The following is a 52,074-nucleotide window of genomic DNA, read 5'->3' as shown; positions in this document are numbered from 1 at the left end:
GGATAAGACTTTTGTCCAACGGTCCACGTATTCCCCACTTGGGCTTTAAGAGGACTGTGAATACGATGATAGTCTTTCGGACTAAGATAGAGAATAATAAACTGTCCCTCTATATATTTTTCAAGAATGAGATCATTTGAAACCATTTCCTGTATAGAATAAGGTTTGTTTTTTACAATCATTTCTTTTTGAGGCGTAATGACTCCATATGCTTCTATCTTTGCATCTACAGGACTGACAACGCTGTCTTTCTGCTGGTCGACCGGACGGGCAGAAGGATTCAAACGGCGAATAAATAGCTCGTGTAAGGTTTGATAGTGATGCAGAGGCTTGTCCATTTCTTCTTTATTTACTTTAAAAACTTTTGTATAGGAGGGTATAACAAACCGACTCCATTTAGAGAAAGTGAATTTCCGAATGAGCTTCGATGATCCTTGATGATTCGTAAGCTCAATAAACGTTCGATACAGGTGCTGCAACAATAATTTTACCTCCACATACTGAATAGTTCTTTACTAGAATAAGGTTTGCGTCTACAATGAAATTACCATTATTTTTACCTTTAGTTCATTCCATCCTTTAAAGGAGTGAGGAAATTGTTTTTATTAGACTATCTAGATCATACAATTAAAAAGCTGAGATCCCAAGCGGCAAACTCCTTAACGATTGTTAATTTAAGTTTAGGAAGCTTTGCTATTTTATTTGTCATGAAAAATGAATTGAACTTAAGTTTATTACTGATTTTTTTAGCAGCGTTAGCAGACCGATTCGACGGCATGGTAGCCAGAAAGCTGCAAATTGAATCTGAACTTGGAAAACAACTGGACTCCATGTGCGATATTATATCATTTGGCATCGCTCCAGCTCTACTACTTTATCAAAGTATTTTGTCTCACTTTGGTGCTGCAGGTTCAATTGTTACCATCTGTTACATTGCTTGCGGAGCACTTCGTCTTGCTCGCTTTAACATCACAGAAAATACTGGGTATTTTACAGGGCTCCCTATTACCGCAGCAGGTTGTTTATTAACTCTTAGCTACTTGGGCGTCCCTTATTTACCTTCACACTTTTATATGTTTTTAATTATCGTACTCGCTTGCTTGATGATTAGTACTTTCAAGCTAAAAAAAGTGTAGAGCTCCATTTACTTTTGCAGAGGAATATTATCGTCTTGCTTCTTTTCTTAATTATAGAATAAATCATCTTCTTTAAGAAACAAAGCGAAAATTCCTTAAGAATTCTTAAGAATGAATGGTTCTATTCGGTAGGATATGTCATCTAAAAAAACTCATGCACATGCATGAGTTTTTTTTAACACCAGCAGCTAAAAAACCAATAGAAGCTTCCGAAAATTAATAACAGGACAAACAGAACAATCAACAATCCAAGTCCCCAGCCGAAGCCTCCTCCACATGGGTAAGCTGGATAATTAGGATAACAGCAGCCTCCGTAACCGTACATACTTTCCCCCCTTACACTATGAACTACTACTAGCGTATGTACATACTTTTTTCTCTGTATAGGCTGGTAACTATCTATAAAGAAAAATCTGTGGACTTTTTCAAACTCTCTTGTCCCCGGGGGGAATTTTAAACGTACAGGCAAAGACATCCTTCTTTTTACATATAGTGTAATGTTAGTCTCTCACAAGTTGATATCCCCTTATGGAGGTGAAGAGATGTCTGCATTATTTACCGCACTAGGCTATTTCTTTAAAGAATTGGTTTTCCTTGTTTCCTACGTAAAAAACAATGCCTTTCCTCAACCCTTGTCTGCTGCTGAAGAAAAGAGATATTTATCTTTAATGGAACAAGGAGATCAAGAAGCGCGAAACCTTCTTATCGAACACAATCTCCGGCTCGTTGCGCATATTGTTAAAAAGTTTGAAAACACAGGAGAGGATGCGGAAGATTTAATTTCAATTGGGACAATCGGTTTAATTAAAGCAATCGAAAGTTATTCGCAAGGAAAAGGAACAAAATTAGCTACTTATGCTGCACGATGTATTGAAAATGAAATATTGATGCACTTGCGAGCGCTCAAAAAAACAAAAAAAGATGTGTCTCTCCATGATCCAATTGGCCAGGATAAAGAAGGAAATGAAATCAGTTTAATTGATGTATTAAAATCAGAATCAGACGATGTAATTGATATGATTCAACTAAATATGGAATTAGAAAAAATAAAAGAATACATCGATATTCTCGATGATCGGGAAAAGGAAGTAATTGTTGGTCGCTTCGGTTTGGATCTGCAGGATGAAAAAACCCAGCGAGAAATTGCAAAAGAATTAAATATTTCAAGAAGTTATGTTTCGCGAATTGAAAAGCGAGCGCTGATGAAAATGTTTCACGAATTTTACAGAGCCGAAAAAGAGAAAAAAAAGAGCGGAAAGAAGGAGAATTAATCCTTCTTTCCGCTCTTTTTTTAAAATAATTTCCAAATAATAATCCGTAGTAAACACATCATTACTCCCCCTACTAATCATTTAGGTGGAATCTTTCTCCACAAGCAGCCATACAACGATATATCCTTTTTGATTAATCATCATTCATCCACTCCTTTCCACTGTTCAAATTAGAAATGACGGTAAAACTCATACTTGCGGTCTTTTATTTCTTCTTCTAATTGTCTTACATACTGTTCATGCTTAATTTCTGCCTCAGAGTATTGACGAGACTTTATGGTAATAGTTAAAAAGAAAATGTTCAGTGTCATTACAATCACCTCCTTATACACAAAAAAGCCACAGTAATGCATAAGCATCCTGTGGCTGAAAAATAATAAAAACCACAGGGCTACTATTCGCACCTGTGGTGAATTAACGTGTTTTAATGATCAAAGTAAGAAAGTTACTTGATACAGGAACACGGCCGAATAGTATACGTATATAGACGATTTTTGAACATAGTTGAAACTGGATGACCCATAACTGATAAACGTCTTAACATATGACTCGACCTCCTTTTAATAAAGTATTTTCCTTACAATGGTAATTATATCCACAGACTCATAAAAAGTAAACTGTTTTTTTGAAAAATAGGGAATTTTTTTATTTTTTAAACCCTCATAAAAAAAAGACGATGTATGATCGTCTTTTTATATCTATTATTCTTTTTCTTTCATTAGTTCTTTTTTCAGTTTTTTAGTTTGATAACTAAAATAAAAGGCAAGAGCGGCAAAAAGAATAACGATGGCTTCCATTATTCCAAGCTGCATATCACTTTTTTCACCTTGGCCAATCATAACACCAATGTACAAGAATGTACTTACGGCTAGAAGGACGTAAATAAAGCGGCTGTAATCTTCAATTTTTGCTTTGATGCGTTGAGCTTTCATACAATCACCTTTTCAGTAGAATGTTATAACTCTACTCTATCATAGATCTATAGGTCTATAAAAATCCTATTTTTACCACTCTTATTTCAATGCCTCTTCTAAGTCTTCAATTAAATCTTCTACATCTTCAAGGCCTACAGAAATACGAATTAATCCATCTGTAATTCCTAGCTCTTTACGTCGGTCGCTCGGTATAGAAGCATGAGTCATTTTAGAAGGAATGGAAATAAGGCTTTCAATGGCTCCTAAACTTTCTGCTAATGTAAAATACTTCACTTTGCTCAGTACTTGTTTCGCTTTCTCTTCGCTTCCCACATCAAAAGAAACCATTCCTCCAAAACCTCTTGCCTGCTTTTTAGCAATGAGGTGGTTTGGATGGGTTTTTAATCCTGGATAATATACTTTTGTAACAGCAGGATGAGCAAGTAAAAATTCTACTATTTTCCCAGTGTTGAATTCATGTTCTTCCATTCGTATTCCTAATGTTTTAATCCCTCTCATCAAAAGCCAAGAATCTTGAGGTCCCAAAATGCCTCCAGTCGCATTTTGAATAAAATGAAGGTCTTCTGCCAATTTAGACGAATTCACAACGGCTAGCCCTGCTACAACGTCACTGTGGCCGCCTAGATACTTAGTTGCACTGTGCAGAACGATATCCGCACCTTTTTCGATAGGGTTTTGCCAATACGGGGTACTGAATGTGTTATCAACGATGGTAAGTAAATGATGCTGTTTAGCTACTGAAGAAGCCTGCTGCAAGTCAGTAATTTTTAGGAGAGGATTCGTGGGAGTCTCGATATAAATAGCTTTTGTGTTGGGGCGAATTTCTTTCTTAATATTTTCGATGTCGCTTGTATCAATAAAAGTAGCTTCAATGCCAATACGGCTCAGCACTTTTGTAATCACTCGGTACGTTCCTCCGTAAACGTCATCTGTAATTAGCACATGATCTCCGCTGTTAAACAGCATGAATACAGCAGTAGTAGCTGCCATACCAGATCCAAACGCAAACCCAGCATATCCTCCTTCAATTTCTTTGATAAGTTCTTCTAAGGCGTGTCGTGTAGGGTTACCGGTTCTAGAATATTCGTATCCCGTATGTTTCCCAGCTCCCTCTTGTTTATAAGTGCTCACTTGATAAATAGGAACAGAGACAGCACCCGTCTGTTCATCGCCAACAATTCCACCATGAATTAACTGTGTTTTACGTTTCATCTTATCTTCCTCCACTGTAAATATTTTTACTTAAGTACCGTTCGCTGCTATCGGGAAAAATAGTGACAATATGAGCGCCTTTTTCTGCATTTTTTGCTTCGAGCAGGGCTGCTTCGAAGGCTRCTCCTGAAGAGCTCCCTACTAGTAACCCTTCTTTTAAAGCCAGCTCTTTCACTCTTTGAAAAGCATAAACATCTTCAACAGTATGAATAGTATTAAAATAAGACCGCTCCATATAATTAGGGATGAACTCCATTCCAATTCCTTCAGTTAAGTGAGGGCCGGATTTCCCTCCGTTTAAAATCGAACCTTCTGGCTCAACAATGACTGTTTTTAGAGAAGGATTTTTTTCTTTCAAAAATTTTGCTGTACCCATAAATGTTCCACCTGTACCTGCTCCAGCTACAAACACGTCGATTTTTCCATCAAGCTGTTCATATATTTCTGGCCCTAAGGTTTTGTAATAAGTCATAGGATTGGCCGGATTAGCAAACTGCTGAGGACAATAAGAACCAGGTATTTCACGCAGCAGCTCTTGAGCCTTGTTTATAGCACCTTTCATACCAGCTTCAGTAGGTGTTTGAACCACCGTTGCCCCCAAAGCCTTCATCAGCTGCTGTTTTTCAATACTGAATTTTTCTGGAACACATAGTATAACGTTTATTTCGTGCTGAAGAGCAGCTAAAGCCAGCCCAATCCCCGTATTTCCAGCAGTAGGCTCAACCACCGTTCCGCCTCGATTCAGTCTTCCAGAGCTAAGAGCTTCTTTCAGCAGTTCTTTTCCTAAACGATCTTTTACACTTCCTCCTGGATTAACATATTCCAGTTTAGCAAATATCCTGATTTCTCTGGGTAAATCAAATTGTGTAATCTCAATCATAGGTGTGTTTCCAATCAATTCATGAACGTTTTTGGCTACCTTCATAAGCTTGAACACCTCGCTATCGAATAATATAACTTAACCTATAAATAAAGTAGGAATTAAGGTGAAAATATAGTCTACACCCCATGTTATGATAAACGATGCAGAGTGTAGACGAAAACAAACTCTATATTTTACKAACAGCTTATTTTAATTTTGTAATAAAATTCAATACTAATTTCGTTGAATTAACAGCTGCTTTTTCTAAAAATTGCTCAAAAGAAACATTTGATTCTTTGCCGGCGATGTCAGAAAGAGCACGAAGAATAACAAACGGTACGCCAAATTGATAGCATACTTGAGCAACAGCCGCCGCTTCCATTTCAGCTGCATACAGGTCTGGAAACTTAGAGCGAACAAACTCTACGCGCACAGGATCGTTCATGAACGAATCACCTGTAGCAATTAGCCCTTTTACAATTTTCATATCCGTTACTTCAAGAGCGCTTTCTTCAGCAAGACGAACTAGTTTTTCATCTGCTTTAAAAGCTGCAGGCAAGTTTGGTACTTGACCGTATTCATAGTTGAATACCGTTACATCTACATCATGATGACGAACTTCTGTTGAAATAACCGCATCTCCTACGTTTAACTCCGGATGGAAGCCGCCTGCTGATCCTGTATTAATAACGTAATCAGGTTTGAACTTCTCTAGTAAGATCGCTGTAGATAACGCAGCATTTACTTTTCCAATACCTGATTTTAATAATACAACCTCCACACCGCTGATTGTTCCTGTCGAGTATTCACATCCTGCGATTACTGTTTCTTGACGATTTTCAATTTTATCGCGTAAAATCGTCACTTCTTCTTCCATTGCTCCAATGATTGCTACTTTCATTTTAAAACCTCTTTCTACTATTGTTTCGTTGCCTCCAATACCCACACAAAGTGATTAAATTGTGTAAAGGTTATGTGAAAACCATTGCTTTCAAAGATTTGCTTTAAGACGGGAATCGTTGTATAGTATTCCCTCTCTAGATCTTCTGCTAGTTGCGTATACCCTTTGTGTTTTKCCTGAACAATGGTATCAGCAAATGAATCCGCTGTTTCAAACATTGTATCAGCAAACACTATTTTACCACCGGTTTGAAGTAACTTTCCATAGTTTATCACAGCTTCTTCTTTTTCTTTATCTGTTAAATGATGAAAAGCATACGTACTAACTAAGCTCTCTGCTGGAAACAATGATGTATCAAATTGTAAAAAGTCTCCTGGTGTGACTAAAACATCTTCCCCTAATTTCTGGTGTGCCAATTGTCTCATTGGTACTGAAGGTTCAATTCCTACTACAGTCAGTTCTTTTTCTAACAGTTTTTTTGTTAAGTTTCCAGTCCCTGTTCCAAATTCTATCACATGCCCTATTGAACGGTCTGCTACATGCTCTAAGATTTCATTATAATTGCGAAACACTTCTCTATACTGTTCATCTTTCCCGCTTACCGATGCATCATATTCATTCGCCCACTTTTCAAAGATATCTAAAAACTCTAGACCCATAAAAAACGCCTCCTTATAACTAATAATTCTTATGGATATAGTATGTTTTTAGCTATCGTTTGTTCTTCATTTACAAATATTTTAAGCTTTTAACCTTCTATTTGCTATACTATAGTAATGAGGTAAGGAGGTCGTAAGATGAATTTTGAATTTGAAATGATTGAAGATAAAATAGAATTTTTTGAAGCGCCTGATGTTAAAATGCTTGAGAAACAAATTGCGGAAAAAATTGATCAAAATAAAGCGATTTTGCTTGAGGTTCATAGCGTATCTCATCAAATGTCTGTGGACTATGAACAAGGTAAAAAACTGTACTCTGCGGTTGTTCATTTCAAATTAAAAAAGCAGCGCTAGCGCGCTGCTTTTCTTATTGAAGCTTATCCACTACTGCGGGCTTCCAGCCTTCTCCATCTACCCATTCAATTTGAACGCGGTATTTTGTTGATGAGTTGCCTTTAGGACTAACCGTAGCTACCGCTTTACCTACGCCACCGTTATTCCCTAAACGCCATACGGTCATATTGCTTGGGCTAATGCCTGACCCTTCGCCTACAGCTTTTAGCATTTCGTTCCAATCCGTTGATCCTTTTTTATAAGTTGCTGCAGGTGCATCTTGTGACGTACCTACTGAATCCCATGAAGGATCTACCTTGCGTTCTGCCACGCCAGGCTCTGGATTTTTCTCTACTTCAGCCTGTGAATCTGAATCATTTGATTCTTCATCTGTTGCTTGATCATCTTCAGAGCTTTGGTCATCTTCAGAACTTTGATCGTCCGTTGCTTGATCATCTGTTGCTTGATCATCTTTCGAAGAATCATCGTCTTTTTTAGCCGTCTTGTCCGTTTTTTGGTCATTTGTTTGCGGATTGTTTTGAGTTGTTTCCGCTTGGTTATCCGATTTATCCTTGTTTCCAAGAATCATCGTACCACCGACAAATACAATTAAAACTGCTACGACAGCAATTAACAGATTATATAATCGGTTTACTTTTTTTTCTTTGTTTTCGTGTCTTGAAGAACGATTGTTATTCATTGCTACAATTTCCTCCAACTTTTATAATGCTTTATTCTAACATGTGTTTTCTTATACATGAAGCATCAAAATTTATTTGAAGTATATTTGTAATATTTTTTACAAATTCTTCTTGTTTTAACGTGTATTTAAGTCATACATCCCTTTAACAATATCATAAAATACGCTGTTTGTGGGAGATATCGCACTTTTTGTATTTAAATCCACTACTACCATTGCATATTTTGGATCATCTGCAGGAAAGTAACCCGCAAACCATTTATTGACGATATCTTCTTTCACATTGATTTCAGCAGTTCCTGACTTTCCTGCCACTTCATAAGGAAGCGTTTGAAATCTTCTTCCTGTTCCTTTTTCGCTCTGTACGACACCTTTTAAAAGCTGTTGCATAGAAGCAGCTGTGGCTTTATTAATGCTATCTCCTTTTAACCCGTGCTCTTTAAACGTATACAATGACGTGTTGTTTTTATACTCTAGCGCATCTACAGCTTTTACCTGTTTCTTTTCTCCTCCGCGTGCAATTGTCGCCATCATATTTGCTACTGCAAGCGGAGTCACTTTTACATCAAGCTGTCCAATTGCCGTTTGAGCTACAGCATTTGGTACTTTCTTTTCTCTTTCATTTGTCCAAATTCTTCCCGATTTTTCTCCTAAAAACTGCTTAAAATGTTCAAAGTGAAACACATCACCCGTCCATCCTACAGGCTGAATAAGCCCTAACTTATCGGCATATTGTTCAAGGATATTCGGATTAGATATTATCATTTCTTTTGCTAGCTGTGCAAACGTTGCATTACAACTTTGCGCGAAGCTTTCTTCAAACGTCAGCTGCCCTTTTTGATGATCTTCTTCTACATTATTGCCATAAATACTTTTATCGCAGTTATAGGTAAAAGAAGGCTGAATTTTATTTTGTTCAAGCGCTGCAGCTGCTGTTACGGTTTTAAATATAGATCCAGGAGTTTGTGGCGTCAGCAAACGATTTTCTACGCTGTCTGAACCATTTTGCTTTTTAAATGGATCTTTCTTATTAATCGAAGGCCTGCTGGCCATCGCAATTACTTTATTGTTTTTTATATCAATTAAGACGGCTCCTCCGTCTTTTAACTTATAATGATTTAATGTATTCTCTACTAGCTCCTGAGCAGACAAATCAAGCGTCGTACGCACACTGACTGGATAATACGGGTTAGCTGTGCCCGTGTATTTTACATCGATGCCAAACATAGGCCCACCTAGGCGATCAACATGATAAAGGAGCTTAGACTCCTGTTCCGGCAGCAAAAACTCGTCAAAAGCCCTCTGCATCCCTGAGATACCTACAGGCGTAGTTGATTTAATTGCTCCATTTTTTAATTTGTCACTATACTTCTCTTCAATTATTTGTTTGCTTTGTGCCTCTAGTCCGATTAAATGTTCAGCAAGAGGAACTGGACGCTCATCTTTTAGAGGAATTCCAAATACGCCAGGTACCTTTAATGCATTTATTTTTTCGACTTGTGCATGGGATAATTCTTTTGTAATAACAACCGGTGTTTTAGCATTCGCTAGTCTGTTCGTTAGTTCCTTTGGTTGCATTCCCACGATTTCACTTACTTGCTGAACAGGCCACTTCATTTTTTCTAAAAACGGAAACAGGACTAAGCGATTATGGGTGATAGATGTTAAAGACTGTCCATTTTTATCTTCAAATTTTCCTCGCCCGTCATCTACCACCATTTCCTGCGTACGCTGTTTTACGCTTCCTTCAATTAAGTTAATCTTTTTGTCAGTAAAAGATTCTGTGCTGACAAGCTGAAGTTGAACAAGCCGTGCTCCCAGTCYACTAATTAATAATAAAATAAAAATAAGAGTAATATAAATTCGCTTGTGAATTATTTTCATGACTACACCTCACTCTTTACAAGTGTCGACGTTGCCATTACTTTTAAAACCATTATCTTAAGAAATATTCATTCTTTTTTTCGTTTCACAAAAAAACTTGCTGATTCAGCAAGTTTTTATTATTAATTTTCTGTTAAAAATTGTTGAGTTGTTCTTAGCTTTCCTATTTTCGGAAAGATGTAAGAAAGAGTTGCTTCATGCTCTTCTTTTGTAAATGTCGCCATGGCATCCGTGATAAAAATTTGGTTATACCCATACTGAAATGCTTCACGAGCTGTGCTTTCCACACCAATATTTGTTGCAATTCCGCAAAGGACAATTGTATCAATTCCTCTTCGGCGAAGCTGAAGGTCTAAATCTGTCCCAAAAAAGGCTCCCCACTGACGTTTTGTCACAATATAATCATTCTCTTGAACATTAAGTCTTGGATCGAATTCCGCCCAGTCTGCAGGTCTTTCTTGAGGAGCAGATGGCTTTTGATCCGTTTCTGGCGTCAACGCATCTTTTCCATCTTGAAAATCTACTCGTACAAAACTAATAAATCCATTTTGTTCGCGGAAACGATTCACAAGCTGAACAGATTTCTCCACAATTTCGTCTCCTCCAATTGGAACAATCCCTTTTTGTAAATCAATTAAAACAAGCGCTGTTTTAGCAAAATCGATATCTTTCATTTTCATCTTTCCTTTCTTACATATCTTTTCTATTCTCTCCGCTTTTTAAAATCATATAAAAAAAGCTGACGCGTGTCAGCTTTTTTACTTACGAGCATTCAGTAGAACGCTTCCAACCAAATGTTTTACTTAACAGATACAATTTTCACTGACATATCTCCACCAGGAGTTTGAACAGTTACTTGATCTCCAATTTGTTTGCCCATTAGACTTTTAGCAATTGGCGAATCATTTGAAATTTTCCCTTCAAACGGATCTGCTTCTGCACTACCTACAATTGTATACGTTTCTTCGTCACCATCTGGCAGCTCTACAAATGTTACAGATTTACCTAATGATACAATAGAAGAGTTTTCTACATCTTCTTCAATAATTTTCGCATTGCGAATCATATTTTCAAGCGTCGTAATACGGCCTTCTACGAAAGCCTGCTCGTCTTTTGCAGAATCGTACTCAGAGTTCTCCGATAAATCTCCGAAACTGCGGGCAATTTTGATACGCTCTACAACTTCTTTACGTTTTACTGTTTTTAAATATTCTAGCTCTTGCTCTAGCTTTAGCTTTCCTTCTTCTGTCATTGGAAATACTTTTTCTTGTGCCATAATCCCTTCACTCCTTCTTGAACTCAAAATCTCTAGTGTATACAGTCCATTTCTGTATGTACAAAAAATTTTCCACTCTGTGGAAAAATCAGTTAATAGAGAAATGACAGCTTCAAAACAGAAGCTGCTCGTTTCTCTATTCTTTATAATGTTTGTGTTTAGTTAGCAGAATATGTCTGCATTGTCTTCAAAAAAATTCCTGCATCTATGCTATGTTATTATAAAATGGCATTTTGTTCAAGAATTGTTTGAATTTTAGTGACCATCAAGTCAATCGCTACGTGGTTTTGACCGCCTTCAGGAATGATAATATCTGCATAACGTTTTGTTGGTTCAACAAACTGATTATGCATCGGGCGAACGACAGATACGTATTGATCAACAACTGACTCAAGCGTACGCTCTCGTTCTTTAATATCACGAAGCATACGACGAATGATACGAAGATCCGCATCTGTATCTACGTATAGCTTGATATCCATTAAATTACGCAAGCGCTGATCTTCTAGTACAAGAATACCTTCTAAGATAATAACATCTTTTGGTTCTTCTCTAATTACCTTTTCAGAGCGCGTATGAATTGCGTAATCATATACCGGTTTGTCAATGCTCTCATAATTTAATAAGTTTTGCAAGTGTTCAATCAGCAAATCATTATCAAATGCTAAAGGATGATCGTAGTTTGTTTGCAAACGCTGTTCAAACGGCACATCGCTTTGATCTTTATAATAATAGTCTTGCTCAAGAAGCATAATAGAATGCCCTTTAAAATATTCATAAATAGCTTTGGTTACAGTTGTTTTACCAGAACCGGATCCACCAGCGATACCGATTACAACGGGCTTTTTCCCCATTTTATATTTAAATCCCCTTTCGCATCATGTTATATGAAAATAGAGGTTGATCCACTTTAAATTTCACAATTTGCAGCGGATGACGCGCAGCATCTAGTTCATTGCCATCTTCGTCCCAAATTTTATCTATTTTTTGCGTAAAGTTTTTAATTTCCGGACCGAAAAATTCCACTTCTTCTCCCGGTTTAAAATAGTTACGCTGTTGCAATGTCACGATGCTTGTTTCTTCATCATAATTCAATACTAAACCAGCAAAATCAAATTTTGTTTTCTTGCCGTGTACGCCAAACATTTGCTCATCTACTCCAGGAACTCCTTCAAAAAAGGCAGGAGCCGTATCGCGGTTTGCACATTTGTCTAGCTCATCAAGCCATTCTTTTTGAATCACAAAATTCTCAGGATCTGCACAGTATGCGTCAATCACCTTGCGATACACGCTCACCACTGTTGCGATATAGTGAATCGACTTCATACGTCCTTCAATTTTTAAGCTATCAATACCCAGCTCAATCATTTGAGGGATAGATTGAATTAAATTTAAGTCTTTTGGACTCATTGCAAACGGATCGTCTTGCTCATCAAATAAAGCCGTTTCCGTTTTACCGTCTTCTACTTTAAATAAATCATAGTCCCAACGGCATGATTGACAGCAGCCTCCGCGGTTTGAATCACGCGCTGTCATATGGTTACTTAGGACGCAGCGGCCTGAATAGGCAATACACATCGCTCCGTGAATAAAAGCTTCAATTTCAATATCCACTTTTTCTTTCATTTCGCGCATTTCTTCAGCACCCGTTTCACGAGCAAGTACAACACGTTCTAATCCTTCTTCTTTCCAGAACTGAACGGCTTTCCAGTTTGAAAGTGATTGCTGCGTACTTAAATGTACTTCAAGCTTAGGTGCAACGCGTCGACAGGTTTCGATAATTAACGGATCAGCTACGATGATTCCAGAAACACCAGCGCGCTCTAATCCCATTAAATAATCTTCAAGTCCGTCCATATTTTCATTATGAGCAAAAATGTTTGTTGTAACATAAATACGTGCGCCGTATTTGTTTGCAAACTGAACACCTTCTGCCATTTCTTCAAATGTAAAGTTATCTGCATTTGAACGAAGGCCAAACTCTTTTCCTCCGATAAACACAGCATCTGCTCCATAGTGTACGGCAACTTTTAATTTTTCAAGGTTACCGGCTGGAGCTAACAACTCAGGCTTCTTAGTAATAACTCGTTTACCTTCTACTACAGTATCGATTTGAACAGCCATCGTTTGTACCTCCTTTGTTTATCTTTTTTTGCATGCTTTTTAATATACCGTTTCTTTAAAGAAAAACCCTGTGTCTAACGGACGGTTAATCGGCTGCAAGCTTTCAATTTCTTCTAACAAATCGTCTTTAACGTTTTCGTATTCTTCAYGGTCATCTACACATAAATCAATCGCTTGACGATATTTTTTTGTTACTTCTAAAATATATTGCGGTGACTTTAATACGCCGTCAATTTTGAATACATCTACTTCAGCATCAATCATTTCGGAAAGCTCATCGATAATGCACATATCATTTGGACTCATAATGTGCGTTCCATTTTCATCTTCGAAAATTGGATACTTATTGTTTCGCTCATTATCAAGTAAAAACATATCTTTTTCCACTTTACGATTTTCAATTTCCATGACTTTTCCTTGATACTCAAAGTAGTTGCCAAGAAGTGAACGTTTTGATTGGAACATGCACGTCATGCCATGCACCTGAACTTCAATTTCTACTTCGGCTTTTTCTTTGATATCAATGATGCTATCCATGCTTAGCTCACGAGCAAGAACTGCGCGCTTAGCTCCTTTACGCCCCCAGTAGTTACATGAATACCAGTTTGTGCCCGTTGTTTCAGTACTCCAGTGCATCTTCATTTCTGGAGCTGTTTCACGCACTGCCATCAATACAGCAGGATCTCCAAATACAATCGCATCCACGCTTGCTTCTTTTAAGAATAAAATATATTCATTTAGTTCGGCGATTTTATCATTGTGAAATAATCCGTTCATCGCTACGTAGACTTTTGCATTATGCTGATGAGAAATATTTACAGCTTCTACGATATCTTCACGTTTGAATTCACCTGCTAAACGCAAACCGTAGCGCTGTTCACCAACCATAATAGCTGTTGCTCCAGCTTGTAGTAATGATTCGATTTCTGAAACTGCAGTTGGTGTCACTAATAGTTCTGGTTTTTTCATTCTTGGTCACCTCTTTTAATACTAATCGCGATTCCGTCTCCAATAGGGAGAATAGTTGTATAATAATCGGGATGATTCATCAGCCACGTATTGTATGCCTGAATTTTTTTAATTAAGCTGCGGCGTCGACGTGTTTCTACTTCGGCCAAATCGGTCGCTACGTGACCTTTAAATAGTACGTTATCCGAAATAATCATTCCTTTAGAAGACAGCATCGGCTCATAATGTTCAAAAAAACGCTGATACTGACCTTTAGCTGCATCAATAAACACTGCATCATAAGGACCATGACTTTCAATCTCATCTCTAAGCTCTAGTGCATCTCCAAACAACGACACAATTTTATCTTGTTTTCCCGCCCGTTCAATAAATTCTTGCGCTTTTTGGTAACGCTCTTCATTTCGTTCTACCGTAACCACTCGTGCCTCTGGAAGCGCATGGGTCATTCGAATAGACGAATATGCAATCGCTGTTCCAATTTCTAATATATGTTTTGGCTGATGAAGACGAAGAATTTGCAATAGCGTTTCAACACCAATCAATTCCATAATCGGAACGTGATGTTCTTTTGCATAAGCTTCCATTTCTTCAATAAGCTCCTGGCGCTTAGGAATAAGCTTTTCCACATACTGCTCTACGTTTTGTAAAAGCAAAACACTTCCTCCGTTCTCAGAAGTACATTTTACATTATGTTTTCATAACGTTTTATTACTGCAAAATAGTAAGACAACTAGTCTATTATAAGTTTTTTTCGTTTTTACGTAAACCCGATATATTTTAACATAAAAGATGGGGAATGCGAAGTATCGCGATTCCCCAATTTTAAATTTCCACTTATTTTTCGGTATTTTGCTTTTCTTTACCTGTAATATGCTTGGCTTTTTCTTTGTTATGTTCTTCTAACGTTTTGGTAAAAATAACTTTTCCTTCAGGTGTGGCCAAGAAGTATAAATAATCTGTATTGGCTGGATGTAACGCAGCTTTGATTGACATCAAACCAGAGCTGGCAATTGGTCCTGGTGGCAACCCTTTTACTTTATACGTATTGTAAGGAGAGTCCACTTCTAAATGCTTATAGAACACGCGGTCTTTATGCTCTCCTAAGGCATATAAGACGGTTGGATCCGTTTGAAGCGGCATATTTTTTTCAAGGCGATTATAAAAGACGCTGGCAATTTTTTCTCGGTCGACTTTTGCAGTTGCTTCCTCTTCAATCAGAGAAGACATGGTTAACAATTTATGTGCACTGAATTTTTTCTTCTCCATTTGCCCACTGTACTGACCTAATACATTATTTGTTTTCCCTACCATTTTATCCAATATTTCATCTAACGACACATTTTTATCATAAAAATCATACGTAACGGGATATAAATAACCTTCTAGCGGATGTTTAATATCTTTTTGCATCACTTCATCCGTTACTAAATCTGGATATTTTTCTTTCATTTTATTGACGAATGCCTTATCGTCTAGCTTTTTCATGACTTCGTCTTTTGTAAACTTTGTATTTTTAGCAATGATATCAGCAATTTCGACAAGCTGACGTCCTTCTGGAATGGTGACACGAATATCCGGTTGTTTTGAAACCTCGCCTTTTTCCATTTTTTCAACCATTTCCCCTAAGCTCATGGAAGGAGAAAATAAATACGTTCCAGCTTGAAATCCAGACACATGGGTTAATTTTACGTAATAGCGAAATGCACTTTTACTTTTAATTAAATCTTCTTTTTGCAATACCGTACCAATCGATTGGACGGAAGAACCTTGTGGAATGGTCACATTTACTTTTTTACTGCTGTTTCGATCCACGGGCGTTAAGCGGGATTGAGCATAGAAAAATGCACCGCCAACTAGTAAAAGAAGTACGATAATTGTAATAAAAATAACTCGTTTTTTTCTTGAACGATTAGGTGGTAAAAATGTTTGTTGCGACAAGCAGCTTCCTGGTTAAATCTACTTCTGTAAAAGAAGATACAACCAGTTTCACCTCTTTTCTTCTTGATTTTTTATAAGTATGAACAGAGAGGAGACATGAGATTGCGATTCATTCGTATCGCCTATAGGTGTGAGATGGTATCGCTTCCTTAAACTCTCGCCTCTTCTAAAATTTTTCCATGATTTATGTTATTGTCTGCCCAAAGTCTAGTTTCATCCGTTCAAACAATGAATTCTTTTATTAAAATGCACTCTCACACGCAGGAATTATTATACTACAATTTATCTTATTTTTCGTCATTATCATACAATCTGCCCTAAGAATGCAAGGAAAAACCTTTTTATATCTAAAAAGAACAGCCGCTATGTAAAAAAAAGCTGATAACGATTGTCATCAGCTTTTTCACTATAATTATTCGCCTTCTTCGTCAAGGAATGTATTAACCATTTCCTCAACCATGTCCCACTCTTCTTCTGTTTCAATCGGTTGAAGCTCACCGTCTTGACCATCTTCACTTGGTGTGAAAGCAGATGCATGAATTTCAATTTCCTCTTCATCATCTTGGTCTGCTCCGATTGGATAGTAAATTACATATGATTTGTTATATTGATCAGAATCAAATGTGAATAAAATTTCGCATAGCTGCTCATTTCCATTCTCATCGACGATTGTAATTTTATTTTCTTCTACGCTCATGTTTGCACCTCATTTTATATTGTAAGCTCTTAGCTTAACTTTTTCTTCAGCGAAAAGCAAGCCGTTCAGTTATTTCACTTCCCTTTTACGTACAAAAGAATATGCAAAAGGGAAATTCATAACTTTTCAGCTGAGGCAAAGCCTGCTGCTTTTCTTACTGCTTGCTGTCTAAGTATCCTTGAAGAATCATAACAGCTGCCATTTTATCGATTACTTTTTTGCGTTTCTTGCGGCTTACATCGGCAGACAGCAGTACTCGCTCTGCTGCCATCGTCGACAAGCGCTCGTCCCACATCATCGTTTCAATGTTAAGTTTTTCTTTGACGTTGTCAGCAAACTCAATGCACGCTTCGCCTCGAGGGCCAATCGTACCATTCATATTTTTAGGAAGACCCACTACGATTTTCTCTACGGAATATTCGTCAATTAGTTGCTGTAAACGAGGATATGATTGCTCCATCTGCTCATCTGCAATTTTAATTGTTTCAATTCCTTGCGCTGTCCATCCCATTTCATCACTAACTGCCACACCAATTGTTTTGGTTCCTACATCTAATCCTAATACGCGCATTTATGAATCCTTTCGATGCTGTTGTAAATAAGATTTAACAAGTTCTTCAATGAGCTCGTCTCGCTCTAACTGGCGAATTGTGTTTCTCGCATCGTTATGACGAGGAATGTAAGCAGGGTCTCCTGATAACAAATACCCAACGATTTGGTTGATCGGGTTGTAGCCTTTTTCTTGCAGTGCGTCATAAACCGTAAACAATACTTCATGTACGTTTGTTTCAGCTGGCTCATCTTGAAAATTAAATTGCATGGTTTTATCAAATGAACTCACGGTCCCACCTCACTCTCTTAATTTGTGAACACATTGTGCACTATGCTAAGTCTTATTTATATTGTACACCAAGAAAGAGGAGAATTAAACGGATTTAACCCATTCTTCTACAGTGCCAAGTGCTTTTTCAATTTGGCTAGCGTCTTTTCCTCCAGCTTGCGCCATGTCAGGGCGTCCGCCTCCGCCTCCGCCGCAAATCGTCGCTACTTCTTTAACAAGTTTGCCTGCATGATGGCCCTTAGCAATTAAATCTTTTGTTACACCTGCAATAATATTTACCTTTTCACCTTGTGGAGAAGCTAATACGATCACAGCGGATTCTAATTTTTGTTTTAAATCGTCAACCATTGCGCGAAGGTTATTCATATCCGTTGCATTCACTTTCGCTGCTAGTACATTCACACCATTAATGTTTTGCACGCGGTCAACGAGATTGCCAGCTTCAATATTGCCAAGCTTTGTAGATAGTGAATCATTTTCACGCTGAAGGTTACGAATTTCTTCTAGTAATCCTTCAACTCGCCCTACTAAATCACGCGGGTTGGATTTTACTTTTGCCGCAGCTTCTTTTAGTAAGCCTACTTGATCGTTCATTAACTGATAGGCAGCTTTTCCAGTTACAGCTTCAATGCGTCGAGTACCTGCACCGATTCCCGATTCTGATACAATTTTAAATAAACCGATAACAGACGTATTTGGCACGTGACATCCACCACATAATTCTAAGCTGTAGTCGCCTACTTGTACTACGCGCACGATATCTCCGTATTTCTCACCAAATAGCGCCATTGCACCCATCGCTTTTGCTTCGTCAATTGCTTTGTTTTCAATTTGTACAGAGATGCTGTCCCAAATCTTTTCATTAACGATTTGTTCAATTTTTTCGAGCTCTTCTTGTGTCACTTGACCAAAGTGAGAGAAGTCAAAGCGCAAGCGATCCGCTGTTACTAAAGAACCCGCTTGATTAACATGCGTTCCTAACGTATCTTTTAATGCTTGATGCAATAAATGCGTTGCCGTATGGTTTTTCACAATCGCACTGCGGTTTTCTTCATCAAGCGTCGCCGTATATGTTTCACCTTTTACAAGCTCACCGTTTGTTACAGCTACCGTTTGGACATTTTGGCCGTTTGGCGCTTTTTGAACGTCTTTTACTTGCGCTGTTCCTGCAGCACTTTGGATCGTACCTTGGTCCGCAATTTGACCGCCGCTTTCTGCATAGAATGGCGTGTGGCTTAAGATGACTTGCGCTTCTGTTCCAGCTTCAGCGCGGTCAACAAGCTCACCGTCTACAATAATTGCTTCAACAACTGTTTCTACTTCATTTTTATCATAGCCAACAAACTCACTTGCAACGGTTACTTCACCAAGTACGCCGCCTTGAACTTGCATAGAACTAGAATCTTGACGAGCAGCACGCGCACGCTCACGCTGTGCTTCCATTTCACGTTCAAAACCTGCATGATCAATTTTCATGTTCTCATCTTCTGCATATTCTTCCGTTAATTCAACAGGGAATCCATACGTGTCATATAAACGGAAAACATCTTCGCCTTGTACCGTATCACTGTTTTGCGCTTTTTCTTTTTTAATAACGGTTGCCAAAATAGCTAGTCCGTCATTTAACGTTTCGTGAAAACGCTCTTCTTCATTTTTTACTACGCGCTGGATAAAATCCGTTTTTTCCTTTACTTCCGGATAGAAATCAACCATGATTTCACCTACTACCGGCACTAGCTCGTACATGAACGGACGATTAATGTTTAACTTTTTAGCATAGCGAACTGCTCGGCGTAACAAACGGCGCAGCACATACCCACGGCCTTCATTTGAAGGAAGCGCACCATCACCTACAGCAAATGTTACCGTACGAATATGGTCAGCAATGACTTTAAATGCCGTATCTTGCTCATCATTTGTACGATATTTAGCGCCTGAAATGTTTTCTGTTGCTTCAATAATTGGCATAAACAAATCTGTATCAAAGTTTGTTTGCACGTCTTGAATAACAGAAACCATACGCTCTAAGCCCATTCCCGTATCGATGTTTTTCTTTGGAAGCGGCGTGTACGTGCCATCAGGATTGTGATTAAATTGAGAAAATACAAGGTTCCAAATTTCTAAATAGCGCTCATTTTCTCCACCTGGATATAATTCGGGATCAGTTAGGTCATTTCCATATGCTTCTCCGCGATCATAAAAGATCTCTGTATTTGGACCACTCGGACCTTCTCCGATATCCCAAAAATTACCTTCTAAACGAATGATGCGCTCTTTAGGCACGCCCATTTTTTCATTCCAAATCTTAAATGCTTCTTCATCTTCAGGGTGAACTGTTACAGATAGCTTATCTGCGTCGAATCCAATCCATTTATCGCTCGTTAAGAATTCCCATGCCCATTGGATGGCTTCTTCTTTGAAATAATCACCGATAGAGAAATTGCCAAGCATTTCAAAAAACGTATGATGGCGAGCCGTTTTACCTACGTTTTCGATATCGTTTGTACGAATGGATTTTTGTGCGTTACAAATACGCGGATTTTGAGGAATAACACGACCATCAAAATATTTTTTTAATGTAGCTACTCCACTGTTAATCCATAATAAAGATGGATCTTCATGCGGAACTAAAGATGCGCTTGGTTCTACATCATGGCCTTTTTCTTTAAAGAAATCTAAATACATTTGACGAACTTGTGCTGACGTCAGTTTTTTCATGATTGGTCCTCCTTTAATACTCTTCTTATTTATAGACAAAAAAATGATGACATAAAAGCATCTATTTTCTCCGTGTACAAAAGCAATTGCTAGTTATTTGCACACAAAAAAACTCTCATCCCTGTAGCAGGGACGAGAGTTGAACTCGCGGTACCACCCTGATTATAAATGCCAAAAGCATTTATCACCTTCATAGCGTTAACGTTGCTGACACGGCAGGTTTTAGCCTGCACTCTGGACTAGCGTTCAGCTGCTCTTTGTTTAGCGCTTCTTTCAGCCAAGGAAGCCCTTCTCTAAAAACCAGTGTGCAACGTACTCGATCCATCATTGTGTTTAAAATATGTAGCGTTTTCTTATGGCGATATTATGACAAATTAACCGCTCTTTGTCAATGTTTGAGCGTATAAGAGCGGATATGCAAAATAGATATTTTAATGACTGCTAAAATTGGCACAGCCAAAATGAGGCCCAATACTCCTCCAAATTCTCCTCCTAAAAGGAGTGCAAGCATGATAAACAAAGGATGAATATGAAGACTCTTTCCTACGATAAGCGGAGACAGCACATTTCCCTCTAGAAACTGCAGCACAAAGATTATAATGACAATGGTAATAACCAACTTTATCGAGATTGTGGCTGCAATAATAGCCGCTGGAACTGCACCAATAATCGGGCCAAAATAAGGAATGATATTCGTTACACCAATAATGAAGCCTAAAAGAAGTGCATAAGGTACATGAAAGAACCACAGTGCTGCCGTGGCAATCACACCAATAATGAGACAAACAAAAAACTGCCCTCTAATATAATTGCCGAGCGATTCATTCACATCCGATAAAAAACGTTCGCCTGGTTTGTGCCACTTTTTAGGCGTGACATAAGCCGTTGCTTTCTTAATAGAGGAAAAATCCTTCAGCATATAAAAAACAATAAATGGAATAATGATTAAAATTAAAAAAGAGGTAATCAATGACTTTAATCCTTCGGCCACTTTTGTAAGCCACACGTTGAGCGTAGCCTCTACATCATCAATGCTGCCTTCAATTTTCTCATGTACACCGTTTGGAAGTGAAGTTGTACGATCATGAATCGATTCTACCCAATGTCTATATGTATTCGTAAAATGAGGCAGCTGTTCATTTAAATCTTTTACTTGTTCCACAAAAATAGGGTACGACTTATAGGCTCCAAACCCAATTCCTCCAAAAAAGATGATGTAGATCAGTAAAATAGCTAGAGGACGAGGCACGCCTTTATCATGCGTTTTTTCAATAAGCGGATGAAGTAAATATGTAATGAATGCTGCAATAAAAAAAGGCAGCAGTGCTTTTAAAAACATGTAAATAACAGGAAGCCATAAAAACTGGACTTTAAAAAAGACTAATATGCACAGCAGCGCTAATAACAGCAGTCCGAATCTATAGAACCATTTGAATGAACTATCTTTCAACGTAAACTCCTCCTCTCTTCTATTTTTTGATAAAGAAAGGAGTTTATACATGCTGTTGTCTCTTCTGCCTGCAAAAAAGCACTATTGCAGCTCAGTGCAATAGTGCTTTTTTTATTAGTGAATAGCTTTCATCATACGTTTACGCATTTTTTTCATATTTCTTTTTGTAAACATCTCTCGATCATCTGCCATTTTAAATGCATAAGCTCCAAGACCGAAAGCGACTACTGACGGAATGATTCTGCCCATTGCTCTTCCTCCCGGTAAAAAAGAATTAGAAATTAATTGTGCGCTCGTCGTCTGAGAACAAATCATCAAGCGAGCTCAATGTTCCATCTTCTTCTACTTGGTGAGTATTAATTTGTCCTTTTGAAATAGTCATTTCAATAAAACAATTCCAACAGTAATACTGATTTACACCAATTTTGCCAACGTCAATACTTTTACAGTTTGGACATTTAAACAAAGTCGACACCTCTTTATACGTTCTACTTATATAAACGCATTATGTCCACTTCTTTCCATGTCCATACTTTATTTTCTGACAATTAGCAAAGAAGGATGGCAACAAAGGAGTTTATTTAACTCTTTGTTAGCATACGAAAGGTTACATGAAATCATACGGCGTAACGTTTTCCATCCCAATATTTGCATCTTTCATAAATGGAATTTCGGGATCTTCTATGTCGTTATCCAAGCTTTCTCGAAGCAACGGCTGTAAATTCGTTTGGCGAACGCTGTCTTCATTTCGGCTAACTCCCAGCTGAAACGCTTCGTCTTCTCCGCATAAAATTAAAAACTGTTTGCTTCGCGTAACGGCGGTATAAAGTAAATTACGTCGCAGCATCCGGTAATAGCTTTTAACAATTGGAAGCACAACAATTGGAAATTCACTTCCCTGTGATTTATGAATGGAACAGCAGTATGCATGAGTTATTTGATTAAAGTCTTGCTTTGTGTAAGTTACTTCATTTCCTTCATATGAAATAACCAGCATATCCTGTTTTTCCGTATTTTCTTTGGCAAAGAAAACCGAGACGATTTCTCCCATATCTCCGTTAAATACGTTGCTATCCGGCTGATTTACAAGCTGCAGCACTTTATCTCCGACTCGGTACGTAATATCTCCGTGCTTAAGCTCTCTTCTTTGTTCAGAAGCCGGGTTGAATAATTCCTGAAGAACTTCATTCAGCTTATCAATACCTGCAGGACCTTTATACATAGGAGCTAAAACTTGAATATCTTTAGCCGTATAGCCTTTTTTTAACGCATTCCCGCAAACTTGTTGCACGACGTTCGTGATGTGCTGTCCTTGACAACGAATAAAAGAACGATCTCCTTGCTGCCTTGATAAGTCTTCCGGAAGCTTTCCTTTTTTTATTTCATGAGCCAAATCAATAATTGACGATCCTTCCGCTTGCCGGTATACATCTGTCAGACGGACGGTAGGAACTACTTCTGAACTCAGTAAATCTTTTAACACCTGTCCCGGACCTACTGAAGGAAGCTGGTCTTCGTCTCCAACTAAAATAACCTGTAAATTAGCAGGAAGAGATTTAAAAAGCTGATGAGCAAGCCACAAATCTACCATTGATACTTCATCCACAATCAGTAATTTTCCGTCAATTGGATTTTCCTCATTATGATCAAATCCTTCTTGTCCGTTCCATTTTAATAATCTGTGAATGGTAACTGCCGGAAGTCCCGTCGCTTCGCTCATTCGTTTAGCAGCGCGTCCAGTAGGTGCCACAAGTAAAACAGGAAAAGCTTCATCTTTTTTATAATCCCCTGGATTTAACGAACATCCGTGAAGTTCTGCATAGAGTTCGACTATTCCTTTAATAACCGTTGTTTTCCCAGTACCTGGTCCACCCGTTAAGAGAAGCATCGGAGACATTAAAGCGGTTTGTATGCCCTTGCGCTGGGAAGGTGCATATTGCACGTCTAATMGCTCTTCTAGTTCACCCAGTGCCAATAAGAATTCTGATTCTGGAAACTGCTCTTCGTACTGTGTTTGAGCCATAATTTTTTGAATAGCTTTAACCAGCCCTTTTTCAGCATAGAAAAGGGGAGGAAAATAAATTTTTTCGTCTTGAATGATAAGCTTTTTGTCTGCTTTTAATGCGTCCACTTCTCTTGTAAGATCCATTTCAGACAGGTTCTCATGCCTGCTTTTTCGAAGAAGCTCTGCTGTTTTTCCATACAGCTGATCTGCCGTGACGTATACATGTCCCATTTGATTGCATTCTTGCTCAATGACATATAAAATACCTGCACGCAAACGATCAGGATGATTGGTTGCCATACCAAGCCTCTTTCCGAGTTCATCGGCCCTGCTAAAGCCAATACCTTGAATATCTTCTACGAGCTGATAAGGATTATTTTGAACAATTTCAAGCGCTTCTTGTTTGTACGCTTGGAAAATCTTCATCGAAAGCTGCGGTCCAAACCCAAGGTCTGTCAGCTTTACCATTACTTCTTCTAACCCTTGATGTTCACGAAGCTGCGTGACTAAAGCTTCTGCCTTGTCGGCTGAAAGCCTCGGAACCTCTTTTAGCACAGACTCATTTTGCAAAATACGAAAAATAGCGCGTTCTCCTAGAGCGTCCACAATGTTTTCAGCAGTTTTTTTACCGATTCCGTGAAATAAATCGCTAGACAGGTACTGAACAACCCCTTGCCTTGATTGCGGAAGTTCTTTTTTAAACTGTTCAACATGAAACTGCAGACCAAACTTTGGATGCTCTTTGAAGTCTCCGTAAAACGTGTATACTTCATCTTCATTCAGCTTAGGAAAATAGCCTGTAACGACCGTTTCTTTATCTTCAATCTCTAAATTTGTTTTTTTGATCCGTATCCGCGTAACGTTATATAAGTTTTCTTCGTTATGAAAGACCGTTACAATCGACGTGCCGCTTATATAATGACGTTCTGGCTGTGAAGGGTTCACTTGTTCTTCGTTCATGTTATCCTTCCTTTACCCGCTTTCTTAATGTTCTAATGTAGACAGAACTTGTTTGGCATTTGCTGCCATTACGTGATCTGGCTGCACGTTTAAAGCTTCATCTAACATCTCAATCGCCTTGTCTTTGTCATCTTTCATAGCATACGCTACGCCTAAATTATAAAAAGCATCGGCGTGTTCTGGCTCTTGATTGACTACCTTAAGAAATTCAGCAATCGCTTCATCTACCATTTCGAGCTGTGCTAAACAAAGACCGTACTGAAATTTTGCTTCTACATCATGTTCGTTTAGTTCTACCGCCCGCTGAAGATAAGGCATCGCAAAACGAATTTCTTCCATATGAAACAGCGTTAAACCAAGCATAAAGTACGCATCGGATGAATCTAAGCCTTTTTTGATTGCTAAATCAAAGTAGTGCTTTGCCTGCTCAAGCTGCTCTGCATTAAAATAAATATTTCCTGCTCCGTAATACGCTGTTGCCGTTTCTTCATCTAATTCAATCGCACGTTCATAAAATTTCAAAGCACGATCCATCTCACTAACAGCCGCTAACAAATTGCCAAAGTTCACATACACAATTGGATCTTTTGGATTATCTTCAATTGCTTCTGAAAATGTTTTAGCAGCCTCTTCAAATYTCCCTTCCTGCATATACTGAATTCCTAGCTGATTTTTATCTGTCATTTTTTTCGTTCACTCCACTGTTTTAGTTATGATTTAAAAGATTTTCACATCATGAAAATCTACAATATGTAAGTTATTAGTTTACCCAATAAGTAAAGTATATCATAGAAAAACCTCAGCTATATACGGCCGAGGTTTTTCGTTCTTGCTTATATGAATTATACGTACCAGATTTGCTCTTCTTCTTGAAATACTTTGTCAATTGTTGCTCCGCCAAGACATTCATCGTCTTTGTAAAACACAACTGCTTGACCTGGCGTAATTGCGCGAACAGGTTCAGCAAAAATAACCTTAATTGTATTATCATCGACTTTTTCAACAGTTACTGCTGAATCAGTTTGACGATAGCGGAATTTTGCTGTGCACGTCATTGGTGACGACCAGTCACGTTCGCTTACCCAGCTGACATTGGTTGCTGTAAGAGATGTAGAATAAAGAAGCTCATTGTGAAAGCCTTGATCGACGTATAAAACATTTTTTTCTAAATCTTTTCCGACTACAAACCAAGGTTCACCGCTGCCTCCAATACCTAAACCGTGGCGTTGACCAATCGTGTAGTACATAAGACCGTCGTGCTTGCCTTTTACTTCGCCGTCAAGCGTTTGCATTACACCTGGCTGAGCAGGAAGATACTGACTTAAAAATTCTTTGAAGTTGCGTTCACCGATAAAGCAAATACCTGTGCTGTCTTTTTTCGTTGCTGTAGCAAGGCCTGCTTCTTTCGCAATTTCACGCACTTTTGATTTCTCAATTTCACCAATCGGGAACATTACTTTTGAAAGCTGATCTTGTCCTAATTGATTTAAAAAATACGTTTGATCTTTATTTCCATCTACGCCTCTAAGCATTTTATACTCCCCGTCGCGGTACGCAACGCGTGCATAATGTCCTGTCGCTAGATAATCTGCTCCTAGCGTCATTGCATGCTCTAAAAAGGCTTTGAATTTAATTTCTTTATTACACATTACATCAGGATTCGGTGTACGACCTGCTTTATATTCCTCTAAAAAGTAGGTAAATACTTTATCCCAATATTGTTTTTCAAAGTTGACTGCATAGTAGGGAATACCAATTTGATTACATACGCGAATAACATCGTTATAATCTTCAGTCGCAGTACAAACGCCGTTTTCATCCGTATCGTCCCAGTTTTTCATAAAGATTCCGATCACATCGTATCCTTGTTGTTTTAATAAAAGAGCTGCTACGGATGAATCAACGCCTCCGCTCATTCCGACTACTACACGTGTATCTTTAGGTGATTTTGTCAACTTCGCCACCTCCGTTTTCTTCATTTTAATTAAATTGTTCGCTAAAAAGCGAAAGAAACGACACAAACCATCAGTGAGGGATGAAGACCCTACTGATGGCTGCTATTTACATCGTTAGTCGCTTAACGATGTTTGCTGTTTGACGTGCGGTTTTTTCAATTTGCTCAGCTGAGTTTCCTAAGCCAAAGCTAAATCGAATAGAAGTTGTTAAACGTTCAGACCCTTTTCCAAACATAGCAACAAGCACATGAGAAGGATCGATTGCTCCCGCTGTGCAAGCTGAACCGCTCGATGCCGCAATTCCCGCTAAGTCTAAATTTACGAGCATCGATTCAACATTTGTTTTTGGAAATGATAAATTTAACACATGTGGCAGAGAATTTTCAAGATGTCCGTTAATTTCAAAGGAAATACCTTCTTCTTTCAACACAGCTACCATTATTTCTTTGTATCTTCTATATTCATCTGCACGTGTTTGCAGCGTTTGTTGCGAAATTTTCACAGCTTCTTCAAACCCGACAATACTTGTCATGTTCTCAGTTCCAGCTCGTCGTTTGCGCTCTTGTTCTCCTCCAAATAGCAAAGGAGACAGTGAAACGTGAGCAGCTGCATATAAAAAGCCCATCCCTTTTGGTCCGTTAATTTTATGAGCAGAAACGGATAAAAGATCGACACCTAATTGTTGCACATTTAACGGAATTAATCCATAAGCTTGCACTGCATCCGTGTGGAAATATGCTCCATGCTCTTTTAATAGAACTCCAATTTCTCCAATTGGCTGAATAGCACCTACTTCATTATTTCCAAACATCACCGACACAAGAATTGTTTGGTCGGTTAGGGCTGATTTTATTTCATCCACAGATACTTGTCCGTACTCATTAACTGGTAAGTAAGTCACTTCAAAGCCCTGTGTTTCTAAATATTCACACGTATGAAGCACAGCGTGGTGTTCAATTTGCGTGGTAATAATATGATTTCCTTTATGGCGGTTTGCAAGAGCTACTCCGATCAGTGCCATATTATCTGCTTCTGTCCCACCACTTGTAAAAATCAGTTCATTTTCGTGTGCTCCAATACTTGCTGCAATCGTTTGGCGAGCTTCGTCTAAATAGCGTCGACTTTCCCGTCCGTAGTGATGAATACTGGACGGATTTCCAAAGTACTCATGCATAAAAGTCGTCATTTTCTCAACGACTGCTGGATGTATTGGAGACGTTGCTGCATGATCAACATAAATACGTTCCAAAATAAACGCCTCCTAGCTCATTATTAAATATAAAACATATAAGACGCTTGATCATCATCAGAATGATTTGCTAAATCTTCAAGCGTTGTACTATCTAGCACTTCTTTAACCGCATCTCGAATACGAATCCACAGCTCGCGTTTTGCAGGCTCTTCATCTTCAATTCCTTCTACAGGACTAATAGGACCTTCTAAAACAGAAATAATATCACCAGAAGTAATGTTAGCAGGTTCATGTGCTAAGATGTAACCTCCATAAGCTCCGCGCACGCTTTTTACAAGCCCAGCGTTACGCAGCGGTGAAATAAGCTGCTCTAAATAATGTTCAGATAAGTCATGCGTTTGAGCAATAGTTTTAAGCGAGATAGGACCTTCGCCAAAGCGCTTAGCAAGCTCAATCATAATCGTTAAACCGTAGCGTCCTTTTGTTGAAATTTTCATACGATACACTCCTTCAATACACTTTTTTTATTTATGAAAAAAATAAGACCCTCACGTTGTCACTGAATGCTGTGATGAGTCGTTTTTTACTAAGCTATATGAACTTCTCTATATGCATTTCTTGCAAATGTAACTGTTGATATTATAACATACTATGCCTATAAGATAAATTTCCACCACCTATTCACCGCTTGTGATACAGTGAAAGAAAAGAAAGGAGAAAAACATGGCTACAAAACCTCTCGCATTTCGAATGCGTCCGACTCATTTAGATGACGTTATCGGACAGCAGCATTTAGTTGGCAAAGATAAAATGATTTATCGAATGGTAAAAGCAAATCACTTAAGCTCGATGATTTTATATGGACCTCCAGGCGTTGGAAAAACAACAATTGCCACGGCTATTGCAAAAACAACCAACACGGCGTTTCGTCAGTTGAATGCCGTTGTAAACAATAAAAAGGATATGGAAATTGTCGCCGAAGAAGCCAAAATGTCAGGCAAAGTAATTCTCCTGTTAGATGAAGTTCATCGCCTTGACAAAGCTAAGCAAGACTTTTTGCTTCCTTACTTAGAAAACGGCATGATCATTCTAATCGGAGCGACAACAAGCAATCCTTATCACGCAATTAATCCTGCTATTCGAAGCAGATGCCAAATCTTCGAATTAAAATCTCTTACGCCAGATGATATCAAAATGGCGCTAACAAGGGCGCTCAACGACTCATCAAACGGATTTGGGGATAGAAAAATCATCGTAGAAGATGACGCCATGAACCACTTTGCCAACAGCTGTAACGGTGACGTGCGCTCGGCTTTGAATGCTCTGGAACTGGCTGTTTTATCAACAGGTGAAAGCGATGGTAAAATCGTTATCACCTTACAAACGGCAGAAGAATGTCTGCAGCAAAAATATTTTTCACATGATAAAAATGGTGACGCTCACTATGATGTATTATCGGCTTTTCAAAAATCGATTCGCGGCAGCGACGTAAATGCCGCTCTTCATTATTTGGGACGGCTAATTGAAGCAGGAGACTTGATCAGCATCAATCGTCGCCTTTTAGTCATTGCCTATGAAGACATTGGACTAGCTGATCCGGATGCCGGCATGAGAACTCTCGCAGCTATTCAAGCAACTGAGCGATTAGGACTCCCAGAAGCACGTATCCCGCTTGCAAACGCCGTTATTGAGCTTTGTCTATCACCGAAGTCCAACGCTGCTTACAAAGCATTAGATGAAGCGATAAGCGATATTAAAAAAGGGCTTTCCGGCGACGTTCCCCCTCATTTGAAGGATGCTCATTACAAAGGAGCAGAGAACCTTGGCCGAGGCGTTGAATATCAATACCCGCATGATTTTGATAACGGATGGGTCCTTCAACAGTATTTACCGGATCGCATCAAAAACAAACAATATTTTCACCCTAAACAAAATGGACAAGAAAAATACTTTTCAAAAGTTTTCAATCGTTTAGAGACATTAAAAAAAGAAAATGGCTGAAACTGTTGCTCAGTTTCAAAGCCATTTTCTTTTTTGTCTTTATCTATTAAGCTGCACTTTTAACGTCTTTGCGTTTTTTCGTTTTTGTTGAACCTTTAAAGTAGCTATCTAAAAGTTTAGCGACTAAACGAGCGATTATGTTAAACAACAGAACCATAATGATTAAAATAGCAGCTGACTTTGTTGCAATCAATCTTGCATCAGGTACGATTCCTTCAGAGTTTAATTTCCAAATGTGAACGGCAAGCGTCTCTGCTGGTCGAAAAATATTAAACGGGTTTACAGGACTCATTAAGTCAGCATTTGAATTTAACATCGGCGTTGTTAAGCCAGCCGTATAAATCAACGCAGCTGCCTCTCCAAAGATTCGTCCCGCTGTTAAAATAACGCCTGTGATAATTTGTTGAATCGCTGATGGAATGACGACTTTGACAATTGTTTGCCATTTAGTCGCACCCAACCCTAAACTGGCTTCTTTTACACTCGCAGGAACAGATGCAATCGCACTTTCACATACGCGTGTTAAACCCGGTAAATTTAAAATTGTAATCACAAGTGCTCCGCCGATAAGCGTATAGCCCCAGCCTGAAAATGTGACAAAAATTAATAATCCAAATAAACCAACTACAATGGACGGTAATGACGCCATTGTTTCGATACATAAGCGGACGAAATTTAAGAAACGACCTTGCTTCGCGTACTCCGCTAAGTAAATTCCGGCTCCTAAACCAAGAGGAATAGAAATGATCAGCGTTAAAACAAGCATGTAGAACGAGTTAAACAGTTGGGGTCCGATACCGCCTCCTGCCATCGTATTGCTTGGCTTTCCAAATAAAAAGTTCGGATCCCAAAATCCCCAACCTTTAGCGATAATTTCAACAACTAAATACACTAATAGCAACACAACTAGAGCGGCAATGCCATAAAAAATACCTGTCCATATATTATTTACTGTGCGTGCATTTTTGTTTCTCATTGATGAGCACCTCGTTTCCCAATTGCTCGGATAATTAAAATGAACACGAAAGAAATAAGCAGTAAAATCATGGCTAACGTCCACAGTGCGTTATTCCATGCCGTTCCGTTTAACGTATTAGACATATCCATTGTTAAAATACCTGTTAATGTTGCCGTTGGGCTATATAAGCTTTCAGGAAGCTTAACCGTGTTTCCGATAACCATTTGAACAGCTAGCGCTTCTCCGAATGCGCGGGCAAGCCCTAACACGATACCTGTTAAAATACCTGTTTTAGCAGATGGAATAATGACTCGGCTAATTGCCTGCCATCTTGTTGAACCTAGTCCATAAGAAGCTTCTAAATATTCAGGTGCTACGCTTCGAATTGCATCGTCAGCAATACTTGCAATTGTCGGAAGAATCATGACGCTTAAGACAATAATTCCGGCAATCAAACTAAAGCCCACTCCGCCGAAATTATCGCGAAGAAGCGGCACTAAAATTGTAACCCCTAAAAGACCGTATACCACTGAAGGAACTCCTACTAAAAGTTCTAAAACGGGTCGTAAAACCGTTGAACCAAATTTAGGCGAAATATAGTTGTTAAAAATGGCGATAGCAATTCCAATTGGAGCACTTATAATAACGGCTCCGATTGATACAAGCATGGAACCTAGAATAAACACAAGTGCACCGTATTCTTTATTGTTTGGACTCCATTTTGTTGAAGTCAACATTTCACCGATTGATATATTACTTTGTAAAAATGACTGTATGCCTTTTTCACAAATAAATACGATAATAGCTAACGTAACAAGTACAATTAAAATACCGCAAAATGTAGAAAGCGTACGGCCAATGTATTCGCTTTTTACATAATTAATGGATTTTTTCCCCTTCATCGCTCTGTCTCCTTACATATTCAGTATATATTCGCTTTTCTTTTTATTCGCTATATACTTTATTAACATTCAAATAGAATAAGACTGACTGTGTTAGTCAGCCCTATTCTTTTTAAAAACACTCTTATTTTTTGAACTCAGTCATTGGGATATATCCCATATCTTTTACTTGCTTAGCAAAGTCTTTACCAGCTACGTAGTCAATGTACTCTTTTGCACCATCTTTTGGCTCACCGTTTGTAATCATGTACTCATAAGACCAAAACGGATATTTTTTAGAAACAATGTTTTCTGTTGTTGGCTCTACACCATCAATATTAAGCATTTTTAAACTTTCTTTTTTATCGCCAATTAAATACGACATAGCAAGGTAACTTACTGCTCCTGGCGTTGAGTTTACTGATTGCTCAACCGCTCCGTTTGAATCTTGAGCTGTACCAACGCTGTCATTTACTTTTGCGTCACCCATTAATGTTTTCTCGAATGTAGCACGTGTACCAGATGATGCTGGACGGTTGATTACGTTAATTTTCTCGTCGTTTCCGCCAACTTCTTTCCAGTTTTTAATTTCACCAGAGAAAACCTTTTGAATTTGCTCTTTTGTTAACGATTCTACTTTTACATCTTTATTTACAACAAGTGCGAACCCAATGCCCGCTACTTTCGTATCGACAAGTTTATCTGCTTTTGATTTATCTTCGATTTTATCGGCTGCTGGAACGTCAGAGTTTCCAATGTCAACTGCTCCTGATGCTACTTGGTTAACACCCGTTCCACTACCTCCACCTTGTACCGTTACTGAAAGGTTTGGATATTTTTCAGTAATTCCATTGGCTGCTTCTTCTGCAAGTGGTTGTAAAGCTGTAGATCCCGCCGCTGTTAACGTACCTGAAACTTCTTCTTTGCTGCCCGAACCACTGTCGTTGCTTGCTCCGTCTTTACCACATGCTGCTAGTGCTCCTACCATTAAAAAAGCTGCTAATGTTACTTTAAAACCCTTTGTTTTCATTACATTACCCTCCAATAAATATATGTGTAATTAGTACTAGTCCTTTGTACTCGAACAACAGGTACAAGACACATTATACGAGTAGATTGTTGTCTTTATATGAAGTGAATTTTAAGTTACTGTAAACTTACTTATTTGGGGTTTATTTTTTCTTATTTCTATCAAAACCCTTGATACATAAGACTTTCTGAATATTGCTGTAGAAGATATAAAAGAAAGAAAGCCAAAACGTAAATTTTATGTAAATAAAGCGTTAAATAAATTTACATAAATCTCTTTTTTTAATACAGTGTAAATTCACCATCAAGCCATATTTTTCAATTTATTAGTACTTTTTATACATATCAAACAGAAGATTCCATCCAAAGCATAAATAGAACAGATATTTCCATAAAAAAAAGAAGGCTGCGATAGCCTTCTTTTTATTCATCACCTACGCGGCGGATCTTAATATCACTTAATAATTCATTGATAACATGGCCGCCCATAATTAATCCTGCTACAGATGGAACAAAAGCATTAGAAGATGGAGGCATTTTCGCTTTGCGAATTTGCGCTTGATCGTTTCCTACTTCTTTGCGAACTTCTTCGCGAATAACGATTGGACGTTCATCAGAAAAAACGACGTTAATTCCTTTGCGAATTCCTTCTTTACGCAGACGAGTACGAACCACTTTTGCAATCGGATCTGTATGTGTCTTTGAAATGTCTGCAATTTTGAAACGTGTTGGATCCATTTTATTCGCAGCACCCATACTTGAAATAATCGGAATATCACGTTTTAAACATTCTTTCATTAAATGAATTTTATACGAAATCGTATCGGATGCATCCACTACGAAGTCCGGTTTGTAACTAAAGAACTCTTCATACGTTTCTTCCGTATAAAACATTTGAAGAGAAACGACGTCACATTCTGGGTTAATATCCAAAATACGCTGTTTCATTAATTCTGTCTTGGGCTGACCTACCGTAGAAAGCAGCGCGTGAATTTGACGATTTACGTTTGTAATATCAACATCGTCTTTATCTACAAGAATTAAACGCCCTACTCCTGACCGAGCCAAAGCCTCAGCAGAAAACGACCCTACTCCTCCTATCCCTAAAATAGCAACTGTGCTGCCTTTTAAAGTAGCTAGCCCTTCTTTTCCTATCGCCAGTTCATTACGCGAAAACTGATGCAACATGTTAAAACACTCCTCTATTAAATACACCAACGTGTATGATTAATTCAAATAAACAACGAAATTGACTATATCATATTTTTAGCAAAACGAACATGAGCATTCGTTATTTATCCATAAAAAAACTCTATGCAAATAATTACATAGAGGATTTTTTATATGTATGCTAGTCCCGATCGTGCCGTCTCGAGTGCCTTCGTTTTGAACCCGCTCTCGGCAGGTGGGTGCTCTGCTTTAACCATTGTAAGTCCTCGAGATGAGGCATGTACGCTCGTTAAAAACTCCGAGCTCCCAAGCAAAAAATTGTTCGGTCAAAACTGGATTAAGGACGAACACATCAGGACTATTTAGTTCTTGAAAGTATCTTATCACAGAAAAAATCACTTTGCAATTAATAAGTAAAACAAAAAAAATCGAGCCTGTCACGTTCCAGTGACAGGCTCGACTTAACAGATGGTTCAATCGATTACGCTTCTGTTTTTTGCTTTTTCACCTGCAAATGCAGCTCGTCTAATTGTGCTTCACTTACTTCACCAGGTGCGTTTGTTAATAGACAACTTGCACTTGCTGTTTTAGGGAAGGCAATTGTATCACGTAAGTTTGTGCGTCCTGCTAGAAGCATAACCAAACGATCAAGACCTAATGCAATTCCGCCGTGAGGAGGAGTACCGTATTCAAATGCTTCAAGTAAGAAACCGAACTGCTCATATGCTTCTTCTAATGTAAATCCAAGCGTTTTAAACATTTTTTCTTGAATATCACGCTCGTAAATACGTAAAGATCCTCCGCCAAGTTCGTAACCATTCAATACTAAGTCATATGCTTGTGCACGGACTTGTCCAGGATCGCTTTCTAACATTGGTAAATCTTCACGAACTGGCATTGTGAATGGATGATGAGCCGCGTAGTAACGGTTGTCTTCTTCATCATGCTCAAGAAGAGGCCAATCTGTTACCCATAGGAAGTTAAATTTCGTTTCATCAATAATTCCTTGTTCTTTTGCAAGCTTTAGACGAAGAGCGCCAAGTGCATCTGCTACAACTGACTTTTTATCAGCTACAAATAAAAGTAAATCTCCTTCTTCCGTTTGAAGAGCTTCAGCAAATTGCTTTTGCTCATCTTCATTGAAGAATTTTGCGATCGGTCCTTTTAAGCCGTCAGCTTCAACTTTCAGCCATGCTAACCCTTTAGCACCGTAAATTTTCACGAACTCTGTTAGAGCATCGATATCTTTACGTGAATAGCTAGAAGCGCCACCTTTCATGTTAATTGCTTTTACTTCTCCGCCGTTTTCAACTGCTGCGCTAAATACTTTGAACCCGCAGTCTTTCACAAGCTCTGATAAGTTGACTAGCTCCATTTCAAAACGTGTATCCGGCTTATCTGAACCGTAGCGACTCATCGCTTCATCATATGACATGCGCGGGAAAGGCGTCGTTATATCTAAATCTTTTACTCGCTTCATTACTTTAGACATCATTTCTTCCGTCATTGTCATGATGTCCTCTTGAGATAAAAATGATGTTTCAATATCGATTTGAGTAAATTCAGGCTGACGATCTGCACGCAAGTCTTCATCGCGGAAGCAGCGAGCGATTTGATAATAACGCTCAACTCCGCTTACCATTAGCAGCTGCTTAAAGATTTGCGGTGATTGAGGAAGAGCATAAAATTCCCCTTCGTGCACGCGGCTTGGCACAAGATAATCACGTGCGCCTTCTGGCGTACTTTTCGTTAAAATAGGTGTTTCAACATCTAAAAAGTCATTTTGATCCAAGAAGTCACGAATTGTTTTTGTAATGTCATTGCGCATTTTAAGCGTGTTAAACATCTCAGAACGTCGAAGGTCTAAATAACGATATTTTAATCGAACATCTTCTGATACTTCCGTTTGATCTGCAATGGCAAAAGGAGGTGTTTTGGCTTTGTTTAATACCGTAATCTGCTCAGCGTGAACTTCAATTTTACCTGTTTTTAAGTTCGAGTTAACGGTTCCCTCTTCACGAGCTACAACAGTTCCTTGCACTTCCAGTACGAATTCATTACGTACATCTTCAGCAATTTTTAGCGCTTCAGCAGATTTTTCAGGATTAAATACAACCTGTACAACTCCGCCGCGGTCGCGTAAATCAATAAAGATTAATCCCCCTAAATCACGGCGTTTTTGAACCCATCCTTTTAATAGAACTGTTTCGCCAGTTGCTTGTTCTGTTACATCTCCACAGTAGTATGAACGTTTTGTCATCATGGTTCCCCCTTATACTTGTTCTTGCAAATAGCTGACCAATTGATCAATTGATACTTCTTGCTGTTCGCCAGATTCCATATTCTTTACGTTTACAACTTGTTTTGCTAGCTCATCTTCACCTAGAACAACAACAAATTTTGCTTGTACACGATCAGCTGCTTTGAACTGAGCTTTCATTTTTTTATCTTGATAATCTTTATCGGCTACAAAGCCTGCGCGTCGAAGCGTATTTACAATTGAAACGGATTTTTCTTTTGCTTCATCGCCCATGGTTACTACATAGCAATCTACGCCTGTTTCTACCGGAAGCTCAATTCCTTCTGCTTCCAATGCAGATAATAAGCGTTCGATACTTAAAGCGAATCCGATACCCGGTGTTTCAGGTCCGCCGATTTCTTGAATCAGCCCATTATAACGGCCTCCGCCACAAAGAGTTGTAATGGCGCCAAATCCTTCTGCTTCACTCATTAGTTCAAATGCTGTGTGATTATAATAATCTAACCCGCGTACCAGCGTCGGATCTACAACATAGTCAATGTCTAAATCGGTTAAGTACTGCTGTACTTTTTCAAAATATTCTTTTGAATAGTCGTTTAAATAATCAAGAATAGACGGCGCTGTAGCCATCAGTTCATGGTCACGATCTTTTTTACAGTCTAAAATACGAAGAGGATTTTTCTCCAATCTGCTTTGGCAGTCGCTGCAAAACTCTCCAATGCGAGGTGCAAAGTGGTCGATAAGCGCTTGACGGTGAGCTTGACGACTTTCTGTATCTCCTAAACTGTTAACAACCAACTTTAATTTTTTTAATCCAAGCGATTGGTAAAAGCTCATTAACAGGGCAAGAACTTCAGCATCAATAGCTGGATCATTTACTCCTAATGCTTCTACGCCAAACTGAACGAATTGACGGAAACGTCCCGCTTGAGGTCGTTCATAGCGAAACATAGGGCCAATATAAAACAGCTTGGTTGGCTGCGTTGGATTTCCAAACATTTTATTTGAAACAAATGATCGTCCAACTGCAGCTGTTCCTTCTGGGCGAAGCGTTAAGCTGCGGTCACCTCGATCTTTAAATGTGTACATTTCTTTTTGCACGATATCTGTTGTTTCTCCCACTCCGCGCAAAAATAATTCAGTGTGTTCAAACATTGGTGTACGAATTTCTTGGTAGTTGAACGCACGGCAGATCTCTCTTGCTCGCTGTTCAACAAACTGCCAATATTCTACTTTGCCCGGTAAAATATCTTGTGTGCCTCTAGGTATTTGAACTGACATAACGTGATATGCCTCCTATTTTTAAAATTTACAATACAAAAAAACTCTCGCCTCTACTATTTTTCCATAGTAGGGACGAGAGTTAATCTCACGTGGTACCACCCTAATTGAAACATATGACATGTTTCCACTCATTTCGTTAACGCACGAACACGTTCATCTCCTACTAAGTTTCCCTTTTCAGAGTGAAGCCTCCTGAGTGTTCTTTCATAAAGTCATCATGTAGAAATGCTTTCAGCCTAAGACATTTCCTCTCTAGCCATGTGTCATCTTTACTACTTTTCTCGATCTTTGGCTTATCAATATAAAAATGTTATACATTCATTTTAATTTAGCAATTGCTTTCTATATTACGAATGAAATGAGCAGTTGTCAAGCACCTTTCATGTTAAGAGCGGTCTAATTGTTTTCTTAGTTTCTGAATATCTCGAAGCGTTAAACCAAATTCAGAAGCCAATTCAAGGGATGAAGCTTCACTTTCTCTGTCAATAAAATCATGAAAATGAATGCCAAATACCGGATTTACCTGCTGAAATGATTGTTCACCTTTTTCACTAAACTTCATCGTTTCTTCCTCCCTGCCTACACTTACTTATCCTTTTATTAGCATTGCCCAAAAAAGATGTTTTTACATAAGAGAAAGGATTTTTTTTATTTTCATCGAATACTCTATTTTGTTATAAAAAGGAGGTCTATCTATTCGCCATCTAAACATGAAGTCTGTATCTGTTTTGGCTGCAAGTATCCTTTTATTACTGTGCTCTTCCTCATTTGAGCGCCCAAATGTACCGGTGCATCAACCCATTATTGTAACAGCTGACTCTCTTCATGTACGGAGCGGTCCAGGACGTTCATTTTCAATTACAAATAAATTGACGAAGAATACAAGACTATCCGTTTCAGACCGTCAAGGAGATTGGTATTATGTAGAAAGTTCGGGTATTCAAGGCTGGGTGTTTAAAAAATTCACGAAAACCGTAGCGCTTCGCAGCGTTCAACCTAGCATGCAGGTAGCACAGCGTCAGCCTGTCTATACGCTGAGTAAAAGCTTGCGGCACCTAAAGGGCAAAACAATTATTATTGATGCAGGCCATGGTGGAAAAGACAAAGGAGCCATCGGCACACAGGGCACATATGAAAAAGACCTCACTCTCCGAACAGCACTTATTTTACAAAACAAACTTCAAAAAGAAGGCGCACACGTCATTTTAACCCGCACCCATGATGAGTACCTTCTACTTTCACAGCGCACGCTGCAATCGACTAAAGCAGATGCTTTTATAAGCATTCACTACAACAGTACGAACAGCTCACAGCTAACTGGCCTTATGACGTATTATTACCATCAGCATCAGGACAGTCCACTCACACATTCTATTCATCAGTCCCTTATTAATCATGCAAAATTGAAAGACAAAGGAGAACGTTTTGGAAACTATTATGTTCTTCGCGAAAATACACGTCCGAGTACATTAATTGAACTGGGCTTTTTAAGCAACGAAAGGGAAGAAACGTATATTAATTCCATCAGTTATCAGCAAATGATTACGTCCGCTATCGCTGAAGGATTAAATCACTACTTTCAAAGCAAAGAAAAAACGCAGGCTCATCTGTGAGTCTGCGTTTTTTCTTTGCTTTCTACAATAAGTGTGACCGGTCCGTCATTTGTAAATGATACGTCCATCATTTCACCAAATGCGCCGGTCTCTACTCGAACATTTTTTTCTGATAATACTTTATTAAAATAGTTGTAAAGCGTTACAGCATGATCTGGCCTAGCAGCTCCCATAAAGTTTGGTCTTCTGCCTTTTCGGCAATCTCCGTACAGCGTAAATTGAGATACCGATAAAATTTCTCCTTCTACATCTAGAAGCGACAAATTCATTTTGCCAGACTCATCATCAAACACTCGCAAATTCACAATTTTATCTGCTACATACTCTGCATCAGCTTCAGTATCGTCATGGGTAATGCCCACTAAAAGCATATATCCATGCTTAATCTCACCGACCGTCTCTCCTGCAACAGTTACTTTTGCATTCTTTGCTCTTTGTACGACTACTCTCATGTATAACTACCTTTCTTAATGCATAATTCGGCGAACTGAATAAATGTCTCGAAGCTGCTTAATGCGCTCAACCACTTTATGAAGGTGACTGATGTTATGAATAGAAATTGACATATGAATCGTAGCCATTTTGTTTCGGTCCGATTTTCCTGAAACGGCTGAAATATTCGTTTTAGTCTCGTTTACAACCTGCAGAACTTCATTTAGTAAGCCTCTGCGGTCGTATCCGGAAATTTCAATTTCCACGTTAAACTCTTTGCCTTCTTTAATATGTGTTTCCCACTCTACAGGAATAAGGCGGCTTTCAGCATCATCTGTGTGAACGTTTAAACAATCTGCTCTATGAACAGATACTCCTCGCCCCTTTGTAATAAAACCAACAATCTCATCTCCAGGAACTGGATTACAGCATTTAGACAAGCGAATCAGCATGTTCTCTACACCCGGTACGATAACCCCGGAATCTTTTCGTTTATGCTGGCGAACACGCTTGGCCGCAGTGTCGCGTGCAATATCATCAATTTGGATCTCTTGTTCTTGATCACGCTGCTTTCTCCACTTCTCGGTTAAACGATTAGCTACTTGAGCCGCAGTTAATCCGTTATACCCAATAGCTGCATACATATCATCTTCGTTTGAGAAATTAAACTTCTCCGCTACTCGTTTGATATTATCAGCTGTTAATACTTCTTTTAAGTCAAACTCCATTTGACGAATTTCTTTTTCAACCAGCTCTTTGCCTTTTTCAATATTTTCATCGCGGCTTTGCTTTTTAAAGAATTGGCGAATTTTATTTTTGGCTTGAGACGTTTGAGCAAGCTTTAACCAGTCCTTGCTTGGACCATACGAATGCTTAGACGTCAAAATTTCGATAATGTCCCCCGTTTTCAAACGGTAATCAAGCGTAACCATCTTGCCGTTGACTTTTGCTCCAATGGTTTTATTTCCGATTTCAGAATGAATACGATAGGAAAAATCAATTGGAACAGAACCCGAAGGAAGCTCAATGACGTCGCCTTTTGGCGTAAAAATGTAAACCATGTCAGAAAACAAATCAACTTTTAGAGATTCCATAAATTCTTCTGCATCGTTTGCGTCATTTTGAAATTCTAAAATTTCTCTGAACCACGTCAACTTTTCTTCAAATGAAGCATGCTCAGCTGTTTTTCCTTCTTTGTAAGCCCAGTGAGCAGCAATTCCATACTCAGCAATTTGGTGCATGTCAAACGTTCGAATTTGAACTTCTAACGGATCACCTTTTGGTCCGATAACCGTCGTATGAAGAGACTGGTACATATTTTGTTTTGGCATTGCAATATAATCTTTGAAACGTCCCGGCATTGGCTTCCAGCACGTGTGAATAATTCCTAACACCGCATAGCAATCTTTAATGCTATTTACAATAATGCGCACAGCTAGTAAATCGTAAATTTCATTAAACTGCTTGTTTTGCAGTGCCATTTTACGATAGATGGAATAAATATGTTTTGGACGTCCTGAAATTTCAACTTTAATCGACACTTCATCTACTTGCTCTCGAACTTCATCAATAACTTCAGCCAAATACTGCTCGCGTTCCGCACGCTTTTTCTTCATCAAATTTACAATGCGATAATATTGCTGAGGATTTAAGTAACGTAAAGCTGTATCTTCAAGCTCCCACTTAATTTTTGAAATACCAAGACGATGAGCAAGAGGAGCAAAAATTTCAAGCGTTTCATTTGAAATGCGTCGCTGTTTTTCCTGCGGTAAATGCTTTAGCGTACGCATGTTATGAAGACGATCCGCAAGTTTGATCAGTATGACTCGAATATCTTGAGCCATTGCTACAAACATCTTGCGGTGATTTTCAGCCTGCTGCTCTTCTTTAGACTTATATTTAATTTTTCCCAGTTTTGTTACGCCGTCTACTAACATTGCTACTTCTTCATTAAAAGCTTTTTCTAAATCTTTTAGTGTTATCTCTGTATCTTCAACCACATCATGTAGAAATCCAGCTGCAATTGTTGCTGGATCCATATCTAGATCAACTAAAATTCCTGCGACTTGAATCGGGTGGATAATATATGGTTCACCCGACTTGCGATATTGTTCTTTGTGAGCTTCTTTTGCAAAATCATATGCTTTTTGTACAAAAGCCACATCTTCTTCATTTAAATATCGCTTCGTATTGTCAATGACCTGTTCCGCTGTTAGGACTTGCTCATTTGCCATGAAATCACCTTTTATCAACTAGCATTTTTAATTCATATTGTAACTATTATCTTGAAAAAATCCAAGGATGTAAAGCCTTTGCGTTTAATTTATCAAATTTACATCATTTCCATTTTACGTATTAACGTTTTTTAACGAAAAAAGAGCACCTGTATCAGGTACTCTTCTTTATGTGATCGTTCTTCTTAATACGTCATTAATGTGAATACATCATAACCGTCTAGTTTGTCACGGCCATCAAGGTAAGAAAGTTCAATTAAGAACGCAGCTCCAACAACAATTCCGCCTAATTCTTCGACAAGCTTAATTGTCGCTTCAATTGTACCGCCTGTTGCTAATAAATCATCTGTAATCAACACGCGCTGACCTGGCTTAATTGCATCTTTGTGAATCGTTAATACGTCTTTACCGTATTCTAAACCGTAATCTACTTTGATTACTTCACGCGGTAATTTTCCTTCTTTACGAACAGGTGCAAAACCGATACCTAACGCATATGCTACTGGACAACCAACGATAAATCCGCGAGCTTCCGGTCCTACGATAATATCAACTTGTTTATCATTCGCATATTTTACAATCTCATCCGTTGCGGCACGGTATGCATCACCATTGTCCATTAATGTTGAGATATCTTTAAATGTAATACCTGGTTTTGGCCAGTCAGGTACAATTGTAATATAATCTTTAAAATTCATTCTAATGTTGCCTCCTCATTCAATCGAACGCTTAAAAATATCTTGAAATTGATTTTTAAGCTGTACATATGACGTATAAATAAAGTTTTTTTCTATTTCAATCTGCTGCTGCTTTTGGCGATAAGTCGCAGATTCTATTAAATCACGTTTCGCAGAATTTTTCACTAACGAAATTAAGCCATTGTTTATTGTAACAAATTCTAACTCAAAAAACACCTTTGCCATAAAATCAATCGTTTCTTTTGACCAGCCCTTATGAATCGCTAAATCTTCTTTGTAGCGTTTTAAATCAAATGGACCCTTTTTCGCTAAAAAGCCGTAAAACCATTTAAAATGATCGCGAGTTGGGATTGTATCAAAATAATGGTCTTCTTCCGTTAAGAAAATAGCGTATAGTCTAGAAGGGATACCTTGGACAAACAAACATTCAAGCCATTTCTGTGAAGGAGGCAAATCTAATAAAACGATTTGTTCCCCTGCAAACATACATGCTTTTGCCTGTTCTTCATCTTGAATAAGAACAACATGCTCCATCGGCAGCAACGACTTGTATTTATCAATTGTTGAAGCGTGGAAAGCAACAACTTTCATTTGATCCGTAAATACCTGCTGAAAGAAACGTTTGACATCAACTGCACTGCGATAATCAAACATCTGCCATTCATCTACAGAAATATCTTCCACCATCAGCTGCGGCTTGCGCATATTATTCCACTCATTAATAGATAGTTCACCTACTAATGATACTTTAGCTATAGGAGATACTTCATCTAATATATAGCCTAACCCAAATCCTACTGCATCAACCGATACACCGCTGTCTTCAAATACGAGTTTTAAATGATTTTTATTAGCACCAATTTTCCGCATAGATGTTGTATGAACATCTTTAATGAGAACTTTTGGCTTCGGGTTATGCATACCAAATGGAGCAAGCGCACTCATTTGTTCAATGTTTTCCAGCGTAATTTCCTCTGTTGTGCATACTGTATCAACTGATGTAATTGGAATAAAATCCTGTTTGGTTAACACGTTGCTTGCTTGTTCATTAAGACGTCTGCGCAGCTCTTCTACATCATCGCTGTTTAATGTCATGCCGGCTGCCATTGGGTGCCCTCCAAAATGTGGCAAAATGTCACGGCACTTAGATAAGTTCGCGAATAAGTCAAAACCTTCGATACTTCTTGCTGAACCCTTGGCAATACGGTTTTCAGAGTCAATACTTAGTACAATTGTTGGTCTGTAGAATTTTTCTACGAGCCTAGAAGCGACAATTCCAACAACGCCTGCATTCCATCCTTCTCCCTCTACAATAAGAACGCTGTTTTCACCCGGAGGATACATACTCTCAACAAATTCAACGGCTTCTTCTGTAATATCGTTTACGATTTGCTGCCTTTCCTTGTTTAACGCATCAATTTCTTTAGCTAAACCTTTTGCCTCTTCAGCATTTGTCGTCATAAGCAAATGAACAGCTGGATCGGCATCTTGAAGACGTCCTACTGCATTAATGCGAGGAGCCATCGCAAATCCAATTGTATCCTCATTAATTTCTTCACGTTTTACTCCACATACGCTCAGCAGCGCTTCAATTCCGGTGCGCTTCGTGAGCTTGAGATAATCAAGACCTTTGCGAGCAATTAAGCGGTTTTCGTCCACTAAAGGAACTAAGTCAGCAATTGTCCCAATTACTGCTAGTTCTAACAAATGTTCCGGAAGCTCCCCTAACAGCGCATGAGCGAGTTTAAAAGCCACCCCTACACCTGCCAGTTCTTTAAATGGATATGTACTTTCCGGCAGCTTTGGATGAATAATTGCATAAGCATCCGGTAAAACTGGCCCCGGCTCGTGGTGATCGGTAATAATTAAATCAAAATTTAATTCACGTGCATACGCAGTTTCTTCGACTGCCGAAATACCTGTGTCTACCGTAATCACCAGCTGATAGCCGCCCGCGTTTATTTTATCAAATGCCGCCTTATTCGGCCCATAACCTTCTGTAAAGCGATTAGGAATATAAAAATCAACATCAGCTCCAAGCTGCTGTAAAGCAGTTAACATAACAGAAGTGCTGCTGACGCCGTCAGCATCGTAATCTCCATAGATCATAATTTTTTCATTATGATCAATTGCTTGCTGAATACGAGCTACTGCTTTGTCCATATCGTGCAACAAAAACGGATCGTGGAACGTTTGTGCATCAACGTGTAAAAACTCACGCGCCGCTTCTACTGTTGTCATGCCTCTATTAAGTAATAACGAAGCTACTAGAGGTGTAATATTGAGGTTTTCTACAAATTCATTAACAAGTTGTTCATCACATTCTTGAACATTCCAACGTTTTTTTGACTGTAACATGTCTCTTCACCCCTTAACCCACATTATTATACTAGAGTGGATGAAATGGAGCAACGAAAGAAAATAAGCACATTTTTCTGACAGTACGTCTTGAATTTTCACGCACAAAAAAAACGTGCGAATACTTCGCACGTTTTTGAATTACTTGCTTTCTACTTCTTTTTGTTCCTCACGCTTCAACTGTTTTCCTTTCCACACAAGCCATAGCTGAGCAGCAATAAACACAGATGAATATGCACCAAGAATTAAACCTACTAACAGAGCAATTGAGAAGTTTTGAATCGATTCACTTCCGAATAGAAGAAGTGCTACAACTGCAATCACAACTGTTAACACGGTATTCATCGAACGAGTAAACGTTTCACGCAAACTTAGATTTACGATAAACGCTAAGTCGTCAAACGTTTTGGATTTAAATTTCTGCATATTTTCACGAATGCGGTCAAACGTAACGATCGTATCGTTAATTGAGTAACCAACAATCGTCAAGACAGCAGCAATAAACGTTAAATCAACCTCTAACTTCGTTAAGCTGAAGACCGTAACGATAAAGAACGCATCATGCAACAGGGCAAGCACGGCTGCAAGTGCCATGTAAAACTCAAACCGTATCGTTACATAGATAATAATTCCAATTGAAGCAATGGCAATTGCCATCATTGCATTTTTCGCCAGTTCTTTTCCAACCGTCGGCGAAACGGTGCTTACATTTGGTTCAGAACCATATTTATCTTTAAAATGATCTTTTAAATTGGCAATTTCTTTTTTATTCAAGACCCCAACTACACGTACGACACCCGTGTCATTACCTTTTCCTGTAATGACTACGTCATCCGTTTTGATATTAATGGACTTCATTTCACGCTGTATCTCAGACTGTGTAACGGTATGATTTGCTGGAATCTCTATACGAGTTCCGCTCGTAAAGTCAATACCAAGGTTCAATCTGAACACAACAACCGAGATAATACCGATAATAACAAGGACGCTTGAGAACGTGAAGAATGCTTTACGGTATTTAACAAAATCAAGTTTATCCCATGCTGTAGGCAAAACGGTTGTGCCGTCGTCTTTACTTAGGTCGTGAATTTGTTCTTTCTTTACGCCAAAGTAGCCTGTTTTTTTATCAAACCAGCGGCTATTTACTAAAAGACTCATTAATAACCGCGTACCGTATACGGCCGTAATAAAGCTTAGTACAATCCCGATCATTAACGTTGTAGCAAATCCTTTTACTGAACTTTGACCATAAAAGAACAATACAAGAGCCGCTAGCATCGTTGTAATATTGGCATCAAAAATGGTCGCAAGAGAGCGACGATTTCCTGCCCGGTATGCAGATATAACAGACCTTCCTGTTTTCAGTTCATCTTTAATCCGCTCGTAGGTAATGATATTCGCATCTACTGCCATACCTACGCCGAGAATAAGAGCCGCGATACCTGGAAGCGTCATAACCACGTGCATCAAGTCAAATACAACTAAGTTCAAGTAGATATAGAAACTGAGTGTAATAATAGCAATAAGCCCCGGTAAACGGTAGAAAAACAGCATGTAAAGGAAGATAATTCCGATGCCGATAATACCCGCTAATATAGTCGTGTGAAGAGCTTCTTCTCCAAACTGTGCTCCAACGGATGTAGAGTATAGCTCATCCAATTTAACCGGCAGCGACCCGGCGTTTAGTAATTCCGCCAGCTGTGTTGCACTTTTCACTGTGAAGTTTCCACCTGAAATCTCAACATCTGGCTGTGTTAACACGCTGCTAACAGAGGCTGCAGATAGATACTTCGGATTTTGTTTTGTMGCTTCTTTTTGGTACGAGTCTTTTCCTTCTTCATAGTCCAGCCAAATGACAATTAAATTGTTAGGTGCTGGTTTTTGAGAAAGCTCTCGCGTGATCTTTTCAAATTTTTTCGCATTTTTTAACTTTAGTGAGACGCTAGGCTGATTACTTTGGTCAAACGATTGCTTTGCTCCGCCTTGCGCTAAGTCTGTACCATCCATCAACACCTTATCGTTCACGTCACGGAACGTTAAGTTTGCTTGAGTTGATAACAGATCCCTGGCTTGCTTTTGATTCGTGACACCAGCTAGCTGAACGCGGATACGGTCATTTCCTTCAATTTGAATGCTAGGCTCACTAACTCCCAGTACATCGACACGTTGACGCAGCGCTTCAACCGTGCTGTTAAGTGCCTTTTTGTCAATGACATCGCCTTTTTTAGCTGGACTGACTTTATATAAAATTTCAAATCCACCTTGAAGGTCGAGGCCAAGTTTAATATCTTTTGTAATTCCAGTCATCGTTGTTCCGATTGTACTAAACACAAGCAGTACTAAGAGGAAAAAGGCAACGATACGTCCTCTTTTAACCATCGACAGAAAATCCTCCTTCTTATGTAAAAAACATGAAATGATAACAATAGATAAATGACCAATCTAATTATCATTCATAACCTAATGTCTGTCAAATAAAGACCTTATCAAATTTTAATACATGTATTTTACAAACTCTACTTTAATAATTCTTTCCAGTCTTCTCCATTATTAACACTTGAGAACATATCAGATTTATAAGATTCAATTGTTACATAGCTCATCACCTGCGTGATCTTAACAGATAAAATATCATTTACCACTTGATGGAGAGATAGCTCCTTTTCTTTTTTCCATTTTTTCATTTCTAAATAACTCAATAAATCGTTCTCCGTTACTTCTTCATATCCAAGCATATGAAATTCTTCCATTTTGCTGGATAAGACAGGCTGTATAAGTTCTTTCGAAGCTGAAATAAATGGATGTGTCATATCGATCCTCCTTTCTGTTTGACATTTCGCGTAAAATTTCTTTCTCGTATGAGGAATACTTGTCATGCTTGGACACCGGGGACGCATATATTCACTGTATAAACCTCAAGAAAGCAGTGAGTATATGTCTAAATTTTTACAGGGAACTATTATTTTAATAATTGCTGGCTTAATTACACGTGTACTCGGGTTTGTCAATCGAATTGTGGTGGCTCGAATGATTGGAGACGAAGGTGTGGGACTTTATATGATGGCGGTCCCCACGCTGGTATTAGTAATCACCTTAACACAGCTTGGGCTACCGGTTGCCATATCCAAGTTAGTGGCAGAAGCAGAAGCTTTAGGTGACAGGCATAAAATAAAAAAAATACTTGTCGTCTCTTTAAGTATTACGTGTACGCTGAGCGTTTTATTTACGCTCGGACTAATATTATTCGCTCCCGTTGTAGCAAAAACCTTCTTTACAGATTCACGTACGATCTATCCGCTGCTTGCGATTATTCCAGTTATTCCAATCATCGCCGTCTCGTCTGTCATCCGCGGATATTTTCAAGGAAAGCAGCAAATGAAGCCTGCTGCTTATTCTCAAATTATCGAACAAGTGGTGCGCATTACGTTAATTGCCGTATGTACAAAAGCATTTTTGCCCTATGGAATTGAGTACGCTGCGGCTGGTGCTATGCTATCTTCCGTATTTGGAGAACTAGCTTCACTGTTTTATATGATATTTATGTTCAAGCGAAAGAAGAAAATAACGGTAAGACGAAAATTTTTTGCTTCTTTACATGCGGGCAAAGATACGTTCTTTGACTTAATGCGAATTGCTCTTCCCACGACAGGAAGCCGCATGATTGGGTCAATTTCTTGGTTTTTAGAACCGATTGTAGTAGCTCAAAGTTTAGCAATTGCAGGAGTAGCGACAGCTGTAGCAACGAAGCAGTACGGAGAATTAACAGGCTTTGCACTCCCTCTCCTGATGCTGCCTTCTTTTGTAACGGTGTCTCTATCCACGTCTTTGGTTCCCGCAATCAGTGAATCTCTTGCACAGAATCAAATGAAGCAAATCGAATATCGGCTTCATCAAGCTCTCCGCTTGTCGTTTGTAACAGGCGGGCTGGCCGTTGTTGTTCTTTATGTATTTGCTAATCCGGTAATGGAATTGATGTATGGTTCTGACAAAGCTGCTATTTTTGTCAAAGTCATGGCGCCTTTTTTTATCTTTTATTACTTTCAAGGGCCGCTTCAAGCTGTTCTGCAGGCGCTAGACCTTGCAAAAGCCGCCATGATTAACAGTTTTATAGGAGCAGCGGTCAAAACATCTCTTATCTTCTTACTCGCAACTCAGCCAAACCTAGGCATTATGGGAGCTGGTCTTGCAATTGTTGTGGGAATGATGCTTGTCACTCTTTTACACCTGTCTACCGTCATGAAAAAAGTCACGTATAAGATTCATGTGTTTGAGTATCTTCGCAGTTTTTCTGTAATGGGAATATCAGGTTTTACCGGACACTTCGCTTATATGAACCTTTTCACTTCCATCCCTTTGAGCTTACGAACCGTTTTATCGATTGCACTTACAAGCGTTGTATACGTACTGTTTTTGCTGCTTTTTAGACTGATAACAAAAGAAGAATTAAACCGTTTTTCTGTTTTACGCTATTTTAAACGAAAATAAAACGCGGAGCAATCCGCGTTTTATTGTTTCACATCTACCAAATCTATAAAAAATTTTCCGTTGTCGTAGCTGCAATATGAAATCTTATCTAAGTTTGAATACCCTCGCTTTTCCAGCTCTGTCCTTAACCATTCCGTCGTTTTATGTTCATGCAGCAGATGCTCTTCTTGAATAATGCCGTCAATGATAAAAGGCAAATTCAAATTGCCTTTTTCACCTGATTGCTGATCTTTCTCAAACACGGATAGCCTTCCTGAAGATTCTAAAATAGCAAATTCAACATCAGCTACATTTTTTATATTTTTATCACGCAGCTGCACKAGCAAGTCATTGAAGTTATATCGCTGCCTTTTCATTTCATGTTCGTTTATTTTTCCGTTTTCAATGATAATACTAGGTTTGCCATCAATAAAATTTCGCATTCGATTGCTTTTAAGAGACCATATAGCTAAKCCGATTTGAATAATAAGAAGCGTTAACATCGGAAGAATTGAATACAGCAAAGGATCTTTTGGGTTTTCAATAGCCATTACTGCCATTTCAGCAATCATAATAAAGACAACTAAATCCAAAATGCTCAGCTCTCCTATTTCCCTTTTACCCATGACGCGAAAAATAATTAAAACTACTACGTATAAAAGCACGGTTCGCGCAACCATAATCAATAGTTCCACTGCAAAGACCTCCTTTATGTATTCCCTTGTAGTTTGTACCATTTATTTTAAAATAGCCTTACTTTTATGCGTCTATTTTGAAGTCATCCCGAATATGCTCGTACTAAGGGTTCACCTATCTTTTTATTTCATGAGGGGGAAACAAGTTGGGTGCAAAACGAATGAGCAACGCTGTATTTGCAGGAGTAGCAACAATCTTAGTGATGGCTTTAGCGATTAGCATTATCTTTTCGCTTATTTTAAAGTTTACATCGCTTGAAGAACAGTCGGTCCGTTTATTTTTACTTATTCTCTCATTTATTACACTGTTTATCGGAGGATTTATCGCGGGAGGACGAAACGGTTCAAAAGGACTTCTCGTTGGAGGAGCCACTGGTGTTTCTTATTCTTTTTTAATGTTTTTACTACAATTTCTCGGCTATAGTCACCTGTTTTCTGCACAGCAGCTCTTATTTCACGCTGGATTTATTGGAGTCGCTATTCTAGGGGGAATTGTTGGCGTAAACATTGCCGGTTCACGAGAAGCATAAAAAAACGTCACGTACATGTACGTGACGTTTTTTTTATTAATCTACGCTTCTTACTTCACGAATAGCATTGCGGTCAAACGTTAATTTTGAACCGTCAGTGCTGCGAACCACAACTTGTGACTCATCAATTGCGTCTACCAAACCGTGCATACCGCCAATTGTAACAACCTTATCACCTTTTTTAAGTGTTGATTGCATTTGCTGTACGTTTTTTTGACGTTTTTGCTGTGGACGGATTAACAAGAAATAGAAAATGACAAACATTAAAAGTAATGGCCAAATATTTTGTAAAACTCCCATGAAAACTCCTCCTTTTATTTATATTATCAACAGGTACTCATTCATAAATTTGATGAAAATTCCTGTAGTGACCTAGAAATTCTTTGCGTCTGGACCGTTAAACCCATATTTTTCAAAGAACTCATCACGGAAATCGCCAAGTCGGTCTTCGCGAATGGCTTCACGGACTTGCTCCATTAAGTTTAGCAGAAAATATAAGTTATGGTAAGATGTTAAACGAATTCCAAACGTTTCATTACAACGAATTAAGTGGCGAATATACGCTCTTGAATAATTTTGACACGTGTAGCAGTCACAGTTTGGATCAATCGGACCGAAGTCTTCTGCATATTTTGCATTTTTAACAACAAGACGACCTTCGCTTGTCATAAGCGTTCCGTTACGTGCAATACGCGTTGGTAATACGCAATCAAACATATCGATCCCGCGAATCGCTCCATCAATTAACGAGTCAGGTGATCCTACTCCCATTAAATAACGTGGTTTATCGGTTGGTAAGTATGGCGTCGTAAACTCAAGCACACGATTCATCACATCTTTTGGTTCTCCAACTGACAGCCCTCCCACAGCATAACCTGGGAAGTCCATTGAAACTAAATCAGCTGCACTTTGACGGCGTAAATCTTCAAACTCTCCGCCTTGAACAATTCCAAAAAGACCTTGGTCTTGAGGGCGGCTGTGAGCCTCAAGGCATCGCTCTGCCCAGCGGCTTGTGCGTTCAACTGAACGTTTTAAGTAGTCATATTCTGCTGGATAAGGTGGGCATTCATCAAATGCCATCATAATATCAGACCCAAGCGCATTTTGAATGTCCATCGCTTTTTCTGGAGATAAGAAAAGCTTGTCTCCATTCAAATGGTTGCGGAAATGGACGCCTTCTTCTTCAATACGGCGCAAATCACTTAAGCTAAAAACTTGGAAGCCGCCTGAATCCGTTAAGATGGGACGATCCCAGTTCATAAATTTATGAAGGCCTCCCGCTTTTTCAACAATTTCATGACCAGGACGAAGCCATAAATGATACGTATTACTTAAAATAATGCCTGCTCCCATTGCTTTTAAATCTTCCGGAGACATTGTTTTTACTGTAGCTAATGTGCCTACTGGCATAAAAATAGGTGTTTCAAATGAGCCGTGAGGCRTATGGAC

At 38.7% G+C, this 52,074-nt stretch carries 53 protein-coding genes, 1 other RNA gene and 1 other annotated feature; of the genes, 7 read left to right on the top strand and 47 right to left on the bottom strand.

Going from position 1 to position 52,074, the window contains the following annotated elements; translation table 11 throughout:
• Positions 1–482: phosphatidylserine decarboxylase (locus tag AC1DRF_RS01130; protein ID WP_477740251.1), on the bottom strand; the 482-nt coding region annotated here is incomplete at its 3' end.
• Between the two features lie 114 nt (positions 483–596).
• On the opposite strand from AC1DRF_RS01130, the gene pssA reads away from it, so the two are divergent.
• Positions 597–1,136: a CDP-diacylglycerol--serine O-phosphatidyltransferase gene (gene pssA / locus AC1DRF_RS01125; RefSeq protein ID WP_013059266.1), complete on the top strand. Its 540-nt coding sequence runs from the start codon at positions 597–599 to the stop codon at positions 1,134–1,136.
• 175 nt (positions 1,137–1,311) lie between these two features.
• On the opposite strand, the gene AC1DRF_RS01120 is transcribed toward pssA, so the two are convergent.
• Positions 1,312–1,461, bottom strand: coding sequence for a hypothetical protein (locus tag AC1DRF_RS01120; protein ID WP_014458166.1), 150 nt, complete (start codon positions 1,459–1,461; stop codon positions 1,312–1,314).
• A gap of 217 nt (positions 1,462–1,678) precedes the next feature.
• On the opposite strand from AC1DRF_RS01120, the gene sigK reads away from it, so the two are divergent.
• The gene (gene sigK / locus AC1DRF_RS01115; protein ID WP_013059268.1) at positions 1,679–2,407 is read left to right on the top strand and encodes an RNA polymerase sporulation sigma factor SigK; all 729 of its coding nucleotides are present in this window, start codon (positions 1,679–1,681) and stop codon (positions 2,405–2,407) included.
• Between the two features lie 170 nt (positions 2,408–2,577).
• On the opposite strand, the gene AC1DRF_RS01110 is transcribed toward sigK, so the two are convergent.
• From AC1DRF_RS01110 to AC1DRF_RS01085, 6 genes are all read right to left on the bottom strand, one after another.
• Complete coding sequence (locus AC1DRF_RS01110; RefSeq protein ID WP_013059269.1) at positions 2,578–2,718, bottom strand: YrzI family small protein; 141 nt, start codon at positions 2,716–2,718, stop codon at positions 2,578–2,580.
• A 390-nt stretch (positions 2,719–3,108) separates the two neighbouring features.
• Entirely contained in the window at positions 3,109–3,339 is a 231-nt protein-coding gene (locus AC1DRF_RS01105) for a YrhC family protein (RefSeq protein WP_013085078.1), read from the bottom strand.
• Between the two features lie 81 nt (positions 3,340–3,420).
• Positions 3,421–4,554 (bottom strand): bifunctional cystathionine gamma-lyase/homocysteine desulfhydrase, encoded by a 1,134-nt coding sequence (locus AC1DRF_RS01100; RefSeq protein ID WP_097824617.1) that lies wholly within the window; start codon positions 4,552–4,554, stop codon positions 3,421–3,423.
• Position 4,555: 1 nt separating this feature from the next.
• Positions 4,556–5,479, bottom strand: coding sequence for a PLP-dependent cysteine synthase family protein (locus AC1DRF_RS01095; RefSeq protein WP_477740250.1), 924 nt, complete (start codon positions 5,477–5,479; stop codon positions 4,556–4,558).
• Positions 5,480–5,621: 142 nt separating this feature from the next.
• Positions 5,622–6,317 (bottom strand): 5'-methylthioadenosine/S-adenosylhomocysteine nucleosidase, encoded by a 696-nt coding sequence (mtnN, locus tag AC1DRF_RS01090; protein WP_028411671.1) that lies wholly within the window; start codon positions 6,315–6,317, stop codon positions 5,622–5,624.
• Between the two features lie 17 nt (positions 6,318–6,334).
• Positions 6,335–6,976: a class I SAM-dependent methyltransferase gene (locus AC1DRF_RS01085; protein WP_477740249.1), complete on the bottom strand. Its 642-nt coding sequence runs from the start codon at positions 6,974–6,976 to the stop codon at positions 6,335–6,337.
• A 138-nt stretch (positions 6,977–7,114) separates the two neighbouring features.
• On the opposite strand from AC1DRF_RS01085, the gene AC1DRF_RS01080 reads away from it, so the two are divergent.
• The gene (locus AC1DRF_RS01080; RefSeq protein WP_013085082.1) at positions 7,115–7,330 is read left to right on the top strand and encodes a DUF2536 family protein; all 216 of its coding nucleotides are present in this window, start codon (positions 7,115–7,117) and stop codon (positions 7,328–7,330) included.
• A gap of 13 nt (positions 7,331–7,343) precedes the next feature.
• On the opposite strand, the gene AC1DRF_RS01075 is transcribed toward AC1DRF_RS01080, so the two are convergent.
• From AC1DRF_RS01075 to cymR, 22 genes are all read right to left on the bottom strand, one after another.
• Positions 7,344–8,009: a YrrS family protein gene (locus AC1DRF_RS01075; protein WP_013059276.1), complete on the bottom strand. Its 666-nt coding sequence runs from the start codon at positions 8,007–8,009 to the stop codon at positions 7,344–7,346.
• Positions 8,010–8,126: 117 nt separating this feature from the next.
• Positions 8,127–9,893, bottom strand: a complete 1,767-nt coding sequence (locus AC1DRF_RS01070) for a peptidoglycan D,D-transpeptidase FtsI family protein (RefSeq protein ID WP_477740248.1) — start codon at positions 9,891–9,893, stop codon at positions 8,127–8,129.
• Between the two features lie 122 nt (positions 9,894–10,015).
• The gene (locus tag AC1DRF_RS01065; protein WP_026106703.1) at positions 10,016–10,573 is read right to left on the bottom strand and encodes an isochorismatase family protein; all 558 of its coding nucleotides are present in this window, start codon (positions 10,571–10,573) and stop codon (positions 10,016–10,018) included.
• A 119-nt stretch (positions 10,574–10,692) separates the two neighbouring features.
• The gene (gene greA, locus AC1DRF_RS01060) at positions 10,693–11,169 is read right to left on the bottom strand and encodes a transcription elongation factor GreA (protein WP_013059279.1); all 477 of its coding nucleotides are present in this window, start codon (positions 11,167–11,169) and stop codon (positions 10,693–10,695) included.
• Positions 11,170–11,387: 218 nt separating this feature from the next.
• Positions 11,388–12,023, bottom strand: a complete 636-nt coding sequence (gene udk, locus AC1DRF_RS01055) for a uridine kinase (RefSeq protein ID WP_013059280.1) — start codon at positions 12,021–12,023, stop codon at positions 11,388–11,390.
• A 7-nt stretch (positions 12,024–12,030) separates the two neighbouring features.
• Positions 12,031–13,293, bottom strand: coding sequence for a peptidase U32 family protein (locus AC1DRF_RS01050; RefSeq protein WP_013059281.1), 1,263 nt, complete (start codon positions 13,291–13,293; stop codon positions 12,031–12,033).
• Positions 13,294–13,332: 39 nt separating this feature from the next.
• The gene (locus tag AC1DRF_RS01045) at positions 13,333–14,262 is read right to left on the bottom strand and encodes a peptidase U32 family protein (RefSeq protein WP_477740247.1); all 930 of its coding nucleotides are present in this window, start codon (positions 14,260–14,262) and stop codon (positions 13,333–13,335) included.
• A complete protein-coding gene (locus AC1DRF_RS01040; protein WP_098433344.1) occupies positions 14,259–14,915 on the bottom strand; it encodes an O-methyltransferase in 657 nt (218 codons plus the stop codon). Before AC1DRF_RS01040 ends, AC1DRF_RS01045 begins: the two co-directional genes overlap by 4 nt.
• A 181-nt stretch (positions 14,916–15,096) precedes the next feature.
• Positions 15,097–16,200 carry an endolytic transglycosylase MltG gene (gene mltG / locus AC1DRF_RS01035; RefSeq protein WP_097824620.1) on the bottom strand — a complete coding sequence of 368 codons (1,104 nt, stop codon included), beginning with the start codon at positions 16,198–16,200 and terminating at the stop codon, positions 15,097–15,099.
• A gap of 412 nt (positions 16,201–16,612) precedes the next feature.
• Complete coding sequence (locus AC1DRF_RS01030) at positions 16,613–16,897, bottom strand: DUF1292 domain-containing protein (RefSeq protein WP_013059285.1); 285 nt, start codon at positions 16,895–16,897, stop codon at positions 16,613–16,615.
• A 154-nt stretch (positions 16,898–17,051) separates the two neighbouring features.
• Positions 17,052–17,468 (bottom strand): Holliday junction resolvase RuvX, encoded by a 417-nt coding sequence (gene ruvX, locus AC1DRF_RS01025; protein WP_013059286.1) that lies wholly within the window; start codon positions 17,466–17,468, stop codon positions 17,052–17,054.
• Entirely contained in the window at positions 17,469–17,738 is a 270-nt protein-coding gene (locus tag AC1DRF_RS01020) for an IreB family regulatory phosphoprotein (protein ID WP_013059287.1), read from the bottom strand.
• An 84-nt stretch (positions 17,739–17,822) separates the two neighbouring features.
• Complete coding sequence (gene alaS, locus AC1DRF_RS01015) at positions 17,823–20,456, bottom strand: alanine--tRNA ligase (protein WP_097824621.1); 2,634 nt, start codon at positions 20,454–20,456, stop codon at positions 17,823–17,825.
• A gap of 190 nt (positions 20,457–20,646) precedes the next feature.
• On the bottom strand, positions 20,647–20,781 hold the full coding sequence (locus AC1DRF_RS01010) for a hypothetical protein (RefSeq protein ID WP_255219740.1): 135 nt from the start codon (positions 20,779–20,781) through the stop codon (positions 20,647–20,649).
• 63 nt (positions 20,782–20,844) lie between these two features.
• Positions 20,845–21,906, bottom strand: coding sequence for an AI-2E family transporter (locus tag AC1DRF_RS01005; RefSeq protein WP_013059290.1), 1,062 nt, complete (start codon positions 21,904–21,906; stop codon positions 20,845–20,847).
• 114 nt (positions 21,907–22,020) lie between these two features.
• Positions 22,021–22,155 (bottom strand): YrzQ family protein, encoded by a 135-nt coding sequence (locus AC1DRF_RS01000; protein WP_013059291.1) that lies wholly within the window; start codon positions 22,153–22,155, stop codon positions 22,021–22,023.
• A gap of 25 nt (positions 22,156–22,180) precedes the next feature.
• The gene (locus tag AC1DRF_RS00995) at positions 22,181–22,372 is read right to left on the bottom strand and encodes a hypothetical protein (RefSeq protein WP_013059292.1); all 192 of its coding nucleotides are present in this window, start codon (positions 22,370–22,372) and stop codon (positions 22,181–22,183) included.
• A 141-nt stretch (positions 22,373–22,513) separates the two neighbouring features.
• Positions 22,514–24,871: an SF1B family DNA helicase RecD2 gene (gene recD2 / locus AC1DRF_RS00990; RefSeq protein WP_477740246.1), complete on the bottom strand. Its 2,358-nt coding sequence runs from the start codon at positions 24,869–24,871 to the stop codon at positions 22,514–22,516.
• Between the two features lie 24 nt (positions 24,872–24,895).
• Positions 24,896–25,555, bottom strand: coding sequence for a tetratricopeptide repeat protein (locus tag AC1DRF_RS00985; RefSeq protein WP_477740245.1), 660 nt, complete (start codon positions 25,553–25,555; stop codon positions 24,896–24,898).
• Between the two features lie 158 nt (positions 25,556–25,713).
• Complete coding sequence (mnmA, locus tag AC1DRF_RS00980) at positions 25,714–26,826, bottom strand: tRNA 2-thiouridine(34) synthase MnmA (RefSeq protein WP_427075312.1); 1,113 nt, start codon at positions 26,824–26,826, stop codon at positions 25,714–25,716.
• 106 nt (positions 26,827–26,932) lie between these two features.
• On the bottom strand, positions 26,933–28,075 hold the full coding sequence (locus AC1DRF_RS00975; RefSeq protein WP_025750574.1) for a cysteine desulfurase family protein: 1,143 nt from the start codon (positions 28,073–28,075) through the stop codon (positions 26,933–26,935).
• 23 nt (positions 28,076–28,098) lie between these two features.
• A complete protein-coding gene (gene cymR, locus AC1DRF_RS00970) occupies positions 28,099–28,515 on the bottom strand; it encodes a cysteine metabolism transcriptional regulator CymR (protein ID WP_013059297.1) in 417 nt (138 codons plus the stop codon).
• Between the two features lie 226 nt (positions 28,516–28,741).
• Between cymR and AC1DRF_RS00965 the strand changes: the two genes are divergently transcribed.
• Complete coding sequence (locus tag AC1DRF_RS00965) at positions 28,742–30,019, top strand: replication-associated recombination protein A (protein ID WP_013085092.1); 1,278 nt, start codon at positions 28,742–28,744, stop codon at positions 30,017–30,019.
• A 46-nt stretch (positions 30,020–30,065) separates the two neighbouring features.
• Here the strand turns inward: AC1DRF_RS00965 and pstA are convergent, their stop codons facing one another.
• The 8 genes from pstA to AC1DRF_RS00925 all read right to left on the bottom strand — a co-directional run bounded on the left by pstA (position 30,066) and on the right by AC1DRF_RS00925 (position 38,163).
• Positions 30,066–30,995, bottom strand: coding sequence for a phosphate ABC transporter permease PstA (gene pstA, locus AC1DRF_RS00960; protein ID WP_427075313.1), 930 nt, complete (start codon positions 30,993–30,995; stop codon positions 30,066–30,068).
• On the bottom strand, positions 30,992–31,879 hold the full coding sequence (gene pstC / locus AC1DRF_RS00955; protein WP_013059300.1) for a phosphate ABC transporter permease subunit PstC: 888 nt from the start codon (positions 31,877–31,879) through the stop codon (positions 30,992–30,994). Before pstC ends, pstA begins: the two co-directional genes overlap by 4 nt.
• 124 nt (positions 31,880–32,003) lie before the next feature.
• Positions 32,004–32,888: a phosphate ABC transporter substrate-binding protein PstS family protein gene (locus tag AC1DRF_RS00950; protein WP_427075314.1), complete on the bottom strand. Its 885-nt coding sequence runs from the start codon at positions 32,886–32,888 to the stop codon at positions 32,004–32,006.
• Positions 32,889–33,310: 422 nt separating this feature from the next.
• On the bottom strand, positions 33,311–34,075 hold the full coding sequence (locus AC1DRF_RS00945; protein ID WP_043976145.1) for a tRNA threonylcarbamoyladenosine dehydratase: 765 nt from the start codon (positions 34,073–34,075) through the stop codon (positions 33,311–33,313).
• A gap of 162 nt (positions 34,076–34,237) precedes the next feature.
• A non-coding RNA gene (ssrS, locus tag AC1DRF_RS00940) (6S RNA) lies at positions 34,238–34,419 on the bottom strand.
• A gap of 119 nt (positions 34,420–34,538) precedes the next feature.
• Entirely contained in the window at positions 34,539–36,317 is a 1,779-nt protein-coding gene (gene aspS / locus AC1DRF_RS00935) for an aspartate--tRNA ligase (RefSeq protein ID WP_427075315.1), read from the bottom strand.
• Positions 36,318–36,329: 12 nt separating this feature from the next.
• Positions 36,330–37,598 carry a histidine--tRNA ligase gene (hisS, locus tag AC1DRF_RS00930; RefSeq protein WP_028410586.1) on the bottom strand — a complete coding sequence of 423 codons (1,269 nt, stop codon included), beginning with the start codon at positions 37,596–37,598 and terminating at the stop codon, positions 36,330–36,332.
• Positions 37,599–37,666: 68 nt separating this feature from the next.
• Positions 37,667–37,899 (bottom strand) — a binding site (T-box leader).
• 87 nt (positions 37,900–37,986) lie between these two features.
• Entirely contained in the window at positions 37,987–38,163 is a 177-nt protein-coding gene (locus AC1DRF_RS00925) for a hypothetical protein (protein ID WP_013059305.1), read from the bottom strand.
• Positions 38,164–38,311: 148 nt separating this feature from the next.
• Between AC1DRF_RS00925 and AC1DRF_RS00920 the strand changes: the two genes are divergently transcribed.
• Entirely contained in the window at positions 38,312–39,214 is a 903-nt protein-coding gene (locus AC1DRF_RS00920; RefSeq protein WP_097824625.1) for an N-acetylmuramoyl-L-alanine amidase family protein, read from the top strand.
• Here the strand turns inward: AC1DRF_RS00920 and dtd are convergent.
• The 6 genes from dtd to AC1DRF_RS00890 form a co-directional block, all read right to left on the bottom strand.
• Positions 39,205–39,666 (bottom strand): D-aminoacyl-tRNA deacylase, encoded by a 462-nt coding sequence (gene dtd / locus AC1DRF_RS00915; RefSeq protein ID WP_043976137.1) that lies wholly within the window; start codon positions 39,664–39,666, stop codon positions 39,205–39,207. The two genes, AC1DRF_RS00920 and dtd, sit on opposite strands and share 10 nt — an antisense overlap.
• A gap of 15 nt (positions 39,667–39,681) precedes the next feature.
• Entirely contained in the window at positions 39,682–41,880 is a 2,199-nt protein-coding gene (locus tag AC1DRF_RS00910) for a RelA/SpoT family protein (protein WP_013059308.1), read from the bottom strand.
• Between the two features lie 185 nt (positions 41,881–42,065).
• Positions 42,066–42,578 (bottom strand): adenine phosphoribosyltransferase, encoded by a 513-nt coding sequence (locus tag AC1DRF_RS00905; RefSeq protein ID WP_013059309.1) that lies wholly within the window; start codon positions 42,576–42,578, stop codon positions 42,066–42,068.
• A gap of 15 nt (positions 42,579–42,593) precedes the next feature.
• A complete protein-coding gene (recJ, locus tag AC1DRF_RS00900) occupies positions 42,594–44,936 on the bottom strand; it encodes a single-stranded-DNA-specific exonuclease RecJ (RefSeq protein WP_427075316.1) in 2,343 nt (780 codons plus the stop codon).
• A gap of 141 nt (positions 44,937–45,077) precedes the next feature.
• A complete protein-coding gene (gene secDF, locus AC1DRF_RS00895; protein WP_427075317.1) occupies positions 45,078–47,315 on the bottom strand; it encodes a protein translocase subunit SecDF in 2,238 nt (745 codons plus the stop codon).
• 137 nt (positions 47,316–47,452) lie between these two features.
• Entirely contained in the window at positions 47,453–47,746 is a 294-nt protein-coding gene (locus tag AC1DRF_RS00890) for a post-transcriptional regulator (protein ID WP_025750585.1), read from the bottom strand.
• A 64-nt stretch (positions 47,747–47,810) separates the two neighbouring features.
• Here AC1DRF_RS00890 and spoVB point away from each other — a divergent pair, with 64 nt between their 5' ends.
• Positions 47,811–49,421, top strand: a complete 1,611-nt coding sequence (gene spoVB, locus AC1DRF_RS00885; protein WP_477740244.1) for a stage V sporulation protein B — start codon at positions 47,811–47,813, stop codon at positions 49,419–49,421.
• A gap of 20 nt (positions 49,422–49,441) precedes the next feature.
• Here the strand turns inward: spoVB and AC1DRF_RS00880 are convergent, their stop codons facing one another.
• Positions 49,442–50,095, bottom strand: a complete 654-nt coding sequence (locus AC1DRF_RS00880) for a DUF421 domain-containing protein (RefSeq protein WP_405105263.1) — start codon at positions 50,093–50,095, stop codon at positions 49,442–49,444.
• A 146-nt stretch (positions 50,096–50,241) separates the two neighbouring features.
• On the opposite strand from AC1DRF_RS00880, the gene AC1DRF_RS00875 reads away from it, so the two are divergent.
• Positions 50,242–50,625 (top strand): TIGR04086 family membrane protein, encoded by a 384-nt coding sequence (locus AC1DRF_RS00875; protein ID WP_013085105.1) that lies wholly within the window; start codon positions 50,242–50,244, stop codon positions 50,623–50,625.
• Positions 50,626–50,661: 36 nt separating this feature from the next.
• Here the strand turns inward: AC1DRF_RS00875 and yajC are convergent, their stop codons facing one another.
• Positions 50,662–50,925, bottom strand: a complete 264-nt coding sequence (yajC, locus tag AC1DRF_RS00870) for a preprotein translocase subunit YajC (protein ID WP_043976131.1) — start codon at positions 50,923–50,925, stop codon at positions 50,662–50,664.
• A 72-nt stretch (positions 50,926–50,997) separates the two neighbouring features.
• Positions 50,998–52,074, bottom strand: a 1,077-nt coding sequence (gene tgt, locus AC1DRF_RS00865; protein ID WP_477740243.1) for a tRNA guanosine(34) transglycosylase Tgt, incomplete at its 5' end; no start/stop codon positions are given.

The organism is Priestia sp. P5_B4, assembly GCF_056400385.1.
This window is presented reverse-complemented; position numbering and strand designations above follow the sequence as displayed.

Coding starts and splice junctions, on each gene's coding strand:
- AC1DRF_RS01050 (WP_013059281.1), bottom strand. CDS start 13,293: ATGGCTGTTCAAATCGATACTGTAGTAGAAGGTAAACGAGTTATTACT.
- AC1DRF_RS01000 (WP_013059291.1), bottom strand. CDS start 22,155: ATGGGCAGAATCATTCCGTCAGTAGTCGCTTTCGGTCTTGGAGCTTAT.
- sigK (WP_013059268.1), top strand. CDS start 1,679: ATGTCTGCATTATTTACCGCACTAGGCTATTTCTTTAAAGAATTGGTT.
- AC1DRF_RS01030 (WP_013059285.1), bottom strand. CDS start 16,897: ATGAGCGTAGAAGAAAATAAAATTACAATCGTCGATGAGAATGGAAAT.
- yajC (WP_043976131.1), bottom strand. CDS start 50,925: ATGGGAGTTTTACAAAATATTTGGCCATTACTTTTAATGTTTGTCATT.
- AC1DRF_RS00920 (WP_097824625.1), top strand. CDS start 38,312: ATGAAGTCTGTATCTGTTTTGGCTGCAAGTATCCTTTTATTACTGTGC.
- pstA (WP_427075313.1), bottom strand. CDS start 30,995: ATGAGAAACAAAAATGCACGCACAGTAAATAATATATGGACAGGTATT.
- spoVB (WP_477740244.1), top strand. CDS start 47,811: ATGCTTGGACACCGGGGACGCATATATTCACTGTATAAACCTCAAGAA.
- pstC (WP_013059300.1), bottom strand. CDS start 31,879: ATGAAGGGGAAAAAATCCATTAATTATGTAAAAAGCGAATACATTGGC.
- AC1DRF_RS01120 (WP_014458166.1), bottom strand. CDS start 1,461: ATGTACGGTTACGGAGGCTGCTGTTATCCTAATTATCCAGCTTACCCA.
- AC1DRF_RS01105 (WP_013085078.1), bottom strand. CDS start 3,339: ATGAAAGCTCAACGCATCAAAGCAAAAATTGAAGATTACAGCCGCTTT.
- ruvX (WP_013059286.1), bottom strand. CDS start 17,468: ATGCGCGTATTAGGATTAGATGTAGGAACCAAAACAATTGGTGTGGCA.
- AC1DRF_RS00965 (WP_013085092.1), top strand. CDS start 28,742: ATGGCTACAAAACCTCTCGCATTTCGAATGCGTCCGACTCATTTAGAT.
- AC1DRF_RS00945 (WP_043976145.1), bottom strand. CDS start 34,075: ATGTTGCATCAGTTTTCGCGTAATGAACTGGCGATAGGAAAAGAAGGG.
- recJ (WP_427075316.1), bottom strand. CDS start 44,936: ATGTTACAGTCAAAAAAACGTTGGAATGTTCAAGAATGTGATGAACAA.
- greA (WP_013059279.1), bottom strand. CDS start 11,169: ATGGCACAAGAAAAAGTATTTCCAATGACAGAAGAAGGAAAGCTAAAG.
- hisS (WP_028410586.1), bottom strand. CDS start 37,598: ATGTCAGTTCAAATACCTAGAGGCACACAAGATATTTTACCGGGCAAA.
- dtd (WP_043976137.1), bottom strand. CDS start 39,666: ATGAGAGTAGTCGTACAAAGAGCAAAGAATGCAAAAGTAACTGTTGCA.
- AC1DRF_RS01110 (WP_013059269.1), bottom strand. CDS start 2,718: ATGACACTGAACATTTTCTTTTTAACTATTACCATAAAGTCTCGTCAA.
- cymR (WP_013059297.1), bottom strand. CDS start 28,515: ATGAAAATTTCAACAAAAGGACGCTACGGTTTAACGATTATGATTGAG.
- AC1DRF_RS00925 (WP_013059305.1), bottom strand. CDS start 38,163: ATGAAGTTTAGTGAAAAAGGTGAACAATCATTTCAGCAGGTAAATCCG.
- udk (WP_013059280.1), bottom strand. CDS start 12,023: ATGGGGAAAAAGCCCGTTGTAATCGGTATCGCTGGTGGATCCGGTTCT.
- aspS (WP_427075315.1), bottom strand. CDS start 36,317: ATGACAAAACGTTCATACTACTGTGGAGATGTAACAGAACAAGCAACT.
- AC1DRF_RS00910 (WP_013059308.1), bottom strand. CDS start 41,880: ATGGCAAATGAGCAAGTCCTAACAGCGGAACAGGTCATTGACAATACG.
- AC1DRF_RS01080 (WP_013085082.1), top strand. CDS start 7,115: ATGAATTTTGAATTTGAAATGATTGAAGATAAAATAGAATTTTTTGAA.
- AC1DRF_RS00905 (WP_013059309.1), bottom strand. CDS start 42,578: ATGAATTTTAAAGATTATATTACAATTGTACCTGACTGGCCAAAACCA.
- AC1DRF_RS01010 (WP_255219740.1), bottom strand. CDS start 20,781: ATGGATCGAGTACGTTGCACACTGGTTTTTAGAGAAGGGCTTCCTTGG.
- AC1DRF_RS01075 (WP_013059276.1), bottom strand. CDS start 8,009: ATGAATAACAATCGTTCTTCAAGACACGAAAACAAAGAAAAAAAAGTA.
- alaS (WP_097824621.1), bottom strand. CDS start 20,456: ATGAAAAAACTGACGTCAGCACAAGTTCGTCAAATGTATTTAGATTTC.
- AC1DRF_RS01065 (WP_026106703.1), bottom strand. CDS start 10,573: ATGAAAATGAAAGATATCGATTTTGCTAAAACAGCGCTTGTTTTAATT.
- AC1DRF_RS01100 (WP_097824617.1), bottom strand. CDS start 4,554: ATGAAACGTAAAACACAGTTAATTCATGGTGGAATTGTTGGCGATGAA.
- mtnN (WP_028411671.1), bottom strand. CDS start 6,317: ATGAAAGTAGCAATCATTGGAGCAATGGAAGAAGAAGTGACGATTTTA.
- AC1DRF_RS00890 (WP_025750585.1), bottom strand. CDS start 47,746: ATGACACATCCATTTATTTCAGCTTCGAAAGAACTTATACAGCCTGTC.
- AC1DRF_RS00950 (WP_427075314.1), bottom strand. CDS start 32,888: ATGAAAACAAAGGGTTTTAAAGTAACATTAGCAGCTTTTTTAATGGTA.